Raw genomic sequence first — 57128 nt, 5'->3', positions numbered from 1 at the left:
TTGCCCGGTACGTCGAGCGCGTGAAGAACAAGGAAGCCGGCGTCAAGCTCATGGGCTTCGGACACCGCGTCTACAAGAACTACGACCCGCGCGCGAAGCTCGTCAAGGAGAGCGCCCACGAGGTGCTCGCCGCTCTCGGCGTCAAGGACGAGCTGCTCGACATCGCCATGGAGCTCGAGCAGATCGCCCTCGAGGACGACTACTTCAAGTCGCGTCGCCTCTACCCGAACGTCGACTTCTACACCGGCGTCATCTACAAGGCCATGGGCTTCCCGACGCACATGTTCACCGTGCTGTTCGCGATCGGCCGCCTGCCCGGCTGGATCGCCCACTGGCGTGAGATGAACCAGGACCCGCAGACGAAGATCGGTCGCCCGCAGCAGCTGTACACGGGAGCGCCCGCGCGCGACTTCCCCCAGCGCTAGATCGCACCGACGGCCGGCCACACCCACGTGTGGTCGGCCGTTTCTGCGTTAACGGGGCGCGCTGGCAGTCGCAAACGGACTGGTTGAGAGGCTCGGCGGGGTTGCGGGGTGTCGAGTTATGGGGCTTTGCTCCGGGCCCCACAGCCAGGCTCAACGCGACCGGTCCCGGGAAATGGGGCCCGGAGCAAAGCCCCATTGTTTGAGCTGAGGAGCAACCCCGCCGGGCCCCGCTCACACGGGCGCGAGTCCCCGCTGTGCCGCTCAGGGCTTCGGTCGCTGGCGCTCCCTCAGCCGACGTGGGGGTGGGCCCCGCTCACACGGGCGCGACTGTCTCCGCTGACCCACTCAGGGCTTCGGTCGCTGGCGCTCCCTCAGCCGACGTGGGGGTGGGCCCCGCTCACACGGTGCGAGGATTCGCGGAGCCGCCGCCGCGGAGGTGGGCGCCGGTGTCACGCTTGCGACGTGGGGTGGGGGCCGGTGTCGGTCTGGCGCCGTGGGGTGGGGGCCAGTGTGCTTCAGCCGCCGCTGGGCTGAAGCTGCAGGATGTCGCGTGATGCCGTGCTCACCGCATCCGGGGTGAACGCCCATGGCCGGGTCTTGTGCTGCTGCCAGAGGGGCGTCTGATCGGCGTAGTGCGGGTTGAATGCGTGCCCTGACGCTCCGGTGAGGTTGACCCAGGTGGAGTCGTCGAAGTCGGCGAGGCTGATCACCTGGCGCATCGACGGCACCCAGTCGACGGCGTAGCCGACCGTGGCATCCCAGCCGACGGCGTTGACGACGGAGGAACCACCGGCAACCGAGTACGGCCCGCGGTTGAACAACCACTCGATCGGTGCAACACCGGATTCGCCGAAGCTCGCGTTCGTCAACGTGAGGGTGTGCAGATCACCCCATTCCCAGCGCGTAGGGTCGGAGCCGAGCTTCTTCGTGCCTTCCTCCCACGCCTGCTCCGCCGCGTAGGAGAGCATCGCGTCCATTCCGGTGATGCCGAGCTTCTCGTTGGTCCACCAGGGGGAGTCCGGCTGGCCGAGCAGGGTGCCGACGACGCTGAACCAGCGGTCGCCACCCACCGGCTCCGTGCCAGCCGGCAGCTTGTCGTCGAACATCGCGGTGAGCAGCTGGCGCCACGTCATGTTGAAATAGGCGGATGCCGCGGAGTCGGCGTCATCCGAGTAGTCCCAGTCCGTGAGCAGGCGCTGCGCCTTCGAGGCGTCCCCGCTGAGTGGCAGCCCGGCGAGCACCGGTGCGAGCTGCACCGCGATCGCATTGAGGTTGTCGGCCTGCACGGCCGCCATGTCGTCGACGGTGAGCTTCTCGCCGGCCGCCACCATCGCTGCCAGGCGCGCGTTGATCTGCTGGGCGCGGTAGCCGAGATCCCAGTCCGCGGTGATGAGGTGAGGGTAGTCGGGGCCGACTGCGGCGTTGTTGGCCGTGACGATGAGGCCGCTCGGCGGGTTGGCGACGCTCGGCAGCTGCTCGAACGGGATGGAGCCCGCCCAGCCGTATGCGCTGCTCCAGCCCGGCACGGGGAGTGTTCCGTCGCCACTCAGCCGGATCGGCACGGTGCCCGGCGCCTGGTAGCCGATGTTGCCGGCCGTGTCGGCGTAGATCAGGTTCTGAGACGGCACCTCGAACAGGCGCGCTCCCGAGCGGAACTCGTCCCAGTTGGCTGCCTTGTTGATCGCGAAGATCGCCGACGGCGTGTGGCCGGGTGTCAGCGCCGTCCACTGCAGCGACAGCGCGTAGTCGCCGTCCGGCTGCCCAGAGGCCTCCGGATACTCCCCGGCGATCTCCGTGAAGTTCTCGGTGATGTCGGTCACGATCGGGCCGCGACCGGTCGAGCGCACGATGAGCTCGACGGGGTCGGCGCCGGCGACGCGGATCGTCTCGGTGCGCTCGCCGAATGGATGCACGGCGCCGTCGAGCTCGTAGCCGTCGGCGCTGACCCGTTCGAGGTAGAGGTCGGCGACATCCGGGCCCAGATTGGTCAGCCCCCAGGCGATCGAGGCGTTGTGGCCGATGACGATGCCGGGGAGGCCGGAGAAGCTGTAGCCGGCGACGTCGAATGGGCAGGCCTCGCTCACCTCGCTGCAGCGCAGGCCCATCTGGTACCAGACCGATGGCATGACCGCGCCGAGGTGCGGGTCGTTCGCGAGGATCGGGGCGCCGGTGTCGGTCAGCGCGCCCGCCGCCACCCAGGAGTTGGAGCCGATCTCGTTGCCTGCCGGGCCGAGGAGCTCCGGCAGTGCGTCGAGGCTCGCCTGCAGGGAGCTGAGCGCGTCGACCGACGCGCGGTCGGCCAGTGCAGCGTCGGCGGCGTCCGGTCCGGCATCCGTGGCGATCGGCTCGACGTTCTGGCCCGCCGGGGCTGCGGGAACGGGCCCGCCGACGATCGTCGGGTGTGCGGAGTATGGGTAGGCCGGATGCAGCAGCGCCACGTCCTCGGGCGGCAGCGCGGTCGACAGCAGCGCCCTGTCGATCTCCTCGTCGAGGTTGCTGCGGAGATCCCAGGCCATCGCCTTCAGCCACGCGACGGAGTCGGCCGGCGTCCACGGCTCCGGTCGGTACTGCGCGTTCTGCAACCCGAGCACGGCGTATTCGAGCGAGAGTTCGGCACCGCTGCGGGAGGCGAGGTAGGCGTTCACGCCGTCGGCGTACGCCTGATAGTAGGCGAGCGTCTCGGTGTCGAGCATGGCGACCTCGGCCTCGGCCACCGTGCGCCAGCCGAGGGTGCGGACGAACGAATCGGTTGCGACCTGCGACGGGCCGAACATCTCGGCCAGGCGCCCCGCCGTGACGTGGCGCCGGAAGTCCATCTCCCAGAAGCGGTCCTGCGAGTGCACGAATCCCTGGGCGTAGAACAGGTCGTGGGCGCTGTCAGCGGTGATCTGCGGGATGCCCGCGTCGTCTCTGGCGACGGTGACGGTCGCGTCGAGGCCCGGCACGTCGAGTCGGCCGCTGGTGGTCGGGAACGAGCGCTGCACCGTCCACACGCCGACCCCGGCCGCAACAATCACGAGCACGAGCAGCGTGGCCAATATCCCGATCAACACCCGGATACCCCTGTGGCGTGTCGTGCGTGGTGCGTCCGTTCCCACTGCAACTCCCTCGTCGCGCTTCTCCCGTCACAGCGACCCTATATCGCCATATCGCCGGGGGAGAATCGACGCGCGAGCGCGCGGAGCGTAAGAGTGCGGGACGCGGGATGCAGAGTGCAGGGGTGTGGACCATGAGCCGCGCCGACCGTGCTGCGCGGCCACGGCGCGCGATCAGGCGTGCAGAGCCTCGTTCAGCTGGATGCCGCTGCCGTTGCGCGTCAGCACCTCGACGGCACCGCTCAACGAGTTACGGCGGAACAGCAGGCTCGGCACTCCGGAGAGTTCGCTGGCCTTGACGGTGCGCAGCGGCGAGCCGGGGGCCGCGGACGGGTCGACCACGACGACCTTGGTTCCAGCCGTCACGTAGAGCCCGGCCTCGACGACGGTGTCGTCGCCGATGGAGATGCCGATGCCCGAGTTGGCGCCGAGCAGCGCGCGCTCCCCGATGGAGATGCGCTGCGTGCCGCCGCCGGAGAGCGTGCCCATGATCGATGCGCCGCCGCCGATGTCGGAGCCGTCGCCGACGATGACGCCCTGCGAGATGCGGCCCTCGACCATGGAGGCCCCGAGGGTGCCGGCGTTGAAGTTGACGAAGCCCTCGTGCATCACGGTGGTGCCAGGTGCGAGGTGCGCGCCGAGGCGCACCCGGGAGGCGTCGGCGACGCGCACGCGCTCCGGGGTGACGTAGTCGAGCAGGCGCGGGAACTTGTCGAGCCCTGTGACGTGGATGCCTGCACGCTGCAGCTGCGGGCGCAGGCGGGTGAGGTCGCTCGGCGACATCGGGCCGGCGTTGGTCCACGCGACGTTCGGCAGGTGGCCGAAGATGCCGTCGAGGTTGATCGTGTTGGGGCGCACCAGCAAGTGCGAGAGCAGGTGAAGGCGCAGATAGGCGTCGGCGGTGCTCGCCGGGGCCGCCGCCAGTTCGATCTCTACGGTCACGAAGTCCACGCGCACCGCGCGGCGCTCGTCGGCGCCGAGCAGGGCCTCGAGCTCGCTCGGGGCGATCCAACGGTCGCGTCCTGCCGGGAACTCGCCCAGCGCCGGCGACGGGAACCAGGCGTCGAGCACCGTGCCGTCTGCCGCGATCGTGGCGAGGCCCTCACCCCACGCGTGCGTTGCGGAGAGGGCGGGCGCGGAGTCACTGAGGGTGGTTGCAGGCATGCTTCCAGCGTAGCGGCGCCCCGCGCACATGACGGGCCGGATGCCGCGGCCGCCGGCATCCGGAACCCTAAACTGGGAGGCATGCCAGCCACAGAAGCCAACACCGACGCCGTGCACACCCCGGAGCGACTCACCCTCAGCGCCAGCGCCATCGAGATCACGCGTGAGATCTGCGACATCGAGTCGGTCTCAGGCAACGAGCGCCGGCTGGCCGACGCGATTGAGGCGACACTGGCCGACGCCGCGCACCTCGAGGTCATCCGGCACGGCAACTGCGTCGTGGCGCGCACCGACCTCGGCCGCGCCCAGCGCGTGATCATCGCGGGCCACATCGACACGGTTCCGGTCAACGGCAACCTGCCGACCCGCTTCGAGACCATCGACGGCCACGAGTACCTCTGGGGGCGTGGCACCGTCGATATGAAGGCCGGCGTCGCCGTGCAGCTCAAGTTGGCCGCCGAACTCAGCGAGCCCAGGGTCGATGTGACGTGGATGTGGTACGACAACGAGGAGGTCTCCTCCGATCTGAACGGCCTCGGCCTGCTGGCCGCAGACCGCCCCGACCTCTTCGAGGGTGACTTCGCCATCCTCGGCGAACCGAGCAACGGCCAGGTCGAGGGCGGCTGCAACGGCACGCTCCGCTTCGAGCTGCGGACCCGCGGGGTGCGTGCGCACTCCGCGCGGGCGTGGGTCGGCGACAACGCGATCCACAAGCTCGGCGCGGTGCTCGAACTCCTGGCCGCATACACTCCGCGCGAGGTCGAGGTCGAGGGGCTCGTCTACCGCGAGGGCCTGAACGCGATCGGGATCAGCGGGGGAGTCGCCGGCAATGTGATTCCAGACGAGGCGATGGTCCACATCAACTACCGCTTCGCGCCGAGCAGCAGCGTCGCGGAGGCGATCGCGTACATGGAGGAACTCTTCGCCGGCTACGAGATCCTCATCGTCGACGCGTCAGAGGGTGCCAGGCCGGGGCTCGATGCAACGATCGCGCGGAACTTCGTGGCCGCCGTCGGTGCCGAACCGCGGCCGAAGTACGGCTGGACCGACGTCGCACGGTTCAGCGCGCTCGGCATCCCCGCCGTCAACTTCGGGCCGGGCAACCCGCTGAAGGCCCACGCCGACGACGAGCGCGTGGCGACTGCGCAGATCATCGACGGCGAGCGAGCGCTGCGCGCGTGGCTCAGCGGCAACTAGCGGCGACCGCCACAGGCACGCGCTCGCCCCTCCGCGCCGCGCTGACGGCCGTGCGCGTGCGCTACCGGCTCTCGCCGTGGTGGGCGCGGGTCATCGCCGTCTTCGTGCTCTCGCGACTGGTCACCACGACGCTTGTGCTGATCCTGGCGAGCGTGCAGGGCCCCAACCCGTGGACGGGCGCATCGCCCGACTACTTCAGCTTCGCCACCATGTGGGACGGCCGCTGGTACCAGATCATCGCCGGCTGGGGCTACCCGAGTGAGCTCCCACTCGATGCGGAAGGCCACATCGGCGAGAACGCCTGGGCGTTCATGCCGGTCTACCCCATGCTCGTCAAATTGCTGATGACGGTCAGCGGGCTGCCGTGGGCGCCGGCGGCCGTCCTCATCTCGGTTGCCGCAGCCCTCGGCACCGCGCTGCTGTTCTACCGCATCATGATCAGGGTGTTGGATGCCGGCAGCGCCCTCTTCGCCGTCGCACTGTTCTGCTTCGCACCGCTCTCACCGCTCATGCAGTTCGCCTACGCGGAGTCGCTCTACCTCTTCCTGCTCGCGCTGGCGCTGCTGCTCCTGATGGAGCGCCGCTACGCGTTGCTGTTCCCCGTGATCGCCGTGATGGCGGTGACGCGGCCGAGTGGCCTCGCCTTCGCCCTCGCGCTCGGGCTGCACGTGCTCTACCGCTGGTTCACCCGCGGCCGGGACCCGTTCCCGATGCGCGAACGCGTGCTGGCGGCATCCGTCGCCCTGTTCAGTGCCGTGATGGGCGTCGCCTGGCTGCTGGCCGCTGCCGCGGTGACGGGGAACCTGATGGCGTACACCGACACGGAGGTGGCGTGGCGTTCCGCGTACATCGGGCATCAGGAGCTGCTGCCGTTCACCCCGTGGTTCCAGAGCGCGGTCTGGTGGATCGGCCCTGAGCACGGCCCGTGGCTCGGGCCGTTGGTGGTCATCCTGCTCATCGCCGGCTTCGCCGCCATGATGTTCACCCCGGCGGTCAGGCGGCTCGGCGTCGATCTGCGGCTCTGGATCGCCAGCTACGCGCTCTACCTGCTCGCCGTGTTCTTCCCGCAGTCGAGCACCTTCCGGTTGCTGATGCCGCTGTTCCCCCTGCTCGGCGCCCTGGCCGTTCCGCGCTCGCGTGTGTACCGGGCCTCGCTCCTCGTCGTCGGGGTTGTGCTGCAGTGGGGTTGGCTGCTCATCGGCTGGGGCGTCGACGGGCAGGACTGGACCCCGCCGTGATCGGCAGGGCGCGCCGTTCGGTTAGCTTCGTGACGACCCTGATTTTTCTCTGTCGTCGCCATACGAGATAATGAACTCAGTCTTGCCACGAAAGGGGAAGCCATGGCAGCCATGAAGCCACGGACCGGAGACGGTCCAATGGAAGCAGTCAAAGAGGGGCGTCTCATCATTGTGCGCGTTCCGCTCGAAGGCGGGGGTCGCCTGGTTGTTTCGGTGAACGACGCCGAGGCGAAGGAACTTCACGACGCTCTGGCGAGTGTCGTCGCTCCGGCATAGTCGCCGCGGAGTACTACGCAACAGAAAGCCCTGCGGCCGCCATCGGCAGCCGCAGGGCTTTTGTGTGTCTGGGTGTAGCCGGGTGGCGGGTCAGACGCCGCGCTTGGTGAGCTGCAGCAGGCCGTCTCCGGCGGGGGAGAGCGCGCTGACGACGGCGCCGGATGCCGCAATCTCGGTGATCAGCGTGCGGAAGCCCGTCGCGATGTCGTCTCGCTTGACCGGATCGGCAACGCGGCCGCGCCAGAGAGCGTGCGGGACGAGCACCGTTCCACCGGGGCGGGCCAGGCGCAGACCGTGTTCGACGTACTCGATCACGCTGGCGGCATCCGCATCGATCAACACGATGTCGTAACTATTCTCATTCATCCGCGGCAGCACATCGAGGGCGCGGCCAGGGATGAGGCGCACCCGGTTGGCCGGGATGCCGGCCTCGGCGAAGTTCGCCTTTGCCTGCAGCTGGTGGTCGAGTTCGGTGTCGATCGAGGTGAGCGTCGCGCCGGGGGCTCCGACGAACAGCCACATGCCTGACACACCGACTCCGGTGCCGATCTCAACGATGTTGCTGGCTTTGGTGGCGGCGGCGATGACAGCGATCTGGGCGCCGGTGGCCGGGGAGATCGGGTCGATGCCGAGCTCCAGTGACTGCTGTCTGGCCTTGCTCAGGGCATCGGATTCGGTGACGACGTCGTCGGCGTACTTCCAGTTCAGGTCATTGTCAGACACGTTGTAGCTCCCGGTGATGTGTGAATTCCAGAGTACGGGCGATGCCGCGTTGCCGGGGGGAGCCTCGCCGCAGGTTATTCTGAAGAGATGTTCGGGCTGACGATGGAAAAGGTGCTGATTATCGGCGTCCTCGCCGTCTTCCTGCTCGGTCCGGAGAAGCTGCCCCACTACGCGGCGCAGCTCGGCCGCCTCGTGCGCTCGCTGCGCGACATGGCCAATGGCGCCAAGGACCGCATGCGCGACGAGATGGGCCCCGAGTTTGACGATGTCGACTGGAAGAAGCTCGATCCGCGCCAGTACGACCCGCGGCGCATCATCCGCGAGGCGCTGACCGATGACGCCCCGGAAGCCGTGACCGCTGCCGCCGCCGCGCCGACGCTGACCCGCGCGGCGAAGCCCGCGGTGACGCGCAGCCGACCGACCCCGCTCGCCGCGGGCGAGCCGGCCCCCTTCGACTCCGAAGCCACCTAGCCCGCGCGCTCGCCGCGCCCGCTCGCCACGCCCTGCCCGCGCCTCGACTCGCAAGAGAACGTGTCAAGGCCGCGGTGTTGGAACGTTCTCTTGCGAGTCGAGTGCGTTGACGGGCGGACGACGTCTGGACGGGCGGGCTTGCCGTCGGTGCTTGTGGATAACTTCCGCGGGAGAAGGGCGCAGAGCGGGATCATGGGGCATGCCTCGTCGCGTACCGTTGCCTCCGGAACTTGAGGGGCGCCCGTTCTCTGTCGCCGATGCACGCGCCGCAGGCCTGAAGGTGGAGCGACTGCGCAGCTCCGATCTCAGCAGCCCGTTCCATGGTGTGCGCGTCACCGCACCGAGCACAGATGTTCTGGAGCAGTGCCACGCCTATGCCACGCGGATGCAACCAGGGCAGTTCTTCAGCCACCTGACCGCCGCCCGCATCTGGGGTGCGCCGCTGCCGGCAGAGTTCGACGCCGCCGAAGCGTTGCACGTCTCGAGCTTTGCGCCCCGGCGTCCGCCGCATGCCCGCGGCGTCATCGGGCACGAGCTTCGGGCGGGCAGCGCGACAGCGGTGCTGCGTCGGGGCTTGCCGGTCACGGACCCTGCCACGACCTGGATTCAACTCTCCGGGTTGCTTCCTGCAGCCGAAGTCGTCGTTGTCGGCGACCACCTCGTGCTCGACCCGTATCTTCTGGATCCTTTGGACCCCCGCCCATTCGTGACGCTCGCCGATCTGGAGTCGCGAGTGGCGGGCTACAGCGGGCGTGGAAAACGCGCAGCCGCGGAGGCGCTGTCCCGTGTGCGCGTGGGCGCCGAGTCGCGGCCGGAGACGCTGCTGCGACTGCTCCTCGTGGACGCAGGACTGCCGGAGCCACTGCTTAACCAGGTGCTTCGCGGCCCGGCTGGGGCGTTCCTGGGGCGGGTGGACATGGTGTTCCCGCTGTGGCGGATCGTCGTGGAGTACGACGGCGACCAGCACCGCACCAGTCGTAGTCAGTACGAGCGTGACCTGAGCCGGCTCGAGGGCATCCGCCGTGCGGGCTGGCTCGTGATCCAGGTGCGCAGGCACGGGCTCTTCGTGCGGCCGGACGTGACCGTCGCGAAGGTGCGGGCGGCGCTGGAGGAGGCGGGCTGGCGCGGCTGAGCCGCGTGCACGGCGGCCGCGATTGACTCGGGCCGCTACCGACTCGCACGAGAACGTCCCACGGCGCTCGCCGTGGGACGTTCTCTTGCGAGTCGATGCGCAGCGACCGCTGGGCCGGGTCAGCGGCTGAGGAGGAGGGCGTCGCCCTGGCCACCGCCGCCGCAGAGCGCGACCGCGGCACGGCCGGAGCCTCGGCGCGAGAGCTCCAGCGCGGCGTGCAACGCCAGCCGTGCACCGGATGCTCCGATCGGGTGGCCGAGGGCGATCGCGCCGCCGTGGATGTTCACGATCTCGGCATCGACGCCCAGATCACGGGTCGACTGGATGCCGACCGCGGCGAAGGCCTCGTTGATCTCGATCAAGTCGAGCGACGCGGCATCCCACTGCTGCCGGGCGAGCGCGGCGGTGATGGCGTTGGACGGCTGCGAGTGCAGCGAGTTGTCCGGGCCGGCGACGTGCCCGCTCGACTCGACGACGGCGAGCCAGGCGTGCCCGTTCGCCTCGGCCCACTCCCTGCTGGCCAGCACGAGCGCGCTGGCTCCGTCGCTCAGCGGCGAGGAGTTGCCAGCCGTGATCGAGCCGTCGGCGTCGAAGGCCGGGCGCAGCGCCCCGAGCGTCTCGGCCGTGCTCGCCGGCCGGACGCCCTCGTCGGCGGTCACCACGACGGGTTCGCCCTTTCGCTGCGGAATCTCGACCGGCACGATCTCATCGGCGAAGAGTCCGGATGCCGCTGCCGCACCCGCGCGCTGGTGCGATGCCGCTGCGAACTCGTCCTGCTCCGCACGCTTGAGGCCGAGCGCGGCGATCGAGCGTTCGGTGGAGAGTCCCATCGAGAGGCCGTCGAATGCATCCGTCAGGCCGTCGTTGGCGGCGTGGTCCAGCATCTCCACGCTGCCGTACGGCCAGCCGCGGCGGGAGCCAGGCAGCAGGTGGGGTGCGTTCGTCATCGACTCCTGGCCGCCGGCGACGACGACATCCGCCTCGCCCAGCCGGATCAGGCGGGCGGCATCGATTACAGCCGCGAGACCGGAGAGGCACACCTTGTTCAGCGTGATCGCGTTCACCGACCACGGGATGCCGGCCGCGATCGCACTCTGCCTTGCCGGGTTCTGGCCGGCACCGGCCTGCAGTACCTGGCCCATGATGACGGCCTGCACCGCCGAGGCGTCGACCCCGGCCCGCAGCAGCGCACCGCGGATCGCGTGCGTGCCGAGCTGCACCGCGCTGAGGCTCGCGAGCTGACCGTTGATGCGCCCCTGCGGGGTGCGGGCCCCGGCCAGGATGACGACCTCGACGGTGCCGGAAGCGGCCTGGGTGCTGTTGCTCATGATGACTCCTTCGTCTGGCCGGGATTCGCGGCGGCGCTCAGCGCACTCTGCCGGAATCCTTGACACTCTCTGCACTCCATCGTACTTTTCAGACAGTGGGCCGGGGCGACGTCGCCCCAGGAGAGGACGGTTTCCCCGTGACGATCGACAAGGTCATCGGCTCCGCCGCCGACGCCGTTGCAGACATTCCGGATGGCGCATCGATCGCCGTCGGAGGCTTCGGTCTGTGTGGCAATCCGATGGTGCTGATCACGGCCATGCTCGACGCAGGAACGACCGAGCTCTCGGTCGTCAGCAACAACTGCGGTGTCGACGACTGGGGCCTCGGCTTGCTGCTCGCTGCCGGCCGCATCCGCAAGATGACCTCGTCGTACGTGGGCGAGAACAAGGAGTTCGAGCGGCGCTACCTGAGCGGCGAGCTCGAACTCGAGCTGACACCACAGGGCTCCCTCGCCGAGAAACTGCGCGCCGGCGGCAGCGGCATCGCCGGTTTCTTCACCCAGACCGGCGTTGGCACCCAGGTGGCCGAGGGTGGGCTGCCGCAGCGTTACAACGCGGACGGCACGATCGCCCAGGCCTCACCGGCCAAGCAGACCCAGCAGTTCGATGTGGACGGCGTTCTCAAGGAGTTCGTGCTCGAGCCGGCCATCAGCACCGACTTCGCGATCGTGCACGCGCTCCGCGGCGACCGGCACGGCAACCTGGTCTTCAACAAGTCCGCCCGCAACTTCTCGCCCCTCGCGGCCATGGCCGGCCGCATCTGCATCGCCGAGGTGGAAGAACTCGTCGAGCCGGGCGCCATCGATCCGGATGCCGTGCACCTGCCTGGCGTCTACGTGCACCGTGTCGTCGAGGTGGGTTCAGACATCGAGAAGCGCATCGAGCGCCGCACCGTGAGTCAAAGCGATGCGAACGCGGCTGGAGGGAACTGAGATGGCGCTGAGCAGGGAACAGATGGCGGCGCGCGCAGCGGCGGAGCTCGTCGACGGGTCCTACGTGAACCTCGGAATCGGTCTGCCGACACTCGTGCCGAACTTCGTGCCCGATGGCGTCACGGTCGTGTTGCAGAGCGAGAACGGCATCCTCGGCGTCGGCCCGTACCCGACGGAGGATCAGGTCGACCCCGATCTGATCAACGCGGGCAAGGAGACGGTGACGCTGCTGCCCGGCAGCGCGTTCTTCGACTCAGCGACGAGCTTCGGCATGATTCGCGGCGGAAAGATCCAGGCCGCCATCCTCGGCGCCATGCAGGTGTCAGCATCCGGGGATCTGGCGAACTGGATGATCCCGGGCAAGATGGTGAAGGGGCCAGGCGGCGCGATGGACCTCGTGCACGGAGCCGAGCGCGTGATCGTGCTGATGGAGCACGTTGCTCGCGATGGCTCGGCCAAGATCGTGAGCGAGTGCTCGCTGCCGCTGACCGGCCGCGGCGTCGTGAACCGCATCATCACCGACCTCGCCGTGATCGATGTGACGGCGGACGGCCTCGTGCTCGTGGAGACGGCGCCAGGCGTCAGCGTCGACGAGGTGATCGCGGCGACGGAGCCGCCGCTCATCGTCGCAGTAGTCGGCTGACGTCGCAGCCCGTGTACGAGCATCGCGCACGATGCGGCTCAGCGCGCTCCGAGGCATCACGCGTAAGCTGACTGGGTGGCTGCAATAAATTTGGGAATGCCCAAGGTCCCCGAGGTTCTCGCTCCGAGGCGTAAGTCTCGTCAGATCAAGGTCGGCAAGGTACTCGTCGGCGGTGACGCTCAGGTGAGCGTGCAGTCGATGACGACGACACCGACGCCGAACATCAACGCGACCCTGCAACAGATCGCCGAGCTGACGGCATCCGGATGCGACATCGTGCGCGTCGCGGTGCCGAGCCGTGACGACGCTGAGGCGCTGCCGATCATCGCCAAGAAGAGCCAGATCCCGGTGATCGCTGACATTCACTTCCAGCCCAACTACGTCTACGCCGCGATCGATGCCGGCTGTGCCGCCGTTCGTGTGAACCCGGGCAACATCCGCAAGTTCGACGACCAGGTCGGCAAGATCGCCGCCGCCGCGAAGGCGGCGGGCGTCTCGCTGCGCATCGGCGTGAACGCCGGATCGCTCGAGCCGAGCCTGCTGCAGAAGTACGGCAAGCCCACCGCGGAGGCGCTCGTCGAGAGCGCCGTCTGGGAGGCGAGCCTGTTCGAGGAGCACGACTTCCACGACTTCAAGATCTCGGTCAAGCACAACGACCCGATCGTCATGGTCAAGGCGTACCGCCTGCTCGCTGAACGTGGCGACTGGCCGCTGCACCTCGGTGTGACCGAGGCCGGCCCGTCGTTCCAGGGCACCATCAAGAGCGCGACGGCATTCGGCATCCTGCTCTCCGAGGGCATCGGCGACACGATCCGGGTCTCCCTCTCCGCTCCGCCGGTCGAGGAGATCAAGGTCGGCCTGCAGATCCTGCAGTCGCTCAACCTGCGCGAGCGCAAGCTCGAGATCGTCTCCTGCCCGAGCTGCGGCCGCGCGCAGGTCGACGTCTACAAGCTCGCCAACGACGTCACCGACGGCCTCGAGGGCATGACGGTTCCGCTGCGCGTCGCCGTGATGGGCTGCGTCGTGAACGGGCCGGGCGAGGCCCGCGAGGCCGACCTCGGCGTGGCATCCGGCAACGGCAAGGGCCAGATCTTCGTCAAGGGCGAGGTCATCAAGACCGTGCCGGAGTCCGAGATCGTCGCCACGCTGATCGAGGAAGCCAACCGCATCGCCGCCGAGATGCCGGCGAGCGACACCTCCACGGGAACCCCAACGGTCACCGTCGGCGCCAACTAGGCGCGACGCGACAGCACGTCCGGCGGCTGAGCCCCTTGGTAATCCAAGGGGCCGCCCCGATTGCTGAGTTTCTCTCATCTGGCTAGGCTGACCGCCAACTTGCCCGGAAGCGCCCAGTGGGCGCGCCGGCTGCGCGTCAGCTCCGTCGGAGCATCGCCTGCGTTCTGCAGGCAGACGAGAGGAGAACCCGATGAAACTCACTCGTTCCATCCGCAGCGTGGGCCTTGGCTCGGTCTGCGGCGTCGCGATCGTTGCGATCGCCATCTCGCTGTCGCCCGTTGCGGCAATGGCAGCGGAAGCCCCTGTGCCCGGCGCCGAGCCGGTCGCGGAACTGGCAGCGGCGGAGACTGCTGACCCGGTGGCTGCGCCCGTCGAGGAGGCCGCGCCCGCTGAGGAGGCTGCGCCCGCTGAAGAGGCTGCTCTCGCTGAGGAGGCTGCTCCCGTGGAGAGTGCCCCGGAACCAACCGAGAGCACGCCGGCCAGCGAACCGGAACCGACAACCGGCGCCGCGCCACCTGAACCGGCCGCGAGTGAGCCGGTGCCCCCCGCGCCTTCGACTCCGGCCGAGGAGCCGGCGGCGAGACCAGCCGGACCTCCGAGCGCGGCGGACAGTGAGGATGCTGACGTGTCGACCCCGGAGGCCGTCGCTGTCGCCGACATCGTGGGGGAGGCAGAGGACGCCGGACGAATCGTCGATGAGCCGACCGTGGCGGTGCGGGACGACGCTTTGAGCGCTGCGTCCGCACTGGCTCTCGCACTGCCGCTGGCGTTGCCCGCTCCGGGTGACCCCTGCTACCCGGCGGTGTGCATCAGCAATGGCACCGTGCTCTTGGCCGTCAACCCCACCGGCGAACTGAACACGTCCGATGCAAGCGGCTCACCGGCCGGACCGGGCGATGCCGGGCTGGAGTACCTGCCGACGGGCAACGACTCGACGTCGCCGGGCTGCCTCTGTGAGGGTTGGGGCGTCGCCGATCCTGCCACGGGAACCTGGGGCGGTGCGAACCTCGATGCGCTGGGCGTGGGCGGGCAGAACATCACGGTGGAGAGCTTCACCTGGACGGGATCGACGGCGACATCCGTTGTTCTGGTCAGCGATGAGTCCGGCGCTGATGCGCTGCGCGTGACGCACGCCTACGCGCCGTCCGTGACGCCGAATCTGTATCAGGTGACCGTGACGATCGAGAATCTCACCGGGCAGGTCATCGCCGAGATCCTCTACCGCCGGGTGATGGACTGGGACATCGAGCCGACCGCGTTCAACGAGTTCGTCACGCTCAACGGAGGCAGCGCCAGCGCGCTGTACTTCAGCAGCGATGACGGATTCGCCTCCTCGAACCCCCTGAGCGGCCCGTCCTCCATCAACTTCACGGGGAACGCCGTCGACAATGGGCCCACCGACCACGGTGCGCTGTTCGACTTCCGCTTCGGCCCGCTGGCCGCAGGCGGGGTGCTCAGTTTCGTCACGTTCTACGGTGGGGCGGCGACGGAAGCCGAGGCGATCGCGGCGCTGAAGGCGGTCGGCGCTGAGGCGTACTCCTTCGGCCAGACGGCAACGGATCCGCGAGGCGGGACACCGAACACCTTCATATTCGCCTTCGGTAACGTCGGCGGTGCGCCGATCTTCCCGGAGACCCCGCCGGTTGTGACACCCGTGCCTGTTCCCGTTCCTGCGCCTGTCGCCGCACCCGCCTCAGTGTCCACCGCCGTGACGGTGTCGGGGAGCGAGGAAGCAGCGCTGGCATCCACAGGAGTCGACGTCGCCGGATCGATCGTGCTGGCATCACTGTTCGCATTGGCTGGGATGATCCTGCTCGGAGCAGGCCTCGTGCGGCGCGTCCGCGCGCACGACTGAGTCACGGGCGTTTCGACGCCGGCAACGCGGCCCGGAGGCGGACGACCGCCTCCGGGTCGACTCTGCCCGCTGCGAGGCCGAGGGGGTCGGCTGTCGACCGACGCTCGGTCTCGCCGGGTACGCTGACGCCATGACGCAGAACGAGTCGAAGCCGGCACGCTGGTTCGACACGCCGCTGCGCTGGTGGAACACGGCGCTCGCGCTCGTGCAGGAGCTCAAGCCGGTGCGGGCGTTCACCCGTTACACCGAGTCCAACGCGCCGCTGCTGGCCGCCGGAATGTCGTACCAGGCGCTCTTCGCGGTCTTCGCCGGCGTCTACGTCGGCTTCACACTCGCCGGGCTCTGGCTGGCCGCGAACCCGGCGGTGTGGGAGGCGTTGATCGATCTGATCAACGGCTTCATCCCCGGACTGCTCAGTACAGGCAGCTCCGACGACGCCCTGGTCGATCCGGATGCCATCGTGCAGCCGTTGACGCTCGGGCTCTCCGGTCTGATCGCGTTGGTCGGCCTCGTCTTCACCGCCATCGGCTGGATCGGCTCGACCCGCGGCGCGGTGCGGCAGATCTTCCGACTGCCGGGGGACTCGACGTTCTTCCTCCTGCTCACGCTCAAGGACCTGGCACTCGCCCTGGCGCTCGGCCTCGGGCTCGTCATCGCCGCCGTCGTCAGCGTGTTCAGCACCTCGGCACTCGGCCTGCTCGCCGAGAGCGTCGGCGCGTCGACAAGCTCGACGGGATTCTGGCTGCTGAGCCAGGCGCTCGGCGTGCTGATCATCTTCACCATCGACACGGTGACACTCGTCGTGCTGTTCCGGGTAGTGGCCGGCATCCGGATCCGCGCCGGCATCCTCTGGCGGGGCGCGCTCCTCGGCGGCGCCGCGATGGCCGCGCTGCAGCTGCTCGGCGGGTCGCTGCTCGGCGGGGCGGCGAACAACCCGCTGCTCGCCTCGTTCACGGCGCTCATCGGTGTGCTGATCTGGTTCAACCTGATCAGCCAGTTGATACTCATCGTCGCGGCGTGGGTTGCGACGGGCGTCGATGATGCCGACAGCGCAATCACTGCTAGCGTGTCTATGCGCTCACTGGCCGAGCGTCGGGTGCTCCGCGCACAAGAGCGCGTGCAGAAAGCCCAGCAGGAATTGGCCTCCGCGACGACCATCGCGGCCGCTCTCACCCCTGAACACCCCAGCGCTGATGGTGCTGGTCAGTCCGGCGACCCCGGGCGCTCGGTGTAATGCGATTCCCACTCGGGATACGCTCAATCTTCGTGCCTCTTACGAAAGTGACTCTTCGATGACGACCACCCTTGACCCGAAAATCCAGCCGATCTTTGATCAGGTTCTGCGCCGCAACGCCGGTGAGCCGGAGTTCCACCAGGCGGCACGCGAGGTCTTCGAGTCCCTGGGTCGCGTGATCGAGCGCCACCCGCACTACGCAGAGGGTTCCGTCCTGGAGCGCATCTGCGAGCCGGAGCGCCAGATCATCTTCCGCGTGCCGTGGACGGATGACGCCGGCCGCGTGCACATCAACCGCGGTTTCCGCGTCGAGTTCAACTCGGCCCTCGGCCCGTACAAGGGTGGCCTGCGCTTCCACCCGACGGTCACCCTCGGCACCGTCAAGTTCCTCGGCTTCGAGCAGATCTTCAAGAACGCCCTCACCGGTATGCCGATCGGCGGCGGCAAGGGCGGCAGTGACTTCGACCCCAAGGGCCGGACGGATGCCGAGATCATGCGCTTCTGCCAGAGCTTCATGACGGAGCTCTACCGTCACATCGGCGAGTACACCGACGTCCCCGCCGGCGACATCGGTGTCGGCGGCCGCGAGATCGGCTACCTCTTCGGCCAGTACAAGCGCATTACCAACCGCTACGAGTCCGGTGTTCTCACCGGCAAGGGCATCGGCTGGGGCGGATCGCTCGTGCGCACGGAGGCCACCGGCTACGGCACCGTGTTCTTCGCCGAGCAGATGCTCGCCACCCGCGGCAAGACCTTCGAGGGCACCCGCGTGCTCGTGTCCGGCTCCGGGAACGTCGCGCTGTACGCGATCGAGAAGGTGCACCAGCTCGGCGGCGTCGTCGTGGCCTGCTCCGACTCGACCGGCGTTGTCTACGACCACGAGGGCGTCGACCTCGAGCTGCTGCGGGAGGTCAAGGAGGTCAAGCGCGGCCGCCTGAGCGACTACGCGGAACTGCGCGGCTCGGCATCCGAGTACCGCCCGAACGGCTCCATCTGGTCGATCGCGGCGGAGACCCGCATCGACGTCGCGCTCCCGTGCGCCACCCAGAACGAGCTCGACGAGGCCGCAGCCGTCGTGCTCGTCGCCAGTGGCGTCGCCGCCGTGGCCGAGGGCGCGAACATGCCGTGCACCCCGGGCGCCGTGCGTGTCTTCAGCGAGGCCGGCGTGCTCTTCGCGCCAGGCAAGGCGGCCAACGCCGGTGGCGTCGCCACCTCGGCCCTGGAGATGCAGCAGAACGCCAGCCGCGACTCCTGGAGCTTCGAGCACACCGAGGAGCGCCTCGCCGTAATCATGCGCGGCATCCACGAGCGTTGCGCGGAGACCGCCGACGAGTACGGCGAGCCGGGCAACTACGTGCTCGGCGCCAACATCGCCGGATTCTCTCGCGTGGCCGACGCCATGCTCGCCCTCGGCGTCGTCTAGACAGCATCCGCTCCACCCGGCCGGGCCGGCTCGCACATCGCGGGCAGGCCCGGCCGTTTGTCGTGCTCACCGCAGCCGCAGCCACGTCCGTGACCGGTCTTCCGGCGTCGTCTCCGCCGACCGGCCGCTGCGCGCCCGTGCACTAGCCTGAGCCAGTGAGTTCACCGCAGCCCGACCCTCAGCTCTCCCAGCCGCAGGCGGCCCAGCACCATCCCCGGCACGTGGCGGCCCAACACCCGCCGGCCGCGCAGCTCGCCGCGACGCAGACGGTGTGGTCGGGGGCACCGGTCGCGAGCGGTTCTGGCACCGGCTTCGTCTTCGCCGTCATCGGCATCGTGCTCGGGGCGGCGCTGCTGCTGCTCGTGATCGGCTACTTCATGGCCTCCTTCGGCGCCGGCGCCGTCGTGATCAGCGCCCTCGTCGCCCTGCTCCCGCTGCTCGGGGTGCTCTTCGCGGTGCGCTGGATCGACCGCTGGGAGCCGGAGCCGCGCTTCGCCCTGGCCTTCGCGCTGCTCTGGGGCGCCGGCGTCGCGGTCGCGATCGCGCTGCTCGTTGACCTCGTCGTGCAGATCGCGTTCGCCATCGGCGGCGGCGAGGCGAACGCGGCGAGTGAGGCGCTCTCGGTCGCCGTGCAGGCCCCTATCGTCGAGGAGATCGCCAAGGGCCTCGGCGTGCTGCTGCTCGTCTGGATCGCGCGGAAGAGCTTCGACGGGCCGGTCGACGGCCTCGTCTACGCAGCCGTCGTCGCGGCCGGCTTCGCGTTCACCGAGAACATCCTCTACTTCGGAGAGGCGCTCATCGAAGGTGGCACGGCCGACCTCGGCGGGACCTTCGTGATGCGCGGGATCTTCTCGCCCTTCGCCCACGTCATGTTCACGGCCTGCACGGGCATCGCGATCGGCTTCGGCGTCACCCGCACGCGCGGCGCCGGCATCCTCGGTTACTTCGCCATCGGCCTCGTCTTCGCGATCGGGCTGCACGCGCTGTGGAACGGCTCGCTCCTGGTCGTCACCGACTTCTTCGGCTACTACTTCTTGGTCCAGGTGCCGCTGTTCGCCTTCGCCATCGTGCTCGTCGTGCTGCTGCGGCGTGCCGAGCAGCGCGCAACCCGGGTGCGTCTGCAGGAGTATGCGGATGCCGGATGGTTCGCCGACGGCGAGGTGCAGATGCTCGCCACCTCCAACGGGCGTCGTGCCGCCAGGCGCTGGGCGCGGACGCTGCCGGGGGAGAAGAGTGCGGCCATGAAGCAACTCACCGCGGATGCCACTCGCCTGGCGCTCGTGCGTCAGCGCATCCTTTCGGGCCGCGGAGGCCTCGAAACCCTCGGAGAGGAACGTGCGCTGCTCGACGCGATCACCCGCGATCGTGCTGCGATGCTTGCCCCGACCGGACCGGCCTTTTAACGACCTATCGCCCGGTGGTGCGGCAATGCCTGCTACTCGACCGGGCGATAAGTTGATCTGTTCTCATCTTCTCTCCTCCGTCTGTGGAGCGCAAGTATTGGGGTGAAATTCACGGGCTGAGCGCGGTTGGCGTGCAAAGTCCGCCGGAATCGGCTTGGATGGTCGCATGACTGAATCCACCAACAGCAAGCCCGAAATCGACTTCCCCGAGGGCCCAGCCCCCGAGGTTCTCGTCATCGAGGACATCGTCATCGGCGACGGCGCGGAGGCCACCCCCGGCGCCACCGTCGACGTGCACTACCTCGGCGTCGAGTACGAGTCCGGCGACGAGTTCGACTCCTCCTGGGGTCGCGGCCAGTCGATCAACTTCCCGCTGAACCGTCTGATCGCCGGCTGGCAGGAAGGCATCCCCGGCATGAAGGTCGGCGGCCGCCGCAAGCTCGTCGTCCCGCCGCACCAGGCCTACGGCCCCGCCGGTGGAGGCCACCAGCTCTCCGGCAAGACCCTGATCTTCGTGATCGACCTGCTCGGCGTCAGCTGAGCGCACTCGTTCTCAGCAACGGCCCCGATCCCCGCTCGCGCGGATCGGGGCCGTTGTGCGTTGCGGCCGGCCGTTGTGCGCCGGCGCCTGGGGCAGTATGGCGGATGCCGCGGCATCCGTCGTCTACCGTTAAGACGTGACCTCCGAAACCGCCGCCCCCGCCACGCCGTCCGTACCGACTGCATCGGGGGAGCTCAAGCGCCTGCTGACCGAGATTCCCGACTTCCCGAAGCCGGGAATCCTGTTCCGCGATGTCGCACCGGTGTTCGCCGACGGCGCGGCCTTCCGCGTGATCGTGGACGAGCTCGTCGCACGCTTCGCCGGCCGCTTCGATGCCGTCGCCGGTGTCGAGGCCCGCGGTTTCGTGCTCGCCGCCGCCGCGGCATACGCCACCGGGACCGGCCTGCTCGTCGTCCGCAAGGCGGGCAAGCTGCCCGGCGAGGTGATCGCCGAGAGCTACGACCTCGAGTACGGCACCGCAACACTCGAGCTTGAACCGAACCAGCTCGCGCCCGGCGCCCGGGTGCTCGTGCTCGACGACATCCTGGCGACCGGCGGAACGCTGCGTGCGGCCGCTAGCCTCATCGAGCGGGCCGGCTACACGGTCGCCGGCATTGGCGTGCTGTTCGAACTCGCCGAGTTGGATGGACGAACGAAGCTCTCCGGCTATGACACCGAGGTCCTGCTGGCCGAATGATCCGGCGCGTCGCGGCACGCCGCAACGGGCCGGCGCCTCGCACTCGCCAGAATGAGCAGATGACATCGATGTCGACCTCCAACTCCGCGCTCGAGCCCACCGCAACGGGTCTGCTCGGCGCCCGCCGTTCTTTCGCACCGTTCGTCGTGGTGTCTGTGCTGCACCTGCTGTTCCAGATCGCGGAGCTCCAGACGCTGGCCAACGTCTCGAAGTGGCTGCTCATGCCGGCGCTCGCGCTGGCGGTGATCGCCTCGACTCCGGCCAGGCGCTCGGCCGCGACGGCTCTGCTGCTGGCGGCGATCACGTTGTCGTGGCTCGGCGACATCACCCCGCTCTACGCGAGCGACTGGTTTTTCGTGCTCGGGCTGAGCTTCTTCCTGCTCGCGCACATCGCCTACCTCGTGCTCTTCGTGCGTGGCCTCGGCTACCGCAGGCCCCGCCCGATCGCGTTCGTCTACCTGCTCTGGTGGCTGGCGTTCGTGGCGCTCCTCGGCCCCTGGCTGGACGCGCTGCTCATCCCTGTCGCCGCCTACGGCGCGGTGCTCGGGGCCATGGCGGCATTCGCCACCAGGGGGAGCCTGCCGATCGCCATCGGCGGTGCGCTCTTCCTGGTGTCGGACACCCTCCTCGGCAGCGACCGGTTCCTGCCCGGCTTCGACCTCTGGCAGTCGGGGTTCCTGATCATGGTCACCTACCTCGCCGGCCAGGGGCTGATCGCGTGGGGCGTCATCGCCCTCCAGCTCGCGGGTCATCGGGGCCTGGCTCTTCCGGAACCCCAGGGCCGGGGAAGCGACGCGCCGGCTCCGGCTTCGCGCTGAGCTGCACTCGCGTGACGAGCTCGCGCCACGGCCCCTCGAGCTGCGGCTCGCTGAGCGTCGCGCTGCGTTGCGCGCAGCGAATGCTGTAGATGTAGCGATCCGGCTCCGGCGCCGCCGGCCTGACCTCGCTCCACGGCAGCTCGGCGATCAACGCCAGCCACTCCTCGGCGTCCGGCTGCTCATCCAGCTGCACCTGCCAGGTGAGCCGGATGCCGGCGAAGCCGCCGCTCCGCGAGACGATCACCTTCATTCCTCCGCCCCCTTCCCGCCGACGGGCGCCTCCTCCAACGGTGCCGCCTCCGCCGGAACCCCAACCGCGCGCCAGCCCTCCGCGACCGCCAGCCACTCCGCCGAGCCTCGGCCGTAGAGGGACTCGGCCGCAGCGAGCGTGACCTCGGCGAAGCGGGCGAAGTCGGCATCCGGTTTCAGCTCGCCTCCGGTCAGCGCGCGGTACCAGATGCGCCCGGCCTGCTGCCACGCGTCACCGCCGATCGCGAGCGCGGTGAGCGCGAACGCGCGGTTCGGGATCCCCGAGTTGAGGTGCACGCCGCCGTTGTCCTCCTCGGTGACGATGTAGTCGCGCATGTGCGCCGGCTGCGGGTCGCGCCCGAGCACGTCATCGTCGTAGGCGGTTCCGGGGTGGAGCATGTCGCGCAGCGCCCGGCCCTGCACGGCGTCGGTGAAGATCTCCGCGCCGATCAGCCAACTCGCCTGAGCCGCGCTCTGGCCGTGCGCGAACTGCTCCGTCAAGGCACCGAACACATCGGAGACGTGCTCGTTGAGGGCGCCGGATTGGCCCTGATAGCGCAGGCCGGCGGTGTGCTCGGTGACGCCGTGCGTCAGCTCGTGCCCGACCACGGTGAGCGAGGAGGTGAAGTCATGGAACACCTCGCCGTCGCCGTCGCCGAAGACCATGCGCTCTCCGTTCCAGAAGGCGTTGTCGTAGTCGCGGCCGTAGTGCACGGTGGCGTCGAGCGGCAGATTCGCACCGTCGATGGAGTCGCGCTGGAACGCCTCCCAGAACAGCTCGTAGGTGCTGCCGAGACCGTCGTACGCCTCGTTGACGCTCCGGTCTGCCGTCGGCGGCTGCCCCTCCTCGCGCACGAGCGCCCCGGGAAGCCGGGTCGTGCCGCTGGCATCGGCGATGAAGCGGCGCGGGCTTCCCGGCGTCTCACCGAGCGCCTCGCCGATCTGGCCGCGAGTCTTCTCGAGCGTGCTCGCAGCGCCCGGCGCCAGCAGCTCGATGCCGCCAGCGATGTCGCTGCCGGGTTCCGCACGCCATTCGCGCAGCGGCTGATCCCGGATCAGAGAGCTCCTGGCCGCCTCGGCGGCGACGGGGAAGCGCTCGTCGCTGGCCCGGGCGACGGCCTCGAGCAGATAGGGCGGAACGATGAAGCACCGCGGTGAGTTGTGCGCCATGCGGTGAGCATAGCCCGGAGCTCCGACCCGGGGATAGTGCCTGCCGGGGTGGCGCTGGCGGGGCGGATGCCGCCCGCGCCGGCCGTGTGCAAAGCTGAACGGGTGCAGCCAGCATCCGTCGCCCCGTCGCCATCCGGCGGCGATGTGCGCGCCGCGCTCTCGTGGAAGCTGCTGCCCGCGATCCTCGTCTGCGGCTCCGCCGTGCTGCTGTTCGGTGTGCAGATCGCGCTGGCCGGGTACGCCGTGCTGCTGCTCGGTCTCGGCGTGGCCTGGCTCGTCGACCGCGCCCTCTTCCGCGACCTGCTGCTCATCGCGGTCGGCCTCGTGATCATCAGCACGATCTCGCTCGAGGCCAACATCGACTACCCGAACATGGCGCTGTTCGCGGTTGTGCTCTCCAGCGCCGTCGCTGTGCCGTTCGTCATCCACCGCTTCGTCTTCCGAGAGCGCGTCATCGCCTTCCCCTGGCGGGGTCGCGGCCGCTGGACCCGTGCCCAGTGGATCTACATCGGGGCCGTCGTGGTGATGGCGATCGTGCTCCTGCCGTTCTACTTCATCTCAAGCGGTGCCTACCAGAACTGGCCGGCCGTGCACGAGCCGGATGCCGTCATCCGCCTGTTCATCGGAGTCAACGCCGTCGGCATCTGGGACGAGCTGTTCTTCATCTGCACGGTGTTCACGCTGCTCTGCCGGCACTTCCCGGTGTGGCTGGCGAATCTGCTGCAGGCCACCGTGTTCGTGTCGTTCCTCTGGGAGCTGGGCTACCAGAGCTGGGGCCCGCTGCTCACGATCCCGTTCGCGCTCGTGCAGGGCGCGATCTTCCGCATGACGCGCTCGCTCAGTTACGTGGTGACCGTGCACCTCCTGTTCGACCTGGTCGTGTTCCTCGTGATCGTCTACGCCCACAACCCGGAGTGGTTCGGCGTCGCCGGCTGAGCCTGTCGAACCTGAGATTGCCGAACTGGAGGCTGCCGCCTTCCGCGACGCTTCGCGGCGCGCCCGCTGGTTGAGCTTGTCGAAACCTGCCCGCCCGTCGAGTAACCAGGATCGAGCGTATCGAGGCCGTGTTGGCTCGAACTCACAACCCCACCAGACTGAGGGGAGGCGGCAACGGCGCCGCCCGGAGGAGGATCACGTGGAATCACTGCTGTCTCGGGCCGACTACGCCACTCTCGAATCGTTCAGCTATCTCAATCAGGCGTCACTGGGACTCATCCCGCAGCCGGCGGTCACCGCCATGAGCGAGTTCCTGCTGAACACCGCCAGGCACGGCAACGCGCACATGTCGGATGCCGACGAGAGCGCGTTCCTCGGTGAGCTGCGTTCACGCCTCGCAGAGCTCCTCGACGCCCCGCTGGCATCGATCGCGATCACCGGGGGAGCCAGTGAGGGCATCAACCAGGCCGCCGCACTGCTTGCCGTGCCCGGCAGCGAGGTGGTGCTGGTGCCGAGCGACTTCCCCGCGGTGACCTACCCATGGCTGGGCGCGCGCGAGCGCATCGGTGTGAGCATCCGCTGGGTTGAGGACGCAGCGACGGTCGAGCTCACCGATGCATTGGTCGAGGCGATCTCGGAGGACACGAGCGTCGTGAGCTTCAGCGCCGTGCAGTACGCCACCGGAACGCTCGTCGATGTGCAGCGCGTCGTCGAGCGCGCGCACGCGGTCGGAGCACGCGTGCTGGTCGACGTCACGCAGATGGCCGGCGCCATGCCGGTCAGCATGAGGGAGTGGGGCGTCGACGCGCTGGTCTGCAGCGGTTACAAATGGCTGTCGGCCCACGGGGGAGTCGCCGTGCTCGCGCTCCGTGAGGAGCTGCTCGGCGCACTCCCCGCCGTCATCGGCTGGATGGGCGCCCCGGAGCCCTTCGACTTCCATCCGGACACGCTCACGCTCGCCGGCAACGCCAGGCGCTTCGAGCTGTCCACCATGTCGTATGTCTCCGCCGCCGGCCTCCGCGCGTCGATCGACTATCTGGGAGTGCCGGGCTTCGCGGCGCTGGAGCAGCACTCCCGCCTGCTCCGCGCTGAACTCGTGGACGCGGTGGCGCAGACGGACTGGCGGCCGTTTCGCCGGTTGGACGCGTCAGGGGCGAGCCCGCACATCGTCTCGCTCCGCCATGAGCGGATCGATGCGCGGGAGGCGCAGGCGCGGTTGACCGAACAGGGGGTGCTCGTCAGCTCGCGCGGCGGCGGCATCCGCGTCTCGCTGCACGGCTACAACGACTCCTCCGATGTGACCCGAGTGGTCGAGGTGCTGAGCTCACTCGAATGAACCTCGCTACGGGTGAACTCCGTCACGCAGCGTGAGCCTGTCGAATCCCGACGTTCAGCGGGGCCTGCGCATATCGAAGCGGCCGTCGGCCAGCACCTCGAAGTAGGCGGTCGGCCCACCGCCGCGGAGCACGGGGTGGGCGAGCGCCGTCTGGTAGAGGCCGTCCTGCAGCAGTGCCTCATCGATGTGAACGGCGACGACCTCGCCGATCGTGAGAACGCCGGCCGATTCTCGCCCGTCGGCTCCACGGAGCGGCACAATCTGACTGACCCGGCATTCGAAGCTCACGGGCGAGGCGGCGACCCGCGGTGCCGCGATCTCGACGGATGCCGCGGCATCCAGCCCCGCGGCCTCGAACTCGTCCACCTCGCCCGTCGTCGACGTGGCGTTCATCTGCTCCGCGAGGGCGCGTGTCACGAGGTTCCACGTGAACTCGCCACTCAACTCGGCGTTGCGGGCGCTGTGTTTGCGGCTCGTGCTCGAGAAGCCGATGAGCGGCGGCGTGTAGGAGAACGCGTTGAAGAAGCTGTACGGCGCGAGGTTGCGCACGCCGGCGGGGGAGAGGGTGCCGATCCAGCCGATCGGGCGCGGCGCAATGATGGCGTTGAGCGGATCGTGCGCCAGGCGGTGCCCCTCGGCTGGGCGATAGAAGTGCGTCGGCATGCGCCCAGTCAAGCAGCAGTGGCCGCTCTGACGGGCCTTGTCGATCGAATTCGACTCACGCTGATGAGCGCAACACCGGCGATCACAACGGCGCCGCCGACGAGCTCTCCCCACGAAGGGAGCTCGCCGAGCCACAAGAATGCGATGAGCACGGCGACCGGTGGCACCAGGTAGAGCAGGGCGGTGGCCGAGGCCACGGGCAGTCTGGCGACCGCGTACCCCCAGAGCACGAACCCGAGCGCGGAGGGCAGCACGCCGAGAAGCCCGGCTGCGAACCAGGCGCCGGCGCTCGCCGCCGCCAGCTGCGTCCACGCGAACGGCAGCAACGGCAGCAGCATCAGCGTCGACGCCACCATCGTGTACGTGGCCAGCTCCATGCCGGAGTAGCGGCGCAGCAGTGGCTTGCTGAGCGGGTGGTAGACGCCCTGCACGACCATCGCGGCCACGACGATCCACACGGATGCCGACAGGCTCACCCCCGCGCTGGAGAGGGTGACCATGGCGACGCCGCCCAGGGCGACCGCGCTGCCGCACAGGACGGAAGGTGTGAGGCGCTCGCCGAGGGTCATGGCCGCGATGCCGACGCTCACGAGCGGGGCGGCGGCGACGATGAGGCTCGCGGTTCCGGCCGGCACCTCCAGCTCACCCCAGTTCAGCAGCAGCTGGTAGGCGGCCATGCCAAAGAATGCGCAGACGAGGATCGGGCCGATGTCGCGACGGGCCGGCATCCGCACCCCGAGCAGCGGTGCGAGCGCCAGCAGGGCGACACTCGCGATGGCCAGGCGCACAATCGAGAGGCCGAGGGCGCCGAGCTCGGGTGCCGCCACACGGATGGCGGGGAAGGCGCCGGCCCACAGCACGACCACGGCCAGCCCTGCCAGGAGGACGCGAGGCGGCGTGCTTGGAGGTGTCATGTTCTCAGCATGCGCGCTCATTCTGCATAGGTCTATTTACTTTTCATGAGTGCTTGGATAAGGATTGATGATGTGTTGGACGTGCGTAAACTCCGGATGCTGGCCGAGCTCGATCGGCTCGGCACCATTGCAGCGGTCGCGTCGAGCTTGCACCTGACTGGCCCTGCCGTCTCGATGCAGCTTGCCGCCCTCGAGCGCGAACTCGGCGTGCAGCTCACCGAGAAGCGGGGCCGTCGGCTGGCGCTCACCCCTGCCGGAGCGTTGCTGGCCGAACACGGCCGCAGCATCGCTGGCATGCTCTCACTCGCCGAGATCGATGTGCGCTCAGTGAAGGACGGGGTCGCAGGGCACTACCGCATTGCTGCCTTCCCGTCTTCCGCGCGCACGATCGTGGCAGCGCTCTGGCGGCGGCTGCGCGAATCCGATGGGCTCGGAATCACGATCGAACTCGTGGAGATGGAGCCGGATGCCGCGCTGCCGGCGCTCGCCGCGGGCGAGGTCGACCTCGCGATCGCACATGCGTACTCGAATCTGCCCGAGCAGGGCGGCGTTGAGCTGAGTGCCGAGCCCATCGCCCGCGAACCCGTCTGGCTTGCGCAGCGGGTCGAGGGTGGCGTCTCAGGCGCACGCGCAGGCGGCGTCGCTCAGGCGACGGGACCGACCGTGGATCTCGCGGACTTCGCGCACGCCGACTGGCTCATGCCGCACGCCGCCTGGTCGTGGTCGTGCGCGGAGATGGTGCAGCGTGCCTGCGGTCTCGCCGGGTTCGAGCCGCGCGCCGTCGCCGTTGCGAGCGACTTCTCCGTGCTGCTCGCCCTCGTCGACGCTGGGGCCGGTGTTGCCCTCGTTCCGCAGTTGACCGTCGCGCACCGGCCGGCCGGGGTGTCGCTGCATCCGCTCGCCTCGCCCGTGTATCGCACAGATTTCGTCGTCAGCCGGGCGAGCAGCGCCGCGGATGCCGGCCTCGCCACGCTCCGCCGCCTGATCGCCGAGTGCGCCGTCGAGCTGCTGCCCGCTCCTGTGCGAGCGGGAGGCGGTGTTAGACGTCGGTGAAGCTGCGGGTGTCGTCGGGTGCCGGCCCCAGCTCGAAGCGCCGACCGGTGATCTCGACGGGGTCGATCCGCACCCACACATGCTTCTCGGTCGGAACCAGCGGCTGCAGCGCGAGCTGCTCCGCGGCCTCGATCTCGGCCGCCGTCTGCAGGATGCGCGCAGTGCCCTTGACGACCACGCTCCAGCCCTGTTCGCGCCCGACGCCGTCGATCTCGAAGGCGACGTGGTCGTTGATCGTGAGTTCGAGCAGCTTGGTGCCCTCTGAGGTGCGAATCGTGAGCACGCCATCGTGAGCCACGTAGTTGACCGGGTAGATGTCGATCACGCCGCGAACCGTCAGCGCCAACCTGCCGAGGCTTTCGGAGAGCAGGAGTTCCCAGGACTCCTCGGGCAAGAGTGTGATGAGTGGTGATCCACCGGTATCCATGTCCTCATCCTCACACGCGGCGGGCGAATCCGCACCGCCCAATTTCGTGCCGTCCGGCCGCATCGAGACCCCGCCGAACGTGCCCGATCCCGTTGGTTGAGCCTGTCGAAACCCCCGCTGGTTGAGCCTGTAGAAACCCTGCCGTGCCCGCCTGTTGTACACAGGCGAGTTTCCGCGGAAACTTATCCACATCAGGCCTTTTTCCTAGGTGAACCTGCCCCGCGCGGGTAAAATTGAACCCATGGGAACCCCAGCGGAGGCACTCGCAGAGGCACGAGATCTGCTGCTCTCCGCCCTCGCGGATTCGGACGAACGTCTCTTCCACGATGACGCCCTGTTGGAGTTCACCGCTTCCGCCGAAGAGGTCGGCCGTCTCGCCGATGCGCTCCGCATCAGGGCCGCCGGGGAGCACGCGTTCCGCTCCCGCCGAGAGCTCGGCGAAGAGCGGCTCTCGGCGAAGAAGGGGTGCCGCAACGCGGTCGAACTCCTCGCCCGGATCACCCTCGCTTCCGAGCGCACGCTGACGCAGCGGATGCGCCTCGGCGAGGCCACCCGGCCCCGGATGGCGCTCAGTGGGGAGACGATGCCGGCCCGCTTCGACCAGGTCGCCGACGCCCTCAGTTCGGGAGCCATCGGCTACGACAGTGCGGCGGCGATCGTGGACACCCTCGACCCGATCCGGGGCCGGGTCGGCGACCTCAACGTGGAGCACGCCGAGACGGCGCTCGTGGCCGCCGCGACCGGGCCCACGGTCGAGTCGCCGGTGCCGTTCGCCGCCGACGAGATCCGCGGCCAGGCGCGGGTCTGGGAAGCCGTGCTGGATGAGGACGGCACCGTCCCGGCGGAGGAGCGGGCCATGCAGGCCCGCGGCATCAGTGCCGGCATCACCCGGGACGGGGTCGTCCACCGCAAGATGACGCTGCTGCCGGAGATCGACGCCAAGTTTGAAACGTTGCTGAACGCGTACCTGAACCCGCGCAGCAAACCCAGCTTCGCCGACCCCGACCCGGACGCGCCGAAAGACCCCCGCGCCTCCGCGCAGGCCCGGCACGACGTGTTCGCGAGCCTGATCGACGGTGCCGCCCGGAGTGCGTCTGCACCGACGATCGGTGGGGCGGCGCCGACGGTGCTCGTCTCCGTGCGGCAGGCCGACCTCGACGCCGGTACCGGGGCCGGGTTCATTGAGGGGTGCGAGGCCCCGATTTCGATGCGGGCGGTGGAGCAGTTCGTGTGCGCCGGTGGGCAGCAGCATGTGGTGATCGGCCCGGACGGCACGATCAACAGCATTGGCAGCAATGATCGGGTCTTCAATGCCACCCAGCGGCGGGCGATCAGTCTCCGTGACGGCGGTTGCATCATCCCGGGCTGTTCGATCCCGGCCGCGTGGAGCGAGATCCACCACGTCAAGGCGTATCGGGACGGTGGTGAAACGGAGACCTGCAACGGTGTGCTCTTGTGTTGGTTCCATCACCGCACGATCGAGACCAGTGGTTGGCAGATCCTCATGATCGACGGCGTCCCACACGTGAAACCACCACCCTGGCTCCGCGGTGGGCGCTCCGACGCGGACGCCCCCTGGCGAAGATCGACCAAGTCCCGCACCCAACAGGCCGATCTCCTTCAGCAGCAACAGCAACCGACGTTGGTCGACTAGGCCGCCCGCGGCCGTATCGAGACCCGGGCGACCCGATCCGGTCAGGCGCTCAGTGCTTCGGGGGCGGCCTCGTTCCTCGGCTGCTCCCTCAAGCCAGCGTGCATATGAACGCCCATCTCCACGCTGGCTTGAGCGAGCGGCGCCGCGACGAAGGAGCAGCGACGCACGCGAAGCCCTGAGCGGATCCGCCGACACTGTGGCTGTGGCATCCGGGGCAGCCCGATCCGGTCAGGCGCTCAGTGCTTCGGGGGCGGCCTCGTTCCTCGGCTGCTCCCTCGAGCCAGCGTGCATATGGACGCAGGCCGAGCGGCCAGGGCGGCGCCGCCCTGCACGATGGCTCGAGCGAGCGGGGCCGCGACGAAGGAGCAGCGACGCACGCGAAGCCCTGAGCGGATCCGCCGACACTGTGGCTGTGGCATCCGGGGCAGCCCGATCCGGTCAGGCGCTCAGTGCTTCGGGGGCGGCCTCGTTCCTCGGCTGCTCCCTCAAGCCAGCGTGCATATGAACGCCCATCTCCACGCTGGCTTGAGCGAGCGGCGCCGCGACGAAGGAGCAGCGACGCCCGCGAAGCCCCGAGCGGACCCGCCGACACTGCGGCTGCGGCATCCGGGGCAAGCCGATCCGGTCAGGCGCTCAGGGCTTCGGGGGCGGCCTCGTTCCTCGGCTGCTCCCTCGAGCCAGCGTGAGAGTGGGCGTCGGCGCACCGAGCCGGCGTGAGAAGACGCGTCGCCCGAGGGTCTGACGCCTGCCTGTGCAGCCGGACCCAGCGGGGATTCCGGTGCCTGCGCAGCCGGACCCAGCGGGGATTCCTGCCCGATAACTCTGCTAAACTCTTGAGGTTGCCGTCTGAACGGCCGCGGATAAAGAGAGCCCAGGCATCCTGCCCCGGGCACCGCGCAATGAGAGAAAAGGGGATCAATTTATGGCACTCGAAGCAGATGTCAAGAAGGCGATCATCGAAGAGTACGCGACCCACCCCGGTGACACCGGATCCCCCGAGGTTCAGGTTGCGATGCTGACGCGTCGCATCAAGGACCTCACGGAGCACCTCAAGGAGCACAAGCACGACCACCACTCGCGTCGTGGACTGCTCCTCCTGGTCGGCCAGCGTCGTCGTCTGCTCGGATACCTCTCCGACGTCGACATCAACCGTTACCGCTCGCTCATCGAACGTCTCGGACTGCGCCGCTAGTCGCAGCCGAAACGGTGGATCTTCGCTGATACGCGAACTTCTTACGAAACGGGTCGTCACCTTCGGGTGGCGGCCCGTTTTGTTTTGCGGTCAGCGTTGGCCGCTGCGGGGAAGCGGCGCACACGGGTACTACTCAGATTGATACCCCTAGGGTATTTGAATACCCCTAGGGTATTTTCAATGATGGTTCGACAGAGAGTGGTTTCGGGTGTGCCGAGCGGTGAAGTGTAATCAGTGTGGCAAGACGACGTGGGCCGGGTGCGGCCAGCACGTTGACTCGGTGATGCGCGGGGTCGCCCGTGCCGATCGCTGCGGCGGGCACGAGAACGAGCCGAAGGCGCCGTCCTTGCTCTCCCGTCTGTTCGGTCGCGCGGCGTAGGCGGGCGATCGGGCTGCGTGGTGGCGGTGCGGCGAACCCCAATGCCGCACCGCCGCTGCGTAGGCTCGGCTCATGCGCTTTGGAATTGTGATCCTTCCCCAGCACGACTGGCCGGATGCCGCCCGCTACTGGCGTGGCGCCGAACAGCTCGGCTTCGACCATGCCTGGACCTACGACCACCTGTCGTGGCGCAGCCTCTCCGATGAGCGATGGCACGCGACCGTGCCGACGTTGACGGCCGCTGCGATGGTCACAGAGACGATCCGGCTCGGCACCTTCGTTGCCTCACCGAACTACCGGCATCCGGTGCCTTTCGCCAAGGACCTGGCGACACTGGATCAGATCTCCGGAGGACGATTCACGTTGGGCCTCGGCTCCGGCGGAACGGGCTTCGACGCCTTCGTGCTCGGTCAGGAGGATTTCACGCCGCGGCAGCGTTTCGACCGCTTCGCGGCATTCGCCGAGGGCCTCGACCTGTTGCTGCGCGGCGAGCGGGGCGCGGAGGCGGCTGAGCGCGAGGACACGGCAGAGAACAGTGCACCGGCCGGAATCTCGTTCTCCGACGACTGGTACACGGCGTACGGCGCACGCATGGTGGGGGAGCCGACGCAACGGCCGCGGATGCCCTTCCTGATGGCAGCGAACGGACCGCGCAGCATGCGGCTCGCTGCCCGCCTCGGCCAAGGCTGGGTCACGACCGGGCCGGACGGTCTCGTCGGCGAGGAATGGTGGCAGGGCGTCGCGGCGCTGAGTGCGCGCATGACCGAGGTGTCCGACGCCGCCGGCATCGACGCGAGCGACTTCGGACGCAGCCTCTCGCTCGACTCCGGCGGTCAGTTCGCGCTGGAGAGCATCGGCAGCTTCGAAGACAGCGTCGGCCGGGCGGCCGAGCTCGGCTTCACCGACGTGATGGTGCACTGGCCGCGCGCGGACGGGATCTACGCGGGCTCCGAGCGCGTGCTCGAGGAGGCTGCCGCGCGGATCCCGGCCCTGCGCTGAACTACTCGGCTGGCGGGCCGTCCTGCGCGGCCTGCTCGTCCATCCACATGATCTCCCAGATGTGCCCGTCCGGGTCCGCATACGCGCGGCTGTACATGAAGCCCATGTCCTGCGCGTCGCGAGTCTCGGTACCGCCGGCCGCGATCGCCTTGTCGACATGGGTGTCGACCTCGGCGCGGCTGGGCTCGTCCAGCGCGTTCAGCACCTGCACGCTGCTCTGCGCGTCGATGAGCTCCTTCGTCGTGAACGTCTTGAAGAAGTCCGGCTTGAGCAGCATCGCGTAGATGGCGTCGCTGATCACCACGCAGATCGCGTTCTCATCGGAGAAATTGTCGTTGATGCCGTAGCCGAGCGCACTGTAGAAGTCGCGCGAACGCTGCAGGTCGTCAACGGCCAGGTTCACGAAGATCATGCTGGGCATTGATTGGCTCACTTTCTGGTGGAGGGAGTGCTGGGACGCATCTGCGTGGAGCAGACGGGGCGAAACAGACTCAACGCTGCACTGTGCCAGCGGCATCCGCAAGCCCCCGTCTGTCGACCGCAATGGGAGAGTCAAGATATTCTCAGGTCTATGTCGATATGGCGCACCAAGAGCATCGAGGCCTCACTGGCCGACTCCCACCTCGAGCATCGAAGCCTCAAACGCTCGCTGGGCACGTTCGACCTGATGATCATGGGTGTGGCCGTCGCGGTCGGCGCCGGAATCTTCTCTGTCGGGGCCAAGGCCGCTGGCGAGTACGCGGGACCCTCCGTGACCGTCGCCTTCGTGCTCGCCGCGATCACGTGCGCCCTCGCGATCATGTGTTACGCCGAGTTCGCCTCGACGATCCCCGTCGCTGGATCGGCATACACCTACACCTACGCGACGCTCGGCGAGCTGCTGGCCTGGATCATCGGATGGGACCTCATCCTCGAGATGCTCACGGCCGGCGCCGTGATCGCCAAGTACTGGGGCATCTACCTCAGCAATGTGTTCGAACTCTGGAACTGGGATGTTCCAGCGACGATCCCCGTGCTCGGCCTCGACGTCAGCTGGGGCGCGTTCCTGATCGTGGCGATCTTCACGGCCCTGCTCGTGCTCGGCACCAAGCTCAGCTCGCGCGTCGGTGCGGTGTTCACGATCATCAAGGTCGCGATCGTGCTCTTCGTCATCGTCGTCGGCGCCTTCTTCATCAACCCCGCCAACTACACGCCGTTCATCCCGCCCGCCGTGCCGAGTGCTCCGGGGGAGGGGGATGCCTGGGCGCAGTCCCTGTTCTCCTTCATGACCGGGGCGGCGCCGGCCCAGTACGGGATCTTCGGGCTCCTCGCCGGGGCATCCATCGTGTTCTTCGCCTTCATCGGATTCGACGTCGTCGCGACGTCCGCCGAGGAGGTGAAGAACCCGCAGCGCACCCTGCCTCGCGGCATCTTCGGCGGCCTCGCCATCGTCAGCGTGCTCTACATCGGGGTCAGCCTGGTGCTGACCGGCATGGTGCCGTACACGGTTCTCGCGGATGCCGACGACCCCAGCCTCGCGACGGCATTCGTCGAGGTCGGCGCCGGCTGGGCGGCCCAGGTGATCTCCATCGGCATCCTCGCCGGCCTCACCACGGTGATCATGGTGCTGCTGCTCGGCCTGGCCCGCGTGCTCTTCGCCATGAGCCGCGACGGCCTGCTGCCGCAGTGGATGAGCCGCACCTCCGACAAGCGCCACACGCCGGCGCGCGTGCAGATCCTCGTCGGTCTGATGGTCGCGCTGCTGGCCGGGCTCACCGACGTGTCGGTGCTCGAGGAGATGATCAACATCGGAACGCTCTCCGCCTTCGTGCTGGTGAGCATCGCCGTCGTGGTGCTGCGCAAGAAGCGCCCCGATCTGCCGCGCGCCTACAAGGTTCCGTGGTCGCCCGTGCTCCCGATCCTCTCGGCCGCGCTCTGCGTCTGGCTGATGCTCAACCTGACGACGCTCACCTGGGTGCGCTTCCTCGTCTGGCTCGCTCTCGGCCTCATCGTCTACTTCGGCTACAGCAAGCGGCACTCGCTGCTCGGCAAGCAGCAGGCCGCCGAGCAGGCCGCGGCCACGAAGGCGAACGCGAGCGAGTAGCGTCTGAGTGCTGCCCTGAGGTGTGTTCGAGGCGTGTTCCGAGGCGCGTGCCGTGTCGCGAGAAAGCGATGCGGATGTCGCGGGAATACCGCGGGGCCGGCATCCGTTATCTCAACTACATGCAAACGCATGGATAGATTGTGTACTCGCACCACGCGAGAGAAGGAGCGGGCGTTCGCCATGCAGTTCGGACTCTTCACCGTCAGTGACATCACGCAGGACCCCACAACGGGCAAGACCCCGAGTGAGAACGAGCGCATCAAGGCGACGGTCGCCATCGCCAAGCACGCGGAAGAGGTCGGCCTCGACGTCTTCGCGCTCGGCGAGCACCACAACCCGCCCTTCTGGTCCTCCTCGCCGACGACCACGCTTGCGTCGATCGCGGCCCAGACCAGCACCCTGCACCTCTCCACCGCGACCACGCTCATCACCACGAACGACCCGGTGAAGATCGCCGAGGACTTCGCGATGCTGCAGCATCTGGCAGACGGCCGCGTCGACCTGACCCTCGGCCGCGGCAACACCGGCCCGGTCTACCCGTGGTTCGGCAAGGACATCCGCCAGGGCATCGAGCTCGCGCTCGAGAACTACGCGCTGCTCCGCCGACTCTGGCGCGAGGACTTCGTTGACTGGAGCGGCCAGTTCCGCACCCCGCTGCAGGGCTTCCAGTCCACGCCGCGCCCGCTGGATGACGTGCCCCCGTTCGTCTGGCACGGCTCGATCCGGAGCCCCGAGATCGCCGAGCAGGCCGCCTTCTACGGTGACGGTTTCTTCGCCAACCACATCTTCTGGCCGGCATCCCACACCCAGAAGATGGTCGCGTTCTACCGCCAGCGCTTCGAGCACCACGGCCACGGCAGCGCCGACCAGGCGATCGTCGGACTCGGCGGTCAGATCTTCATCGGCAAGACCTCGCAGGAGGCCAAGGCGGCGTTCCGCCCCTACTTCGACAACGCGCCCGTGTACGGCCACGGCCCGAGCCTCGAGGAGTTCACCAGCCAGACGCCGCTGACCGTCGGCAGCCCGCAGGAGATCATCGACAAGACGCTGGGCTTCCGCGACTACGTCGGCGACTACCAGCGCCAGCTGTTCCTGATGGACCACGCCGGCCTGCCGCTGAAGACCGTGCTCGAGCAGCTCGACCTGCTCGGCAGCGAGGTGCTGCCGACGCTGCGCCGCGAGTTCGACGCCCGCCGTGCACCGGGAGTGCCTGACGCTCCGACCCACGCCTCGCTGTTGGCAGCCAAGAACGCTGCGGCCAGTGCGGCCCCGGATGCCGTGCCGGCCGCGTCCGGCGCCGCATTCGGCCTCGGTGCAACCACCTCGACCTCGACGGGAGCGTAGTCATGACCGTTCGCAAACTGGCCGTCATCTCGGCCGGGCTCAGCCAGCCGTCCTCGACGCGGATGCTCGCCGACCACCTCGCGGCGGCAACCAGCTCGCGCCTGCGCGAGCAGGGCTTCGAGGTCGAGGTGACCACCGTTGAGCTGCGTGATGTCGCCAGCGACATCATGAACAACATGCTCACCGGCTTCCCGAGCCCCAAGCTCGAGGCCGTGATCGACGCCGTCACCGGCGCCGACGGACTGATTGCCGTGACGCCGATCTTCACGACCAGCTACAGCGGGCTGTTCAAGTCGTTCTTCGACGTGATCGACAACCAGTCGCTCACCGACATGCCCGTCGTCATCGGGGCGACGGCCGGGACGCCGCGGCACTCGCTCGCCCTCGACTACGCGCTGCGGCCGATGTTCACCTACCTGCACGCGAACGTCGCGACAACAGGCGTGTTCGCCGCGACGGGGGACTGGGGCGAGAGCGCCGACTCGGTGAAGACGTTGCCGAACCGTATCGAGCGGGCGGCCGGCGAGCTGGCCGCGCTGATGCACGACTCCGATCGCTCCTCGCAGATCCGCGACCCGTTCGGGTTCGACTCGGTGATGAGCGGGGTGGGCGGCTTCCAGCCCAGCTAGGACCACAGTCCAGGAACAACGATGCCCCGCCCTCGAGATCGAGGGCGGGGCATTCGTGTGTTGTGAGGCTGGATCAGCCGCTCTTGCGACGGAACTCGCGCTGGTGGGAGGCCGAGCCCTGGCTGCGGCCTGCCGCACCCTTGCCGTCAAGGTGGGATTCACCCTTGCCCTGGCTGGCCGCCTTCTGCTTGCGCTCCAACGCCTCTCGGAACTTGCGCTTGGTCTCTTCTGCCGCGCTGGTGGCGTTCTGTTCTTCGGAACTCATGTGCACAGTCTGCCACGCGTGCGGCGGAGTACGGCCGAACCGCTGCGCGCGTGCCAGAGAGCGCGATCGGATCCCTGTTGTGCTGGAGCGTGTCGGCGTAGCATCGCACGGTGGGGGATCGCTCATGCATGGAGGCCAACCATGAAATGGATCACCCCGGGCGCCGAGGACTATGACGACTCTCGCGCCCTGTTCAACGCAATGATCGACAGCCGCCCTGCGGTCATCGCCGCCTGTTCCGACGCCACCGACGTCGCAGAGGCTCTCGCCTGGGCCTCGGCGCACGGACATGCCGTCGCTGTCAGGTCCGGCGGGCACTCGGTCGCCGGTATGTCGACGATCGACGACGGGCTCGTCATCGATGTGCGCCCGATGAAGGGTGCCCTGGTCGACAGGGAGGCGCGCACGGTGACGGTCGGCGCCGGCCTCACCTGGGGCGAGTTCGACCGCGCAACGCAGCAGCACGGGCTCGCCACGACGGGCGGGCGGGTGTCGACGACGGGCGTGAGCGGGCTCACCCTCGGCGGCGGTTCCGGCTGGCTCGAACGGTCGTACGGCCTGGCCTGTGACAACCTGCTGGCCGTCGACCTCGTGACCGCCGGCGGTGAGCGTGTGCACGCCAGCGCAGAGGAGAACCCGGATCTGTTCTGGGCGCTGCACGGCGGCGGCGGCAACTTCGGTGTCGTGACCTCGCTCACCTTCGCGTTGCACGAGCTCGGGCCGCTCGTGTTGGCCGGCCTGATGCTCTGGCCGGAGAGCGAGGGGCGGGCCGTGACCCTGGCCTACCGGGACTTCGCCGTCGACGCGCCGGACGCCCTGGGGTCCGCGCTGATCTGCCTCACCGCCCCGCCGGAGGAGTTCGTGCCGGAACACCTCCAGGGTCAGCCGGTCGTCTCGGTCGGGCTCGTCTACGCCGGCCCTGTCGAGGAGGGCATCGAGGCGGTCCGGCCGCTGCGTGAGCTGCAGCCGGCGGTCGACCTCGTCGACGCGATGGGCTACGCCGACTTCCAGTGCATGATCGACGACCCGCCAGGGCTCTACAACTACTGGACGGCCGACTATCACGACGCGTTCCCCGATGCCGCCGTCGACGCCTTCCTCGCCTCCGGGCACAGTCGCCGATCCGAGAATTCGCAGCAACTGCTCGTGCCATGGGGCGGTGCCATCGCGCGCGGCGCGGACGGGGCGACGCCGCTCGCCAACCGCGGTGCCCGCTGGGTCTCGCATCCATTCGCGATGTGGGAGGGTCCGGAGGGCACGGAGGAGAACATCGCCTGGGCGCGTGAATTCCGGCGGAACATCGCTCCGCACACGAATGGCGGCGTCTACCTGAACTTCATCGGCAACGAGGGGCAGGAGCGCATCCGCGCGGCCTTCGGCGAGGAGAACTACACCCGCCTGGCACGGATCAAGGCGGAGTTCGATCCCGGCAACGTCTTCCAGGGCAATCAGAACATCCTGCCTGCACCGTGAATCCTGCGCCGCGGCGTCCGGGGCCGACGGAGGCCGCTCTGCTAGAGTGAGCGAGGATGTCGTGTGCCCCAGGGTGCAGGGCATTCTCAACTGAATAGAGCACCAACGGAGCAGGCTGGCAGGATGCTGGTCCCCTGTGGTGGTATTCCGAGCACAGCACTGCGCATCTCAACAGCGCCTCGTGCACGGCGTATTTCTACTGGTGGCCAGTGCAAGCACGTCAATCGCAATCGATACATTCTGACGCGCTGAAATCTGTCTGTTCCCCTGCTCCGATGTTCTACTCGCGCGCCACACGGGCGAGCGAGGCTAAACAAAGGAGATAGACCTCTTGGAAGGTCCAGAAATCACGTTCGCCGAAACCGTTATTGACAACGGAAAGTTCGGAACGCGCACCATCCGCTTCGAGACCGGCCGTCTCGCTCAGCAGGCTCAGGGTTCTGCAGCCGCATACATCGACGAAGAGACCATGCTTCTCTCGGCGACCTCCGTCAGCAAGCAGCCGAAGGACAACTTCGACTTCTTCCCGCTCACCATCGACGTCGAAGAGCGTATGTACGCCGCGGGCCGCATCCCGGGCTCCTTCTTCCGTCGCGAGGGCCGCCCCTCCACCGAGGCGATCCTCACCTGCCGTCTGATCGACCGGCCGCTGCGCCCGTCGTTCGTCGACGGTCTCCGCAACGAGATCCAGGTTGTCGTCACCGTTCTGGCCATCGCGCCGGACGAGCTGTACGACGTGCTCGCGATCAACGCGGCCTCGATGTCGACCCAGATCGCCGGTCTGCCGTTCTCCGGCCCGATCGGTGGCGTCCGCGTCGCCCTCGTTCCGACCGAGGCCGGCGCAGGCCAGTGGATCGCCTTCCCGAAGCACTCGCAGCTGGAGGACGCCGTGTTCAGCATGGTCGTCGCCGGCCGTGTCGTCACCGACGCCGATGGCAAGGAAGACGTCGCGATCATGATGATCGAGGCCGAGGCCACCGACAACGCCTGGGACCTCATCCAGGGCGGCGCCGTCAAGCCGAACGAGCAGGTCATCGCCGAGGGTATCGAGGCATCGAAGCCGTTCATCAAGCAGCTCGTCGAGGCTCAGGCCTCCGTCGCGGCCCGTGCCTCCAAGCCGACCGCCGACTTCAAGCTGTTCCCGCCCTACACCGACGTGGTCTACGAGGCCGTGTCGGCCCTCGCCCTCGAGGAGCTCAAGGGCATCTACCTGATCGCCGACAAGGTCGAGCGTCAGAACGCCGACGACGAGCTCAAGGGCCGCGTCAAGGAGGCCATCGCCGCCAAGGTTGAGGCCGGAGAGCTCGACGCATCCGCCCTGAACCAGCTCGGCGCCGCCTACAAGTCGGTCACCAAGCACGTAGTGCGCACCCGTGTGCTCAACGAGGGTGTTCGCATCGACGGCCGCGGCCTGGCAGACATCCGTCCGCTGGACGCCGAGGTTGCTGTCATCCCGCGCGTGCACGGTTCGGCGATCTTCCAGCGCGGAGAGACCCAGATCCTGGGTGTCACCACGCTGAACATGCTGAAGCTCGAGCAGTCGATCGACTCGCTGAGCCCGGTCACCAAGAAGCGCTACATGCACAACTACAACTTCCCGCCCTACTCGACCGGTGAGACCGGCCGCGTTGGAACGCCGAAGCGTCGCGAGATCGGGCACGGCGCACTCGCCGAGCGCGCCCTCGTTCCGGTTCTGCCGACCCGCGAGGAGTTCCCCTACGCGATCCGCCAGGTGTCTGAGGCTCTCAGCTCCAACGGCTCGACCTCGATGGGCTCCGTCTGCGCCTCGACCCTGTCGCTGCTGAACGCCGGTGTGCCCCTCAAGGCCCCCGTCGCCGGTATCGCCATGGGCCTCATCTCCGACACCATCGACGGTCAGACCCGCTACGCGGCTCTCACCGACATCCTCGGTGCCGAAGACGCCCTCGGCGACATGGACTTCAAGGTCGCCGGTACCAGCGAGTTCGTCACCGCGATCCAGCTCGACACCAAGCTCGACGGCATCCCCGCCTCGGTGCTCGCTGCCGCTCTGACGCAGGCGAAGGATGCCCGCAACACGATCCTCTCGGTGATGACCTCGGCCATCGACGTTCCCGACGAGATGGCACCGACCGCGCCTCGCGTGATCTCGGTCCAGATCCCCGTCGACAAGATTGGCGAGCTGATCGGCCCGAAGGGCAAGACGATCAACGCCATCCAGGACGAGACCGGTGCAGACATCTCCATCGAGGAGGACGGCACCGTCTACATCGGCGCCGTCGACGGCCCGTCGGCTGAGGCTGCGCGCGCGCAGGTCAACGCCATCGCGAACCCGACCAACCCTGAGGTCGGCGAGCAGTTCCTCGGAACCGTCGTGAAGATCGCCACCTTCGGTGCGTTCGTCTCGCTGCTCCCGGGCAAGGACGGCCTGCTGCACATCTCCGAGGTGCGCAAGCTCGCCGGTGGCAAGCGTGTCGAGAACGTCGAAGACGTGCTCGGCGTCGGCCAGAAGATCCTCGTCGAGATCACCAAGATCGATGACCGCGGCAAGCTCTCGCTCGCCCCGGTTGTGGTCGAGGAGGCCGCAGACAGCGAAGGCCGTGGCCACGAGGCCGCGCACGCCGAGGCTCCGGCCGAAGGCGCTGCCGAGTAGTCAGCCCTGCTTCACGCAACACCGCGGATGCCCGTCTCCCTCGAGGAGGCGGGCATCCGTCATTCCAGCCGCGACCGAGTGTCCCCCAATTGAGGGGCAAACCGCTTGCCGTGCCTTCGGCGCGCGGAGTACTGTGCGCCCATGTTGACTAATCCTCAGTTCCGTGTGCGGTTCCTGTCGCGCCTCGGCGCCCTCTCTCTGATCACCATCGGATTGGTCGCGGGTGTTGCCGCGGCTCCAGCCAGCGCGCTGCAGGGCGCACTGCTTCAGGGCACGGTCGCGACGGCCGTTCCGAGTTCGGGATGGTCGCCTCCGGCCTCAGCGAACTATGTGGCGCTCGGCGATTCGTTCACCGCCGGTCAGGGCGCACCGCCGTACAAGGCCGGGGCGTGCATGCAGAGCAAGTATGCGAGCTACCCGAGCATCGCAGCCGCGTTCAGTCGACTCCGGCTGATCGAGAACAAGGCCTGCTCCGGGGCGACGGTCGCCGCTGTCGGCGCTCAGCTCGTCGGCGTGAGCGCGTCCACGACGTTCGTCACCCTCACGGTCGGCGCGATCGACGCCGGCTCGAATGACGTGCTCGCCGCCTGTGCTCCGGATCCGGCGTCGCAGCTCTGCGCCGACGCGATCGCCGCCAGCACCGCGAAGCTGCAGGCGCTCGGCCCCCAGCTCGCCGGGCTGTACGCGACGATCGCCGCGACCCTTCCGGAAGCGCGCGTCGTCGTGCTGAACTACCCGAGGCTGTTCAACCCGGGCGTCGCACCCCTTGGCGACCTCGTCAACACGGCGACGGACGCGCTGAACGCCGTGATCCAGGGTGCAGTCGCGGCGACGGGCAACACGCGCATCATCCACGTCGATGTGACACAGGAGTTCGCCGGCCACGGCATCGGCGCCCGGCTGCCGTACATCGCCTTCGACCAGGCCAATCTGCTCGCGGTGGCGAACTTCCACCCGAACGCACTGGGGAACGCGCTGGGTTACACCCGGGCACTCGCCAACGACGGGGTGCTCCGCCGCTGAGGCCGCGACCGTCCAGGGCTTGGCGGCGCTACGGCGCCGCCTTCCCGAGGCGGCGCCGCAGCAGCGGTTCCAAGCGGAACGGGATCAGCTCACCCATCGAGAGTGACGTCTGGGTGCGCTTGACCCCGCGGCAGGCCAGGATCAGCGCGTCGATGCGGAACAGGTCCTCCGCGTCGAGGCAGACGACGCGGACGAGCAGGTCACTGCGGCCGCTCAGGCCGTGCGCCTGCACGACCTCGGGGACGGCGGCCAGTTCCCGCACGATCGCCGAGACCCGTTTCTGCTTCACGTGCACCTCGATGAAGGCCGTCAGCGGGTAGCCGAGAGCCGCGGTGTTCAGCCGGCGTTCGAAGGAATCGAAGAGTCCGGCCGACTCGAGTTTCGTCATCCGGGCCTGCACGGTGTTGCGGCTGAGCCCGAGCTGCTCGGCCAGCGCGACGGTCGTCGATCGCGGTTCGGCCGAGAGCGCCAGGAGGAGCTCGACATCGCTTGCGTCAAGAGTGTGCATAGTGCGCAAAAGTAGCACCGGCTGATGCCGCTGTATAGAGCAACATGCTCAAGGGATTCCGCGGTGATTGTGCTTGATGTGCAGGCGGCGTAGCCTCGCAGTAGCACCGGCAGCGTGGCCGGATGCCGGGTCGAGGGCGCCACAAGCGCGATCGACTGTCGCCGTGACCGAACGGAGTTCGCGTGATGATCAAGACGCAGATACCGACCCCGATGCCAGGCCAGACGATGGCGGACCAGAACCCAGAGTCGGGCTCGACCGAACCGGGTTCCCCGGCCGCGAGCTCGCCAGAACAGGACGCGGCCACCCGCGCCGACACGGCCCCGGCGATCGCCGATGATGAGACGGCCGCCCGACTTCTCAACGCCGCGGGCGAGCGCGTCCCGAACGCGGAGCTCGAGCCGTGGGCGAGCGAACTCGACGCAGAGGCCATCGGCGGGCTGTATCGCGACATGGTGGTCGTGCGCCGACTCGATGCAGAGGGCATCGCACTGCAGCGCCAGGGTCAGCTCGGCCTGTGGCCGCCGCTGCTCGGCCAGGAGGCGGCACAGATCGGCTCAGCACGGGCACTGCGGGCGGACGACTTCGTCTTCTCCAGCTACCGCGAGATGGCCGTCGCCTGGGTGCGCGGTGCACGCCCGGAGGGGCTCACCCGCGCGTGGCGGGGGATCTCGGCATCCGGATGGGACCCGTTCACCGTGAACATGGCCCCGATGCAGGTGATCATCGGTGCGCAGTCGCTGCACGCGACGGGCTACGCGCTCGGCATTCAGAACGACGGCGCCGATGCCGTGGCCGTCGCCTACTTCGGCGACGGGGCCACGAGCGAGGGCGATGTGAACGAGGCGATGGTGTTCGCCGCGAGCTTCCAGGCCCCGGTGATCTTCTTCTGCCAGAACAACCACTGGGCGATTTCTGAGCCCGTCGGTCTGCAGGCGCACCGCGCCATCTCCGACAGGGCGCCCGGCTTCGGGATCCCGAGCATGCGCGTCGACGGCAACGACGTGCTCGCGGTGTTCGCCGCGATGCGCAGTGCCCTCGATCGCGCCAGGAACGGCGGCGGCCCGACCTTCATCGAGGCCGTGACCTACCGGATGGGGCCGCACACGACGGCCGACGACCCCACCCGCTACCGTGACCCGGCCGAGCTGGAGCTGTGGGCCGGCCGCGACCCGATCCGCCGCGTCGAGGCGCTGTTGCGCGGCATGGGCGCGTTCACCCCGGAGTTCGAGCAGCAGGTGGCGGATGCCGCAGACACCGCAGCCGCCGAGCTGCGTGCCGTCACGATCGCGCTGAAGGATCCAGCCCCGCTCAGCGTCTTCGACCACGTCTACGCCGAGCCGCACACCGCGCTGGAGCGGGAACGCGAGCAGTACCGGGTCTACCTGGAGCAGTTCGAACCGCCAGAGGGAGCTGTCCAGGCAGCAGACGACGCAGAATCCACGAGCGCGGACAATGGAGGTGCACGATGACCGTGATGACACTCGGTGGCGCGATCAACGCCGGACTGCGTGCAGCACTCGCCGGCGATGAGAAGGTCATGCTGATGGGCGAGGACATCGGTGCGCTCGGTGGCGTCTACCGGATCACCGACAAGCTGCAGGCGGAGTTCGGCCCGCGCCGCGTCGTCGACACCCCGCTGGCGGAGGCCGGCATCCTCGGCACCGCCGTCGGCCTCGCGTTCCGGGGGTACCGCCCGGTCGTCGAGATCCAGTTCGACGGCTTCATCTACCCCGCCTTCGACCAGATCGTGAGCCAGGTCTCGCGGATGCACGCCCGCACGGAGGGCGCGGTGACGCTGCCGATCACGATCCGCGTGCCGTTCGGCGGCGGCATCGGCTCGGCCGAACACCACTCCGAATCGCCTGAGGCCTACTTCGCGCACACTCCGGGCCTCCGCGTCATCAGCCCGTCGACGCCGCAGGACGCGTTCACGATGATCCAGCAGGCCATCGCCTGCTCCGACCCCGTGCTCTTCTTCGAACCCAAACGGCGGTACCACGTGAAGGGCGAGGTCGACATCGACCGCCCGCTCGCGGATGCCGCGCCGATGGGTGGCGCCCACGTCGTCGTGCCGGGCACCGACGTCACGCTCGTCGCCTACGGGCCGCTCGTGGCCACGGCCAGGGACGCCGCAACGGCCGCACTGGCCGAGGGCGTGTCGATCGAGGTCGTCGATCTGCGTTCGCTCGCCCCGCTCGACCTCGAGACGCTCGCGGCATCCGTGCAGAAGACGGGCAGGCTCGTGATCACCCACGAGGCCTCCGGCGCGGGCGGGCTCGGCGCGGAGGTCGCAGCGAGCATCACCGAGCGCTGCTTCGAGTACCTGGAGCACGCCCCCGTGCGGGTGACCGGCTTCGGGGTTCCCTACCCGCCGGCGAAGCTCGAACGACACTATCTGCCTGACCTCGACCGGATCATGGACGGCGTCGACCGCGCGCTCGGCCGCTTCGGCTCCGAGACCGCCGTGCTCGGTTCTGAGGTGACGCGATGACCGAGATCCGCGCATTCCTGCTGCCCGACCTCGGAGAGGGTCTGACCGAATCGGAGGTCGTCAACTGGCGCGTGGCCGTCGGCGACACGGTCACGCTCAACCAGATCATCGCCGAGGTGGAGACCGCCAAGGCCATCGTCGAACTGCCCGCCCCCTACGCCGGCATCATCACGCGCATCTACGCGGAGCCGGGCGTCACCGTGAACGTCGGCGAGCCGCTGATCGACTTCGAGGTGCCGGATGCCGCAGGCAACGTGACTGCCAACGGCGATGCGCCGACGGCACCGATCGCGCAGGCCCCCGCGGAACCGCAGGCACCGAACCTCGTCGGCTACGGGGCCCCGCCGGAGTCCGGCGATGGCCCGGCGCGACGGGCCCGCCGCCGTCTGGAGACGCAGGCGATCCCGATCGTGCTCGCCCAGAATGCCGGTGAGGACGCCGCAGGCGGGATCGTGCCGGGGGCGACCGGCCAGACCGGGCCCGTTGGCACGACGACGGGCGGCATGGCGGAGCGGGCGCGCTCGACACCGCCAGTGCGCAAGCTGGCCCACGATCTCGGCATCGACCTCGAACAGCTCCAGGGCAGCGGCACCGGCGGAACCGTGACGCGCGACGACGTGGAGGCCGCATTCGCCGAGCGCTTCGGTGGGGGCGTCGCGACATCCGCGACGCAGGCATCCCCGGCAACCGCTGCACCCACCGCTGCACCCGTCGCCGCGACGCAGGCGACGGCGCGCGCGAGCGCTCCAGGCCCCGACGAGCACGGCGAGACCCGCATCCCCATTCACGGTGTGCGCAAGCACACGGCGGCGGCGATGGTGCAGAGCGCATTCACCGCACCGCACGTGAGCTGCTTTCTCACCGTCGACGTCGGGCGGAGCGTCGAGCTCCTCGCCGAGCTGCGGGCGGAGCGCAGCGCGGGCGGCCCCAAGATCGGCATCCTCGCGCTCGTCGCGCAGGCCGTGTGCCTGGCCGCCCGGCGCACGCCCGAGCTGAACTCGCACTGGGATGAGGCAGCACAGCAGATCGTGCAGTACCGCTCCGTGCACCTCGGCATCGCCGCTGCGACCCCGCGCGGCCTGATCGTCCCGGTGATCTCCGACGCCCAGGCGATGGGTCTCGCCGAACTCGCCGACGCGATCGCCGGGCTGAGCGAGGCGGCCAGGGCTGGCACCACGACTCCGCAGGCCCTCCGCGGCGGCACGTTCAGCATCAGCAACATCGGTGTCTTCGGTGTGGACGCCGGAACGCCGATCCTGAATCCTGGGGAGGCCGGGATCCTCGCCATCGGCGCGCTGCGCCGGGAGCCGCGCGAGTGGCAGGGCGAGATCGCCCTCCGTGACGTGCTGACGCTCAGCCTCAGCTTCGACCACCGGGTCGTCGACGGCGAGCAGGGGGCCCGCTTCCTGCGTGATGTCGGAATGATCCTGAACAATCCCGGCCGTGTTCTGAGCATGCTGTGAGCCGTCGGCTGACTAGGGTGGGATCACGTTCCGCCGGGGTGACGTCCGGCCGCGAAGCAGCGGGGAGGCCTCGATGAGCGCTCTGGACACCGGTGGGGCCCGAGCGGGCACAACCACCCCCGGTACAACGACCCCTGGAACGACAACACTGCGGAGCGCGATCGACCCGGACTCCGCACCGTTCCTCGCCAACGACTCCGCTCAGCGCGGCCTCGTCGCCGAACTCAATGAGCTGCTGGCGACGGCGGCCATGGGCGGTCCAGAGTCGTCGCGCCTCCGGCACACGGGGCGTGGCAAGCTGTTGCCCCGCGATCGCGTCGACCGCCTGCTCGATCCCGGCAGCCCGTTCCTCGAGATCGCGCCCCTCGCCGCGCACGGACTCTACGGATCGGAGGCGCCGGCCGCCGGTGTCATCGCCGGCATCGGCCTGGTGCACGGTCGGCACGTCATGGTCATCTGCAACGACGCCACCGTCAAGGGAGGCACCTACTTCCCGCTCACGGTGAAGAAGCACCTGAGGGCCCAGGAGATCGCACTCGAGAACCGGATCCCGTGCATCGCGCTCGTCGACTCCGGCGGCGCCTACCTGCCCATGCAGGACGAGGTGTTCCCCGACCGCGAGCACTTCGGGCGAATCTTCTACAACCAGGCACGGATGTCGGCCGCCCGCATTCCGCAGATCGCGGCCGTCCTCGGCTCCTGCACGGCCGGCGGCGCGTACGTGCCGGCGATGAGCGACGAGACGGTGATCGTCCGCGGGCAGGGCACGATCTTCCTCGGCGGACCACCGCTGGTCAAGGCGGCCATCGGCGAGATCGTCACGGCGGAGGAACTCGGCGGCGGGGAGCTGCACTCCCAGGTCTCCGGTGTCACGGACCACCTGGCCGAGAACGACGCACACGCCCTCGAGATCGTGCGCGACATCGTCGCGACGCTGCCGCCGCCGGCCGAGCCGGCCTGGGCCGTCGCGGAGAGCAGCGAGCCGCGCGCGGAGCAGAGCGAGCTCTACGGGATCGTGCCGCTGGACGTGCAGGCCGACTACGACGTGCGCGAGGTGATCGCCCGCCTCGTCGACGACAGTGCCATGCACGAGTTCAAGCGGGAGTACGGCACGACGCTCGTCACCGGGTTCGCCCGCATCCACGGCCACCCGGTCGGCATCATCGCCAACAACGGCGTTCTCTTCAGCGAGGCGGCCGAGAAGGGCGCGCACTTCATCGAACTCTGCGACCAGCGCGGCATCCCGCTGCTGTTCCTGCAGAACATCTCCGGCTTCATGGTCGGCCGCGAGGCGGAGGCCGGCGGCATCGCCAAGCACGGGGCCAAGATGGTGACGGCCGTCGCGACGACGCGCGTGCCGAAGTTGACCGTCGTCATTGGCGGGTCGTTCGGCGCAGGTAACTATTCGATGTGTGGTCGTGCGTACTCTCCCCGCTTCCTCTGGATGTGGCCGGGTGCCCGCATCTCGGTGATGGGCGGAGAGCAGGCGTCCTCCGTGCTCGCGACGGTCAAGCGCGACCAGTTCGAGGCGCGCGGCGAGGAGTGGGCCGCGCCGGACGAGGAGGCCTTCCGTGCACCGATCCGGGAACGCTACGAGCACCAAGGCAGCCCGTACTATTCGACGGCACGGCTCTGGGATGACGGCGTGATCGACCCGGCCGACACCCGCAGGGTGCTCGGCCTCGCCCTCGACGTCTGCAGCAGGACCCCGCTGCCCGAGCCGGCCTTCGGCCTCTTCCGGATGTGATGCGCGCCATGCCAGCCCCAGAGACCACAGAGCTGCGAAGCCCGATGGCGGCGACAGCGCCATTCGGCCGGGTGCTCGTCGCGAACCGCGGCGAGATCGCCTGCCGCATCATCCAGACGCTGCGCCGCCTCGGTATCGTCTCCATCGCCGTGTACAGCGACGCCGACCGCGAGGCCAAGCACGTGGGCCTCGCAGACATCGCCGTGCGCATCGGTCCGGCCGCCGCGAGTGAGAGCTACCTCGACGTCGCCGCCGTCATGGCCGCCGCCGTCGCCAGCGGTGCGGATGCCGTGCACCCCGGTTACGGCTTCCTCTCGGAGAGCCCGCTGCTTGCTGCGGCCTGCGCGGAGGCCGGGATCGTCTTCGTCGGCCCGAGCGAGTCGGCGCTCAGCGTGATGGGCGACAAGATCCGCTCCAAGCGTCACGTCGCCGCGTACGGTGTGCCCGTGACGCCGGGCAGTGAATCGAGCGGCGACGGAGCGGGTGGGGACAGCGGCGACGCCGCCCTGACGGCATCCGCCACCGCCATCGGCTACCCGGTGCTCGTCAAGCCCTCCGCCGGCGGCGGGGGCAAGGGCATGCAGGTGGTGCAGAGCGCGGAGGAGCTTCCGGCGGCGCTCGCCACGGCCAGGCGCGTCGCACGTGCGGCCTTCGGTGACGACACGCTCTTCCTGGAGAAGCTGATCGAGCGGCCGCGGCACATCGAGGTGCAGTTGCTGGCCGACCGCGCGGGCAACACAGTGCACCTGGGGGAGCGCGAGTGCTCGCTGCAGCGCCGGCACCAGAAGGTCATCGAGGAGGCCCCATCGCCGCTGCTGGATGCCGGCACACGGGCACGCATCGGCGAGGCGGCGTGCGCCGTCGCCCGCAGTGTCGGCTACGAGGGGGCGGGAACCGTGGAGTTCCTCGTCTCGGATGCCGCGCCAGAGGAGTTCTTCTTCATGGAGATGAACACACGCCTCCAGGTCGAACACCCGGTGACGGAGCAGGTGACGGGCATCGACATCGTCGAGTGGCAGCTGCGCACGGCCGCAGGGGAATCGCTGCCGTGGCGCCAGGACGAGATCGCACTGACCGGGCACTCCGTCGAGGCGCGCATCTACGCCGAGGACCCCGGCCACGACTTCCTGCCGACCAGCGGACGGATCGCGGCGCTCGCCGAAGCGACCGCGCCGTGGCTGCGCGTCGACAGCGCGATGCAGGCTGGCGGCGAGGTCGGCACCCACTACGACCCGATGCTGGGCAAGGTGATCGCGTGGGGACCGGACCGAGCCAGCGCGCTCGCCCGCCTCGATGCCGCACTCGCCGACACGGTCATCCTCGGCCTCGGCACCAACCTCGACTTCCTGCGTGGACTGCTGGGCGACCCGGCCGTGCGTGCGGGGCACCTCGACACCGGACTCATCGAGCGCCACCTCGCCGCCGGTTCCGAGCACGGGGCCGGCCGAGCGAGCAATGACCCGGATGCGATCGGTCCAGCGGAGATGCTGGCCGTCGCGGCCATCGTGCTCTGCCCGCAGAGCCCGGCGCCCGGCGCTGCCTCCGCGCTCTGGCGTGACGGCGCCGGTTGGCGTTCGGGTGGCGCCGCCGCGGCCCGCCCGATCGGCACGCGCGTGCTGCCGGGAGGCGACGACGGGCCGGCGGCCGACTCAGCTCCGGCCGCCGCCGATCTCACCGTGCGCCGTGACGGCGACGGTTTCACCGTGACGGTGACGACACCGGGCGCAGACGGCGCAGGCGAGGTCTCCGAGCACGGCGTGAGCCTGTCTTGCGATGGCGCAGACGGGCGGCGTTGGCCGCTCGGTCCGAGCGGGATCCGGGTCGGCATCGCGGTGGACGGGGTGCAGCGCCGCTGGAGCTGGGCCATCGACGGCGATGAGCTCTGGCTCACCGCCGCCGGCCAGGGCGCCCGATTCGCCCTGCAGAGCCGGGAGGCGGCGCTCCAGCTGGAGCTCGCCCGCATCCGCGCCGACCGGGCGCTGCTCGCCGGCGGAGTGGCCGCGAGCCCGGAGCTGCGCACACCGATGCCGGGAACCGTGGTTGCGCTGCACGCGGCATCCGGCGACCGGGTCGCGATCGGCGATGCCATCGGCACGGTCGAGGCGATGAAGATGGAACACCTGCTGACGGCGAGCGTCGCCGGCATCCTGCGGCTGCACGTGCGGCTCGGCGAGGCGCTGCGACGCGAACAGCTCGTCGCATCGATCGATGCGGATGCCGCGGCGCCCGATGCGGGAACGGCCGACGACGCGCGTGAGGGGAAGTAAGGAATGACAGACGACAACGGGAAGGCGGACGAGGCGCCGCTCACACCGATCGTGCAGCGCGGCCTCTTCTTCGAGGAGTTCGACCTCAGCGCGCGGTACATGCACCGCCCGGGCCGCACCATCACCGAGGCCGACAACGTGCTGTTCACCACCATGACGATGAACCCGCAGTCGCTGCACCTCGACGCCGCCTTCGCCGCCGGGCAGCCGTTCGGCCAGCGGCTGGTCAACTCGATGCTCACACTGTCGACCCTGGTCGGGGCCTCGGTCGCGCAACTCACCCAGGGCACGCTCGTCGCCAACCTCGGTTTCGGCGCGATCGCCTTCCCGCTGCCGCTGTTCCACGGCGACACGCTCTACTCCGAGACCGTCGTCAGCGCCAAACGCCTCTCGGCCTCGCGCCCCGGTCAGGGCATCGTCACGCTCGAGCACACCGGGCGCAACCAGCACGGCGAGATCGTGGCGACGGCGAGCCGCACAACGCTCGTCTGGTGCATCGGCTCCGCCCCGGAGGATGGCACGGGCGGCGCAGCAGCGGCGGCCGGCGCATGAACGCCGTCGATGGCAGCGCCGTCGAGACCGGCGTCGACTTCGCCACGGTCGGCCCCGCCCTGCTGTTCTGCCCCGCCGATCGCCCCGACCGCTTCGGCAAGGCGGCCGAGCGGGCGGATGCCGTCATCCTCGACCTCGAAGACGCCGTCGACCCCGCGGCCCGCCCGGCCGCGCGGCAGGCACTCCTCGCGCAGCGACTCGATCCGCGCCACACCATCGTGCGGGTGAACCCGTTCGGCTCGAGCGACCACGTCGCCGACGTCGAAGCGGCGTTCGGCGCCGGCTACCGCACCCTGATGCTCGCCAAGTCCGAGTCGGTCGCCGCGGTTCGCTCCATCGAGTCGCTCGCCGCGGCATCCGGAATCACCGCGGGCGTCGTCGCACTGTGCGAGACGGCGGCCGGCGTGCTGGCCGCGCCGCAGATCGCCGCCGAACCCACCGTCGTCGCGGTGATGTGGGGAGCGGAAGACCTGCTGGCCTCACTCGGCGGCAGCTCCAGCCGCTTCGACGACGGCCGCTACCGGGCCGTCGCATCGCACGCCCGCTCCGCGGTGCTGCTGGCCGCCGGAGCCCATGGCACGACCGCCATCGACGCCGTGCACCTCGACATCGATGACGAGGCAGGGCTGAGCGCGGAGGCGACGGATGCCGCGGCGTGCGGCTTCGCGGCGACGGCCTGCATTCACCCGGCCCAGGTCGCCATCATCCGTGCCGCGTACCGCCCGGACGAGCGTGCGTTGCAGGCCGCCCGGGAGCTCCTGGCCGCCGCGGTCGGGCAACCGGGCGTGTTCCGCCACGACGGCCGCATGATCGACGAGCCGGTGCTCCGCCACGCGAGGGCGCTGCTCGCCCGCGCCTGACTCGCTGGCTGCTCAGCGGACGGCGAAGCGCGTGTGCCGCAGCGCGGCACCCGGCTCCCTGCCTGCGACGGCAACGTTGTAGCGCAGCCGCGGCGGCCCGGACCCCAGAGCGCGGAGCCACTCCGCCGATGCGGCCTCAACGGGGAAGATCGTGACCAGCCGCATCGGCGCCCCGGAGTCGGGCCAACGCACGCCGTAGACGAGCGCGGCCGAGCCGTCTGCGGCGACGACCACCCTGGTGCGTGCGAGCACGGCGGCGTCCCATTCATCGACCGACGCCGCGGGCCCGGCGTGCCCCGGTTCGGCGCCGAGCCGGGGGAGGGCGGCATCCGTCACCCGTTGCAGCAGGGTCTCGGTTCCGTGCACGGTCCACGGTGAGAAGTGCTCCGAGGGGAGGTCGAGGGCGGCGGCAACGCCGCCGCCCATCCACCGCTCGCGTTTGTACCCGAACGGCGTCTTCTCCTCGCTGAACAGGTAGCCGTACACGTGCAGCAGGCCGGCGTTGCCGACGGGCCACACCGCGCGGACGCCGGCCAGCTCGTGCAGAAGATCGAACAGCGGCCGACCCACCACCGCTGTGCCGCTGTGCTCGTCGATCACGGTCGACTCGCCCCAGAGCGCGAAGCGGCCCGCGTCGGCATCCGCCGCCACCTGGGCGGCCAACCACGGCGTGAAATGCGCCGTCGCCGCGGCGGGGTCTGCGCCGGATGCGATCGCGACGGACGCGCGGAGTAGGGCGTCGAGTGATGCCCCGTGCCCGGTGGGGCCGACGCCTTCGGCTGCCGCGATGTCGAGGCTGGAGAGCGGGTCTGTTGGCTGCACAGGGCAATGCTAGGCCGCCGGAACACCGGGCAGACCGAGTCGTTGTGCGCTGTTCACTGGGCGTTCACCCAGCCGTGGTGATTGCGTCGAAATCGGCTGCCTACCATGGACGCATCGTCCCGGAGGTCCGGGTCGGCCACCGCCACAACCGCCACATTCTCAAGGAGTCGAGTGTCCCAACAGCAACGCGTCATGGTCTGGGACTTTGACGGCACGGTCGCCCTCGGCAGCGGGCCGGTGCTCGCCTACGCCAACGCGGTGGCCGCCGAGCTCGCCGCTCCCGCCGCACGGCAACTCCGTGACGAGGTCGAGTCAGCACTCGAGCTGCACCCGTCCGGGCGCCTGCCCGGAAGCGGCGCGATCGACGGCTACGACCTCGTGCGGGTGCTCGCCGCGCAGTGGGGCACGGATGCCGCGCTGCTCAGCCGCGCATACCGGCAGAGCCGCGAACTGCTCGCCACTCCGGCCGCCCCGATCCACCCCGTGCCCGGCCTGGCCGATGTCCTCGCCGCCGCCCGCGGGAACGCCGTGCTCGTGCTCGCCACGAACGCCCCGGACATCCGGCTCGACGACGCACTGCGGCAGCTCGGCCTCGACGGCGCATTCGACATCGTGCGCCACTCCGTCGGCAAGCCGCGCGGCATGGCGCCGCTGCTCGACGAACTCGCCGGGCCAGACGCCGGCGCCGTGCTCAGCATCGGCGACGTCTGGGTGAACGACCTGCAGCCAGTGCACGCCCGCGGCGGCATGACGGCGCTCATCGGGCCGGCCGACCCGCTCGCGACGCCGAGCATGCGGGCCGAGACGCTCGAGGAGCTGTTCCCCGCCATCGCCGACTGGCTCGCCCTCCCATCCTGATTCCCGCCAACCCCATCGAAGTCCGCACAACAGAACCCCAGAAAAGGTAGATCGTGAACACTCGCAAGCACCTCCCGCTCCTCGGCGCCGCTGCACTCGCCGCCATCGCACTCGCCGGCTGCGCTCCCAGCGCGACCGTGGGCGCCGAGCCGCCTGCACCGGCAGCAGACCCGACGTCGCTCACCCTCGCGCTCGTGCCGTCGCAGGACCAGTCCGGTCTCGTCGACACCGCGGCACCGCTCACAGAGATGCTCACAGAGGCGCTCGGGATCCCCGTCACCGGCGTCGTCTCCAAGGACTACCAGGCCGCGGTCGAGGCGATGGGTGCAGGCCAGGCGCAGATCGGCTTCCTGCCGTCGCTGCAGCTGTGGCAGGCCAGCGACATGTACGACGCCAACGTCGTGCTGCAGACCGAGCGCAACGGCAACATCACTTACCCGGCCCAGTTCATGACGAACAACCCGGACAAGTACTGCGAGGACACTCCGGTCGAACGCGACGGCAAGCTGTTCTGCAACGGCGCCGACGCGCTGAAGGGCCCTGCAGGACTCGACGCGATCGGCACGATCGCCGGTTCCAAGGTCGCACTGCTCGGTCCGGGCTCGCCAGCGGGCTACATCTACCCGATGCTGGCGCTGCAGGAGGCCGGGCTCGACACCGACACCGACATCGAGCAGCTCCCGGTCACGGCCAACGACGCGAGCGTGCTCGCCGTCTACAACGGCGACGCCGAGGTCGGCTTCAGCTTCTGGGATGCCCGCGACATCGTGAAGAAGGACGTCCCGGATGTCGGCCAGAAGGTCGTCGTCTTCGCGCTCAGCGAGGAGATCCCAAACGACGGCGTCGCCGTCACCAACGATCTCTCCCCGGAGCTCCAGGAGAAGATCTCCACCGCACTGCTCGAGTACTCGAACACGCCGGAGGGCGCGGAGACCCTGACCTCCATCTACTCCATCACGAAGCTCGCGCCGGCGGACGCCTCATCGCTCGACGTCGTCGCCCGCGCGGCCGCGAAGCTCGGCCTGCAGTAACCCATGAGCGTTCAGAACGCCGTCGCAGCGGTCGGGGTCACCACCCCGGCCGCTGCGCCGTGGTCCATCCGCATGCACGAGCTCACCGTGCGCTATCCGACCGGTGTCGTCGCCCTCGACGGGGTGAGCCTCAGCATCGAGGCCGGCGAGATGGTCTCCGTCGTCGGGCTCTCCGGCTCGGGCAAGTCCAGCCTGATCCGCACGATCAACGGGCTCGTCCCCGTCACCAGCGGCACCCTCGAGGTCGGGGGGTTCCGCCTCGACACCGCCGGCGCCCGGGAGCTGCGCCAGCTGCGCGGGCAGATCGGCATGATCTTCCAGGGCTTCAACCTGGCCGGCCGCACGAGCGTGCTGAACAACGTGCTCGTCGGGCGTCTCGCCCACACGAGCACCTGGCGCACCCTGCTCGGCATGCCGACATCCGCCGACAAGCTGATCGCCTTCGAGGCCCTCGACCGGGTCGATATCCTCGCCAAGGCCTGGGATCGGGCCTCGTCGCTCTCCGGTGGCCAGCAGCAGCGTGTCGCCATCGCCAGAGCCCTCGCCCAGGAGCCCAAGCTCGTGCTCGCCGACGAGCCCGTCGCGAGCCTCGACCCGCCGACCGCGCACGGGGTCATGCGTGACCTGCGCCGGATCAACCAGGAACTCGGCATCACCGTGCTCACGAATCTGCACCTCATGGATCTCGCCAGGCAGTACGGCACGCGCATGATCGGCCTGCGGGCAGGCCGCATCGTCTACGACGGCCCGGCGGCCACGGCGACGGATGCCGACTTCGAAGCCATCTACGGCCGCTCCATCGAGGCGGAAGACCGGCTCGGCTCGTGACGCAGCTTCTCGCAGCACCACCCACCGTGCGCAGCATCGTTCCGCCGCCCCGCCCCGCCGGCCGCTGGAAGCCGTGGCTCGCGGCGGGCATCGTGCTGCTGATCACCATCATCACGATGCTGCCAGGCATCGGGGTCGGCTTCAGCCTCGACGCCATCATCCGCAACTGGCAGAACGGCGCGGAGAAGATCCTCCAGCTGCTGCAGCCGGACTGGGCGTTCTTCCCGCGCACCATCGCGCCGCTCGTGGAAACCCTGCAGATGGCCGTGATCGCCACGGCCATCGGTGCGGCGATCTCCCTTCCGCTCAGTTTCCTGGCGGCGAGGCTGACGAACCCGAACACGGTCAGCCGCACGGTCGTGCGTTTCCTGCTCAACGTGGTGCGCGCGGTTCCCGAGCTGCTCTATGCGGCCATACTCGTGGCGATGGTCGGCGTCGGCGCCCTGCCTGGCATCCTCGCCCTCGTGCTGTTCAACGTCGGCATCGTCGTGAAGATGGTGTCCGAGTCGATCGAGTCCAACGACGCCGGCGCTCTCGAGGCCGGGCGCGCGGCCGGCGCGACCCAGTTCCAGATCAACAGGGCCATCGCGCTGCCCGACACCTGGCCCGCCTTCGTCAACCAGACCCTCTACGTGCTCGAACTCAACGTGCGGGCGTCGACCGTGCTCGGCCTCGTCGGGGCCGGCGGCCTCGGCCTGCTCATCGACGCCGTGCGCACCTTCTACCGATACGACCAGCTGTCGTTGATCATTCTGGAGATTCTCATCGTCGTCGTCGCCATTGACACCGTCAGTTCCGCCGTGCGGAAGAGGCTCGTATGAGCCTCGCCATCCCGCTGAAACCGCGGCAGCCCTGGCTGCGTGTCGTGTGGATCTCCGTCACCGCCGTCGTCGTGCTCGCCTTCTGGTCGATCGACATCAACTGGTCGCGTCTCATCGATGTGCCGGCGGAGATTGCCCGCTACCTCTGGCTCATGTTCTCCGACCCCAACTGGGACAAGCTGCCCGAGGCGCTCTGGCAGACCTGGCGCTCGATTCAGATGGCCTGGCTCGGCACCGTGCTCGGCATCCTCATCGCGACCCCGCTCAGCTTCCTCGCCGCACGCGGCTACGGTGCGCCGCCGGTGCGCGGGGTGCTGCGCATCGGATTTGCGCTGATCCGGGCGGTGCCGGAGATCATCATCGCCATCGTCATCCTCTCCGTCACCGGGCTCACGCCGCTGACCGGGGCGCTGGCCCTGGCCGTGAATGGCGTCGGAACCCTCGGCAAGTGGGGCTACGAATCCGTCGAGGGGATCGACCAGGGCCCCGTCGAGGCCGTGCGGGCCGCAGGCGGCGGCACCATGCACGCGCTGCGCTGGGGCGTCTGGCCCCAGTCGGCCCCCGCATTCTTCTCGTTCTGGCTGTACCGCTTCGAGATCAACGTGCGCTCCAGCGCCGTGCTCGG

General features: G+C 69.1%; 53 protein-coding genes (2 of these 53 cut by a window edge). 40 read left to right on the top strand and 13 right to left on the bottom strand.

All coding sequences use genetic code 11. From position 1 onward, the window contains the following. Positions 1-425 carry the final stretch of a citrate synthase gene (locus EV379_RS10620; protein ID WP_130507418.1) on the top strand. The gene continues 844 nt to the left of window position 1, outside the view, so the window shows 425 of its 1269 coding nt (coding positions 845-1269); its start codon lies beyond the left edge, outside the window; the stop codon is at positions 423-425. A 515-nt stretch (positions 426-940) separates the two neighbouring features. Here the strand turns inward: EV379_RS10620 and EV379_RS10615 are convergent. Further along, positions 941-3478 (bottom strand): penicillin acylase family protein, encoded by a 2538-nt coding sequence (locus EV379_RS10615; RefSeq protein ID WP_130506106.1) that lies wholly within the window; start codon positions 3476-3478, stop codon positions 941-943. 216 nt (positions 3479-3694) lie between these two features. After that, entirely contained in the window at positions 3695-4684 is a 990-nt protein-coding gene (gene dapD / locus EV379_RS10610) for a 2,3,4,5-tetrahydropyridine-2,6-dicarboxylate N-succinyltransferase (RefSeq protein ID WP_130506105.1), read from the bottom strand. An 81-nt stretch (positions 4685-4765) separates the two neighbouring features. On the opposite strand from dapD, the gene dapE reads away from it, so the two are divergent. The 3 genes from dapE (at position 4766) to EV379_RS10595 (ending at position 7395) form a co-directional block, all read left to right on the top strand. Continuing rightward, positions 4766-5881 (top strand): succinyl-diaminopimelate desuccinylase, encoded by a 1116-nt coding sequence (dapE, locus tag EV379_RS10605; protein ID WP_130506104.1) that lies wholly within the window; start codon positions 4766-4768, stop codon positions 5879-5881. Continuing rightward, positions 5863-7119: a hypothetical protein gene (locus EV379_RS10600; protein ID WP_242616331.1), complete on the top strand. Its 1257-nt coding sequence runs from the start codon at positions 5863-5865 to the stop codon at positions 7117-7119. The genes dapE and EV379_RS10600 overlap by 19 nt, the downstream gene beginning before the upstream one ends. Positions 7120-7221: 102 nt before the next feature. Further along, positions 7222-7395, top strand: a complete 174-nt coding sequence (locus tag EV379_RS10595; RefSeq protein ID WP_082716883.1) for a DUF3117 domain-containing protein — start codon at positions 7222-7224, stop codon at positions 7393-7395. Positions 7396-7485: 90 nt separating this feature from the next. Here EV379_RS10595 and EV379_RS10590 read toward each other — a convergent pair whose 3' ends face one another. Next, complete coding sequence (locus tag EV379_RS10590; protein WP_130506103.1) at positions 7486-8118, bottom strand: O-methyltransferase; 633 nt, start codon at positions 8116-8118, stop codon at positions 7486-7488. An 87-nt stretch (positions 8119-8205) separates the two neighbouring features. Here EV379_RS10590 and EV379_RS10585 point away from each other — a divergent pair, with 87 nt between their 5' ends. Then, on the top strand, positions 8206-8589 hold the full coding sequence (locus EV379_RS10585; RefSeq protein ID WP_130506102.1) for a sec-independent translocase: 384 nt from the start codon (positions 8206-8208) through the stop codon (positions 8587-8589). 280 nt (positions 8590-8869) lie between these two features. Then, positions 8870-9721, top strand: coding sequence for an endonuclease domain-containing protein (locus EV379_RS10580; protein ID WP_165397345.1), 852 nt, complete (start codon positions 8870-8872; stop codon positions 9719-9721). A gap of 119 nt (positions 9722-9840) precedes the next feature. Here the strand turns inward: EV379_RS10580 and EV379_RS10575 are convergent, their stop codons facing one another. Next, a complete protein-coding gene (locus tag EV379_RS10575; RefSeq protein ID WP_130506100.1) occupies positions 9841-11049 on the bottom strand; it encodes an acetyl-CoA C-acetyltransferase in 1209 nt (402 codons plus the stop codon). A gap of 137 nt (positions 11050-11186) precedes the next feature. On the opposite strand from EV379_RS10575, the gene EV379_RS10570 reads away from it, so the two are divergent. The 10 genes from EV379_RS10570 to EV379_RS10525 all read left to right on the top strand — a co-directional run bounded on the left by EV379_RS10570 (position 11187) and on the right by EV379_RS10525 (position 21831). Then, a complete protein-coding gene (locus EV379_RS10570; protein ID WP_130506099.1) occupies positions 11187-11981 on the top strand; it encodes a CoA transferase subunit A in 795 nt (264 codons plus the stop codon). A gap of 1 nt (position 11982) precedes the next feature. After that, positions 11983-12624 carry a CoA transferase subunit B gene (locus EV379_RS10565; RefSeq protein ID WP_207226234.1) on the top strand — a complete coding sequence of 214 codons (642 nt, stop codon included), beginning with the start codon at positions 11983-11985 and terminating at the stop codon, positions 12622-12624. Between the two features lie 75 nt (positions 12625-12699). Further along, entirely contained in the window at positions 12700-13860 is a 1161-nt protein-coding gene (gene ispG, locus EV379_RS10560) for a flavodoxin-dependent (E)-4-hydroxy-3-methylbut-2-enyl-diphosphate synthase (RefSeq protein WP_207226233.1), read from the top strand. Between the two features lie 190 nt (positions 13861-14050). Next, positions 14051-15715 carry a hypothetical protein gene (locus tag EV379_RS10555; RefSeq protein ID WP_130506097.1) on the top strand — a complete coding sequence of 555 codons (1665 nt, stop codon included), beginning with the start codon at positions 14051-14053 and terminating at the stop codon, positions 15713-15715. A gap of 130 nt (positions 15716-15845) precedes the next feature. Continuing rightward, positions 15846-16949: a YihY/virulence factor BrkB family protein gene (locus tag EV379_RS10550; protein WP_130506096.1), complete on the top strand. Its 1104-nt coding sequence runs from the start codon at positions 15846-15848 to the stop codon at positions 16947-16949. A 58-nt stretch (positions 16950-17007) separates the two neighbouring features. Then, entirely contained in the window at positions 17008-18372 is a 1365-nt protein-coding gene (gene gdhA / locus EV379_RS10545; protein ID WP_130506095.1) for an NADP-specific glutamate dehydrogenase, read from the top strand. Between the two features lie 155 nt (positions 18373-18527). Next, complete coding sequence (locus EV379_RS10540; protein WP_242616330.1) at positions 18528-19775, top strand: PrsW family intramembrane metalloprotease; 1248 nt, start codon at positions 18528-18530, stop codon at positions 19773-19775. 166 nt (positions 19776-19941) lie between these two features. Next, entirely contained in the window at positions 19942-20316 is a 375-nt protein-coding gene (locus EV379_RS10535) for an FKBP-type peptidyl-prolyl cis-trans isomerase (protein WP_130506094.1), read from the top strand. Positions 20317-20452: 136 nt separating this feature from the next. Next, complete coding sequence (locus EV379_RS10530; RefSeq protein ID WP_130506093.1) at positions 20453-21013, top strand: adenine phosphoribosyltransferase; 561 nt, start codon at positions 20453-20455, stop codon at positions 21011-21013. Between the two features lie 59 nt (positions 21014-21072). Further along, on the top strand, positions 21073-21831 hold the full coding sequence (locus tag EV379_RS10525) for a lysoplasmalogenase (RefSeq protein ID WP_165397344.1): 759 nt from the start codon (positions 21073-21075) through the stop codon (positions 21829-21831). Here the strand turns inward: EV379_RS10525 and EV379_RS10520 are convergent. Then, positions 21740-22081, bottom strand: coding sequence for a protealysin inhibitor emfourin (locus EV379_RS10520; protein ID WP_130506091.1), 342 nt, complete (start codon positions 22079-22081; stop codon positions 21740-21742). The genes EV379_RS10525 and EV379_RS10520 overlap by 92 nt on opposite strands. Continuing rightward, entirely contained in the window at positions 22078-23250 is a 1173-nt protein-coding gene (locus EV379_RS10515; RefSeq protein ID WP_130506090.1) for a M4 family metallopeptidase, read from the bottom strand. The genes EV379_RS10520 and EV379_RS10515 overlap by 4 nt, the downstream gene beginning before the upstream one ends. Before the next feature lie 102 nt (positions 23251-23352). Here EV379_RS10515 and EV379_RS10510 point away from each other — a divergent pair, with 102 nt between their 5' ends. Both EV379_RS10510 and EV379_RS10505 read left to right on the top strand, forming a co-directional pair. Then, positions 23353-24186: a CPBP family glutamic-type intramembrane protease gene (locus tag EV379_RS10510; protein WP_242616329.1), complete on the top strand. Its 834-nt coding sequence runs from the start codon at positions 23353-23355 to the stop codon at positions 24184-24186. A 199-nt stretch (positions 24187-24385) separates the two neighbouring features. Beyond that, on the top strand, positions 24386-25522 hold the full coding sequence (locus tag EV379_RS10505) for an aminotransferase class V-fold PLP-dependent enzyme (protein ID WP_165397343.1): 1137 nt from the start codon (positions 24386-24388) through the stop codon (positions 25520-25522). 54 nt (positions 25523-25576) lie between these two features. On the opposite strand, the gene EV379_RS10500 is transcribed toward EV379_RS10505, so the two are convergent. Both EV379_RS10500 and EV379_RS10495 read right to left on the bottom strand, forming a co-directional pair. Next, positions 25577-26185 carry a flavin reductase family protein gene (locus EV379_RS10500; protein ID WP_130506088.1) on the bottom strand — a complete coding sequence of 203 codons (609 nt, stop codon included), beginning with the start codon at positions 26183-26185 and terminating at the stop codon, positions 25577-25579. Positions 26186-26193: 8 nt separating this feature from the next. Continuing rightward, positions 26194-27099 (bottom strand): DMT family transporter, encoded by a 906-nt coding sequence (locus tag EV379_RS10495; protein ID WP_130506087.1) that lies wholly within the window; start codon positions 27097-27099, stop codon positions 26194-26196. 72 nt (positions 27100-27171) lie between these two features. On the opposite strand from EV379_RS10495, the gene EV379_RS10490 reads away from it, so the two are divergent. Then, positions 27172-28152 carry a LysR family transcriptional regulator gene (locus tag EV379_RS10490; RefSeq protein WP_207226232.1) on the top strand — a complete coding sequence of 327 codons (981 nt, stop codon included), beginning with the start codon at positions 27172-27174 and terminating at the stop codon, positions 28150-28152. Here EV379_RS10490 and EV379_RS10485 read toward each other — a convergent pair. Continuing rightward, positions 28139-28579 (bottom strand): pyridoxamine 5'-phosphate oxidase family protein, encoded by a 441-nt coding sequence (locus EV379_RS10485; RefSeq protein WP_130506086.1) that lies wholly within the window; start codon positions 28577-28579, stop codon positions 28139-28141. The genes EV379_RS10490 and EV379_RS10485 overlap by 14 nt on opposite strands. Before the next feature lie 241 nt (positions 28580-28820). Here EV379_RS10485 and EV379_RS10480 point away from each other — a divergent pair, with 241 nt between their 5' ends. The 3 genes from EV379_RS10480 (at position 28821) to EV379_RS10470 (ending at position 32803) form a co-directional block, all read left to right on the top strand. Further along, positions 28821-30233, top strand: coding sequence for an HNH endonuclease signature motif containing protein (locus EV379_RS10480; protein ID WP_130506085.1), 1413 nt, complete (start codon positions 28821-28823; stop codon positions 30231-30233). 922 nt (positions 30234-31155) lie between these two features. Beyond that, positions 31156-31425: a 30S ribosomal protein S15 gene (gene rpsO / locus EV379_RS10475; protein WP_055842152.1), complete on the top strand. Its 270-nt coding sequence runs from the start codon at positions 31156-31158 to the stop codon at positions 31423-31425. Between the two features lie 451 nt (positions 31426-31876). Next, the gene (locus EV379_RS10470) at positions 31877-32803 is read left to right on the top strand and encodes an LLM class flavin-dependent oxidoreductase (protein ID WP_130506084.1); all 927 of its coding nucleotides are present in this window, start codon (positions 31877-31879) and stop codon (positions 32801-32803) included. Position 32804: 1 nt separating this feature from the next. Here EV379_RS10470 and EV379_RS10465 read toward each other — a convergent pair whose 3' ends face one another. Then, positions 32805-33224 carry a VOC family protein gene (locus EV379_RS10465; protein WP_130506083.1) on the bottom strand — a complete coding sequence of 140 codons (420 nt, stop codon included), beginning with the start codon at positions 33222-33224 and terminating at the stop codon, positions 32805-32807. A 150-nt stretch (positions 33225-33374) separates the two neighbouring features. Here EV379_RS10465 and EV379_RS10460 point away from each other — a divergent pair, with 150 nt between their 5' ends. From EV379_RS10460 to EV379_RS10450, 3 genes are all read left to right on the top strand, one after another. Further along, a complete protein-coding gene (locus EV379_RS10460) occupies positions 33375-34886 on the top strand; it encodes an amino acid permease (protein ID WP_130506082.1) in 1512 nt (503 codons plus the stop codon). A gap of 180 nt (positions 34887-35066) precedes the next feature. After that, positions 35067-36230: an LLM class flavin-dependent oxidoreductase gene (locus EV379_RS10455; protein WP_130506081.1), complete on the top strand. Its 1164-nt coding sequence runs from the start codon at positions 35067-35069 to the stop codon at positions 36228-36230. 2 nt (positions 36231-36232) lie between these two features. After that, positions 36233-36859 (top strand): FMN reductase, encoded by a 627-nt coding sequence (locus EV379_RS10450; RefSeq protein ID WP_055842167.1) that lies wholly within the window; start codon positions 36233-36235, stop codon positions 36857-36859. 73 nt (positions 36860-36932) lie between these two features. Here EV379_RS10450 and EV379_RS10445 read toward each other — a convergent pair whose 3' ends face one another. Further along, the gene (locus tag EV379_RS10445) at positions 36933-37124 is read right to left on the bottom strand and encodes a DUF5302 domain-containing protein (RefSeq protein ID WP_130506080.1); all 192 of its coding nucleotides are present in this window, start codon (positions 37122-37124) and stop codon (positions 36933-36935) included. 141 nt (positions 37125-37265) lie between these two features. On the opposite strand from EV379_RS10445, the gene EV379_RS10440 reads away from it, so the two are divergent. The 3 genes from EV379_RS10440 (at position 37266) to EV379_RS10430 (ending at position 42252) form a co-directional block, all read left to right on the top strand. After that, a complete protein-coding gene (locus tag EV379_RS10440; RefSeq protein WP_130506079.1) occupies positions 37266-38597 on the top strand; it encodes an FAD-binding oxidoreductase in 1332 nt (443 codons plus the stop codon). A gap of 331 nt (positions 38598-38928) precedes the next feature. Then, positions 38929-41229: a polyribonucleotide nucleotidyltransferase gene (locus EV379_RS10435; protein ID WP_130506078.1), complete on the top strand. Its 2301-nt coding sequence runs from the start codon at positions 38929-38931 to the stop codon at positions 41227-41229. 141 nt (positions 41230-41370) lie between these two features. Continuing rightward, positions 41371-42252: an SGNH/GDSL hydrolase family protein gene (locus EV379_RS10430; protein WP_130506077.1), complete on the top strand. Its 882-nt coding sequence runs from the start codon at positions 41371-41373 to the stop codon at positions 42250-42252. Positions 42253-42280: 28 nt separating this feature from the next. Here the strand turns inward: EV379_RS10430 and EV379_RS10425 are convergent, their stop codons facing one another. Next, positions 42281-42760: an Lrp/AsnC family transcriptional regulator gene (locus EV379_RS10425; protein ID WP_130506076.1), complete on the bottom strand. Its 480-nt coding sequence runs from the start codon at positions 42758-42760 to the stop codon at positions 42281-42283. 227 nt (positions 42761-42987) lie between these two features. Here EV379_RS10425 and pdhA point away from each other — a divergent pair, with 227 nt between their 5' ends. The 7 genes from pdhA to EV379_RS10390 all read left to right on the top strand — a co-directional run bounded on the left by pdhA (position 42988) and on the right by EV379_RS10390 (position 52143). Next, the gene (pdhA, locus tag EV379_RS10420) at positions 42988-44232 is read left to right on the top strand and encodes a pyruvate dehydrogenase (acetyl-transferring) E1 component subunit alpha (protein ID WP_130507412.1); all 1245 of its coding nucleotides are present in this window, start codon (positions 42988-42990) and stop codon (positions 44230-44232) included. Beyond that, positions 44229-45254, top strand: a complete 1026-nt coding sequence (locus EV379_RS10415; protein ID WP_130506075.1) for an alpha-ketoacid dehydrogenase subunit beta — start codon at positions 44229-44231, stop codon at positions 45252-45254. The genes pdhA and EV379_RS10415 overlap by 4 nt, the downstream gene beginning before the upstream one ends. After that, a complete protein-coding gene (locus EV379_RS10410; protein ID WP_130506074.1) occupies positions 45251-46717 on the top strand; it encodes a dihydrolipoamide acetyltransferase family protein in 1467 nt (488 codons plus the stop codon). The genes EV379_RS10415 and EV379_RS10410 overlap by 4 nt, the downstream gene beginning before the upstream one ends. A gap of 73 nt (positions 46718-46790) precedes the next feature. Next, positions 46791-48464, top strand: a complete 1674-nt coding sequence (locus EV379_RS10405) for a carboxyl transferase domain-containing protein (protein ID WP_130506073.1) — start codon at positions 46791-46793, stop codon at positions 48462-48464. An 8-nt stretch (positions 48465-48472) separates the two neighbouring features. Beyond that, complete coding sequence (locus EV379_RS10400; protein ID WP_130506072.1) at positions 48473-50731, top strand: acetyl/propionyl/methylcrotonyl-CoA carboxylase subunit alpha; 2259 nt, start codon at positions 48473-48475, stop codon at positions 50729-50731. A gap of 3 nt (positions 50732-50734) precedes the next feature. Beyond that, complete coding sequence (locus EV379_RS10395) at positions 50735-51283, top strand: MaoC family dehydratase (RefSeq protein WP_130506071.1); 549 nt, start codon at positions 50735-50737, stop codon at positions 51281-51283. Further along, positions 51280-52143, top strand: coding sequence for an HpcH/HpaI aldolase/citrate lyase family protein (locus EV379_RS10390; protein ID WP_130506070.1), 864 nt, complete (start codon positions 51280-51282; stop codon positions 52141-52143). Before EV379_RS10395 ends, EV379_RS10390 begins: the two co-directional genes overlap by 4 nt. A gap of 12 nt (positions 52144-52155) precedes the next feature. Here EV379_RS10390 and EV379_RS10385 read toward each other — a convergent pair whose 3' ends face one another. Next, positions 52156-52965, bottom strand: a complete 810-nt coding sequence (locus tag EV379_RS10385; RefSeq protein ID WP_242616327.1) for an amino acid deaminase — start codon at positions 52963-52965, stop codon at positions 52156-52158. 171 nt (positions 52966-53136) lie between these two features. Between EV379_RS10385 and EV379_RS10380 the strand changes: the two genes are divergently transcribed. The 5 genes in view from EV379_RS10380 to phnE (EV379_RS10360) are tightly spaced (at most 53 nt apart) and all read left to right on the top strand, a layout consistent with a single transcriptional unit that may run on beyond the window. Beyond that, positions 53137-53823, top strand: coding sequence for an HAD family hydrolase (locus EV379_RS10380; RefSeq protein ID WP_242616326.1), 687 nt, complete (start codon positions 53137-53139; stop codon positions 53821-53823). Between the two features lie 53 nt (positions 53824-53876). Further along, positions 53877-54854, top strand: coding sequence for a phosphate/phosphite/phosphonate ABC transporter substrate-binding protein (phnD, locus tag EV379_RS10375; RefSeq protein ID WP_207226231.1), 978 nt, complete (start codon positions 53877-53879; stop codon positions 54852-54854). A 3-nt stretch (positions 54855-54857) separates the two neighbouring features. Next, positions 54858-55682 (top strand): phosphonate ABC transporter ATP-binding protein, encoded by an 825-nt coding sequence (phnC, locus tag EV379_RS10370; protein ID WP_130506068.1) that lies wholly within the window; start codon positions 54858-54860, stop codon positions 55680-55682. After that, positions 55679-56503, top strand: a complete 825-nt coding sequence (phnE, locus tag EV379_RS10365) for a phosphonate ABC transporter, permease protein PhnE (RefSeq protein ID WP_130506067.1) — start codon at positions 55679-55681, stop codon at positions 56501-56503. Before phnC ends, phnE (EV379_RS10365) begins: the two co-directional genes overlap by 4 nt. Then, positions 56500-57128, top strand: partial view of a phosphonate ABC transporter, permease protein PhnE gene (phnE, locus tag EV379_RS10360; protein WP_130506066.1) — the 5' portion only. The gene runs 184 nt beyond the window's last position; the window shows 629 of its 813 coding nt (coding positions 1-629); the start codon lies at positions 56500-56502; its stop codon lies beyond the right edge, outside the window. The genes phnE (EV379_RS10365) and phnE (EV379_RS10360) overlap by 4 nt, the downstream gene beginning before the upstream one ends.

It is taken from the genome of Microterricola gilva (assembly GCF_004217495.1).
Lineage (GTDB): Bacteria > Actinomycetota > Actinomycetes > Actinomycetales > Microbacteriaceae > Microterricola > Microterricola gilva.
Note: the sequence above shows the minus strand (reverse complement) of the source record. Positions and strands in the feature narration are given on the sequence as shown.

Coding starts and splice junctions, on each gene's coding strand:
- EV379_RS10535 (WP_130506094.1), top strand. CDS start 19,942: ATGACTGAATCCACCAACAGCAAGCCCGAAATCGACTTCCCCGAGGGC.
- EV379_RS10495 (WP_130506087.1), bottom strand. CDS start 27,099: ATGACACCTCCAAGCACGCCGCCTCGCGTCCTCCTGGCAGGGCTGGCC.
- EV379_RS10400 (WP_130506072.1), top strand. CDS start 48,473: ATGCCAGCCCCAGAGACCACAGAGCTGCGAAGCCCGATGGCGGCGACA.
- EV379_RS10555 (WP_130506097.1), top strand. CDS start 14,051: ATGAAACTCACTCGTTCCATCCGCAGCGTGGGCCTTGGCTCGGTCTGC.
- EV379_RS10485 (WP_130506086.1), bottom strand. CDS start 28,579: ATGGATACCGGTGGATCACCACTCATCACACTCTTGCCCGAGGAGTCC.
- gdhA (WP_130506095.1), top strand. CDS start 17,008: ATGACGACCACCCTTGACCCGAAAATCCAGCCGATCTTTGATCAGGTT.
- EV379_RS10410 (WP_130506074.1), top strand. CDS start 45,251: ATGACCGAGATCCGCGCATTCCTGCTGCCCGACCTCGGAGAGGGTCTG.
- EV379_RS10515 (WP_130506090.1), bottom strand. CDS start 23,250: ATGGCGCACAACTCACCGCGGTGCTTCATCGTTCCGCCCTATCTGCTC.
- EV379_RS10460 (WP_130506082.1), top strand. CDS start 33,375: ATGTCGATATGGCGCACCAAGAGCATCGAGGCCTCACTGGCCGACTCC.
- EV379_RS10525 (WP_165397344.1), top strand. CDS start 21,073: ATGACATCGATGTCGACCTCCAACTCCGCGCTCGAGCCCACCGCAACG.
- EV379_RS10575 (WP_130506100.1), bottom strand. CDS start 11,049: ATGAGCAACAGCACCCAGGCCGCTTCCGGCACCGTCGAGGTCGTCATC.
- EV379_RS10520 (WP_130506091.1), bottom strand. CDS start 22,081: ATGAAGGTGATCGTCTCGCGGAGCGGCGGCTTCGCCGGCATCCGGCTC.
- EV379_RS10440 (WP_130506079.1), top strand. CDS start 37,266: ATGAAATGGATCACCCCGGGCGCCGAGGACTATGACGACTCTCGCGCC.
- EV379_RS10395 (WP_130506071.1), top strand. CDS start 50,735: ATGACAGACGACAACGGGAAGGCGGACGAGGCGCCGCTCACACCGATC.
- EV379_RS10465 (WP_130506083.1), bottom strand. CDS start 33,224: ATGCCCAGCATGATCTTCGTGAACCTGGCCGTTGACGACCTGCAGCGT.
- rpsO (WP_055842152.1), top strand. CDS start 31,156: ATGGCACTCGAAGCAGATGTCAAGAAGGCGATCATCGAAGAGTACGCG.
- EV379_RS10565 (WP_207226234.1), top strand. CDS start 11,983: ATGGCGCTGAGCAGGGAACAGATGGCGGCGCGCGCAGCGGCGGAGCTC.
- EV379_RS10585 (WP_130506102.1), top strand. CDS start 8,206: ATGTTCGGGCTGACGATGGAAAAGGTGCTGATTATCGGCGTCCTCGCC.
- EV379_RS10430 (WP_130506077.1), top strand. CDS start 41,371: ATGTTGACTAATCCTCAGTTCCGTGTGCGGTTCCTGTCGCGCCTCGGC.
- EV379_RS10415 (WP_130506075.1), top strand. CDS start 44,229: ATGACCGTGATGACACTCGGTGGCGCGATCAACGCCGGACTGCGTGCA.
- dapE (WP_130506104.1), top strand. CDS start 4,766: ATGCCAGCCACAGAAGCCAACACCGACGCCGTGCACACCCCGGAGCGA.
- EV379_RS10425 (WP_130506076.1), bottom strand. CDS start 42,760: ATGCACACTCTTGACGCAAGCGATGTCGAGCTCCTCCTGGCGCTCTCG.
- phnC (WP_130506068.1), top strand. CDS start 54,858: ATGAGCGTTCAGAACGCCGTCGCAGCGGTCGGGGTCACCACCCCGGCC.
- EV379_RS10480 (WP_130506085.1), top strand. CDS start 28,821: ATGGGAACCCCAGCGGAGGCACTCGCAGAGGCACGAGATCTGCTGCTC.
- EV379_RS10455 (WP_130506081.1), top strand. CDS start 35,067: ATGCAGTTCGGACTCTTCACCGTCAGTGACATCACGCAGGACCCCACA.
- EV379_RS10500 (WP_130506088.1), bottom strand. CDS start 26,185: ATGCCGACGCACTTCTATCGCCCAGCCGAGGGGCACCGCCTGGCGCAC.
- EV379_RS10470 (WP_130506084.1), top strand. CDS start 31,877: ATGCGCTTTGGAATTGTGATCCTTCCCCAGCACGACTGGCCGGATGCC.
- EV379_RS10450 (WP_055842167.1), top strand. CDS start 36,233: ATGACCGTTCGCAAACTGGCCGTCATCTCGGCCGGGCTCAGCCAGCCG.
- dapD (WP_130506105.1), bottom strand. CDS start 4,684: ATGCCTGCAACCACCCTCAGTGACTCCGCGCCCGCCCTCTCCGCAACG.
- pdhA (WP_130507412.1), top strand. CDS start 42,988: ATGGCGGACCAGAACCCAGAGTCGGGCTCGACCGAACCGGGTTCCCCG.
- EV379_RS10595 (WP_082716883.1), top strand. CDS start 7,222: ATGGCAGCCATGAAGCCACGGACCGGAGACGGTCCAATGGAAGCAGTC.
- EV379_RS10550 (WP_130506096.1), top strand. CDS start 15,846: ATGACGCAGAACGAGTCGAAGCCGGCACGCTGGTTCGACACGCCGCTG.
- EV379_RS10445 (WP_130506080.1), bottom strand. CDS start 37,124: ATGAGTTCCGAAGAACAGAACGCCACCAGCGCGGCAGAAGAGACCAAG.
- EV379_RS10405 (WP_130506073.1), top strand. CDS start 46,791: ATGAGCGCTCTGGACACCGGTGGGGCCCGAGCGGGCACAACCACCCCC.
- EV379_RS10390 (WP_130506070.1), top strand. CDS start 51,280: ATGAACGCCGTCGATGGCAGCGCCGTCGAGACCGGCGTCGACTTCGCC.